Below are 57,671 nucleotides of genomic sequence, written 5' to 3' on the forward strand. Positions count from 1 at the left end.
CAATGAAAATAATTTCGATCAATCAACCAGTAAAAATCCACACAAGTTGTTCTTCATAATCTCTTAATGATCTTCTTAAAACTTCGTCAGCTTTAAGCTCCAACCCAATCACTTAACGTTTCGTTTCATGCATTGCGTTGGTGTGCTGCGTATTCTATACAGTTTCAAAACAAGCGCAAGAGCTTTTCTTGAAAATATTCAGAAAAAACCATCGTACGTTTATTTTTTAACCTGAAACTCTATTTTTAACACTTTTTTTGAGTTTTTCTACCTATTTCAGCATGCAAATTTTAAGGAAATGTTAATTTTACTCTTCTGCCTTCATTAAAAAAGATCACCTAAGAGTGATCTTTTTGATTCTTGAAAGATTCTTTAGTTTGCCTGTTCGGCAAGCCAAGTCATAAATTTTTGACGCTCAACTTTAGATGCTTTCTGCCATACCTGAATCAATTGCTGATCAAGCTGATTGCCTGTCATATTTTCCGCTATTTTCACATTTACAGTCTTCGGCGCTACCGTTACCTGAGTATAAACTGCTGCAGACTGATTGACGGGAGTCACAGCTTTACTAGTTAAATCTACAGACCTGGTTAAAATACTTTTTCCAAATAATGGCCTGGCTGTCTCTTTTGCTCCCATCTGCTGAACCAGCAGCTGATTTTTTGCATCATAAAGCCCAATAATCGGCTGGTCTTTATAATTTTTTGCTTCCTCAAAATCTTTAGGAGCGTTCATCAAAGTTAACCTATAAGTTTCACCCTCGATCAGCTCAGGTGTTTTTACAGTAACTACGCCAGATTTCAAGATGTCATGTGAATTATCTGAGTGCTGGAAAAATTCGTTATAACGTACGCTAATCGCATTTACCCCCGCATTCAAGGTATAAGCCTGATTTGAACGCAAGAAACCTGATTTTACCTCCTGATCATTTACGGCAACAATTTTTATTTCTTCAGGTACTGTAACGGTTACAGCTGAAAAAGCCGATGTACTAAATAAAAACACTGCTGCTGTTGCCGCAATACCTAAATCCATATCCATTACTCGTTATTGGTTGTTTATTAAAAATAAGCACTATCTGCCTTTTAAATGACAATCCAATGACAAAAGTTGAAAATAATACAGCCTGAACTTCTAGAATTTATTCAGCTAGATATATTAGATAGTAGGTAAACACAACTCCAATATATAAAAAAAGAAGCATTACTCTGCTTCTTTTAATCTGGTTTTTTTAATTAAAGCTGATTAGGTAAAGGTCTTGAATCGCTCCGCATCATCTATAAAGGTTTTCTCACCTGCAGGTGCTTCTATTGAACCAAATACTAGTTGAGCGCGAAGTTTCCAGGAAGGCGGTATATCGAAAGTTCGTGCGACCTCTTCATCAATAATTGGGTTGTAATGCTGTAACGAAGCACCAATATTTACTTCTGCCAAAGCAGTCCAGGTTGCAAACTGTGCAATCGCAGAAGAATGCTCTGACCAGACCGGAAAATTATCGGCATAGAGTGCGAACTGCTCCTGCATCGACTTCACTACATCCTGGTCTTCATAGAATAGCGCAGTACCGTAACCTGCAGCAAACGCATTGATCTTGTTATTGGTTGCCTCAAATGCATCTGCTGACACGAGGTCACGCAAAGTTTCGCGTACAATATGCCAGAAGGTATCATGTGATTGACCAAATAAAATGACCACACGTGAGGTTTGCGAATTAAAAGCTGAAGGACTGAATTTCACTGCATCTTTAATAATTTGTTCGATTTCTGCCTGATCCAGTTTTACATTTTTTCCAATCGAATAAATGCTACGGCGTTTCTTCATCTGATCTAAAAATGTCATGAATTCACCTCTGTATACCTTAATTATTGATAAATCGATCAAGTCATACTACGTGTTTTAAGCACCCATAACAGGTGCATTTCGATAACATTGTGTTTCATTTATATAACGCTTGGATTTATATCTGAGTAGCAGGTATGGATCTGACTTCATCACAGCCACCATGCTATTCACTACCACTCTATTCACAGTGTTTTAATTCAATATTTTAAAACGGTACTGATCCAACTGTTGCAATTTTTCTTCTACCGTTTGCTCAATTGATCCAAAGCACAGCTGGGCACGCAACAACCAATTCTTGTCGATGTCAAAATGCTCAGCGACTTTTTCATCAATTAGGGGATTATAATGCTGCAAGGAGGCTCCCAAGCCAGAATCTGCCAATGTCGCCCATACAGCAAATTGTGCCATACCGGAAGTTTGTTCAGACCATGCTGGAAAATCTTCACTATTTAATGGCATTTTCTTTTGCAATTGTTGAATCACGGACTGATCTTCATAAAATAAAATCGTGCCATAGGCTTCAGCACACTGATTCAGTTTCAGCTCCACTCCTTCATAAATATGCTCTGGTACATGCTGGCGCTGAACCTGTTTCACAATTTCCCAGAATTGGTGATGAAAATCTGCAAATAACACGGCAATGCGCGTACTTTGGGAATCGTAGGCGGAAGGACAACTGCGCACTGCTTCCTGAATGATTTCGCAAAGATAGGCCTGACTATAATGCACCCGTTTACCCAACGCATAAATACTACGGCGCTTTTTTAACTGATCAATAAAGGTCAGCTCCAGATCATCATTCAGTTTGTTTTTTTTTGAAAACTTAAAGTCCTTGGTTATATCGCTTGTTAATACCTGACCAATCTTATCTAGCAATGCCATTTTCTACCCCACAAAACCAAGCTAAAACAGCCTGAATAATCCCGTAGAATTATAATGGTTTTATTAAGCTAAATAACTTTGCTTAATTTTTTCAAGCTGCTTTTTAGAGCATTCAAACCCGCTAAAAACAACAAACTCCGCACTTGGCGAAGTTTGTGTGAACTATAACGCATTATTTATTTTTCAGTTTCAAACAATGCAGCGACAAATGACTTAGCGGAAAATGGACGCAAATCATCAATTTTTTCACCGACACCAATAAACCGGATCGGCACATGGGTACGACTGGCGATATTAAACAGCACACCACCTTTGGCAGTCCCATCCAGTTTGGTAATGGTCAAACCTGTCAAGCCGACTGCCTCATCAAACATTTCAACCTGATTAATGGCATTCTGGCCAGTACCGGCATCCACCACCAACATGACTTCATGCGGTGCAGTTGCATCAATTTTCTGCATGACACGTTTTACTTTGGTCAATTCCTGCATCAAATGACCTTTATTATGCAAACGACCCGCTGTATCTGCAATCAATACATCTACACCCTTGGCCCGGGCACTTTCAAAAGCATCGAAAATGACCGAAGCCGAGTCAGCACCATGACCTTGAGCCACGACTGCAATATTATTACGCTCACCCCAGATCTGTAGCTGTTCCGTTGCAGCTGCACGGAAAGTATCACCTGCTGCCAGCATAACAGTCTTGCCTTCACCTTGTAGGCGTTTGGCCAGTTTGCCAATCGTCGTGGTTTTACCGACACCATTTACACCCACCACCAGAATTACATAAGGTGATTTGTTTGGATCAATATGCAGCGGTTTTACCCGTGGTGCCAATAAAGCCACCAACTCTTCCTGAAGTGCTTTATAGAGTGAATGCGAATAGATCAAATCACCACGTGCCGTACGTTCAGTCAGGTTAGTAATAATGGTCTTGGTTGCATCGACACCAATATCAGCCACCAGAAGCTGTTCTTCAACTTCTTCTAATAATTCATCATCAATTTCTTTACCACCGATCAGGATATTGACCATCCCATCGGCAAGGTTTTTACGGGTTTTGGTTAAACCCTCTTTCATACGGCTAAAGAAGCCACCTTTTGCCGCAGAATCTTCATTTTCAGTTTCTGTGGTAACAGGTGCAGAAACTACAGCTGCTTCGCTTGGCGTTTCTACGATAGGCACATTGACCGCAGGTAAGCTCGGTAATGTGACATCATCATCTCCGATATCAGCATCAATCAAAAATTTGTTTTGCCCATTAGATTGCTGTTGCATGCCGAATCCTTGAAAAGCATTGCGTTAAAAACCCAGATTCTACCATAACTTGCCTGCTTTGCAGCTAGCAATGCAATTACTGGACAAACATACCAAAAAGCTACAGCTCTCGGTTGCTTTCAAGCACGCATTTATTAAAAATAAGTCTAAATACAAATGCCTATTTTGGGAGATCTAGTGTTCACTACCTTTTTTACTGTCTCCTCTTTCTCTCAAATGATCCAACAGATGATCTATCCATTCGGTGCAGCGGTCTTGTTTAGCCTGAGCTTTAACCCGGCTCAGGCACAAACCCGAAGTGAATTGTCACGAACTACTTTTGAAACCACGTTAAGTAACGGTTTAAAAGTCATTATTCGGGAAGACCATCGTGCGCCCATGGTAATGACACAAATCTGGTATAAAGTCGGTAGTAGTGATGAGTCCGGAAATATTCTAGGGGTTTCTCACGCACTTGAACATATGATGTTCAAAGGCACCCATAAAGTGCCGAATGACGAATTTACCCGCCTGAGTCGGATTTATGGCGGCAGTATCAATGCAGCTACCTTTACCAATTACACCAATTATTATCAGCTTTATCCTAAGGCCTATTTTCCTATGGCACTGGAACTTGAGTCTGACCGTATGAGCAATTTATTACTGCGGCAGCAGGACTTCGAGCCAGAAATTAAAGTTGTCATGGAAGAACGGCGCCAGCGCACTGATGACAATCCGCGGGCGCAAGCCTTTGAACGGTTTAAATGGATCAGTTATCCGACCAGTCACTACCGTCAGCCAGTGATTGGACATATGAAAACCCTAAATAATATTCAGTTGAATGATGTCAAAAAATGGTACCGGGACTGGTACAGCCCGAATAATGCTATTCTGGTAATTGTCGGAAATATCGAATCTGAAGCTGCTTTGGCACAGGTACAAAAATATTTTGCTGACATTCCCGCCCGCCCAACACCAGCACGCAATGATGTACTGGAGTTTGAGCGTTTGGGTTATCGACATATGGAGATCAACAGCAATGTTCAAGTACCCAATCTTTATATGACCTGGAACGTAAAATCATTAACCACAGCTAAAAACCCGCAAGATGCCTATGCATTGAGTATTATTCGCAGCCTTTTGGACAGTGGGATTTCTTCCCGCCTGCAAGATCGCCTGATAAGAGATCGTAAAATTCTAACCTCTGTCAGCGTGTCTTATGATCCTTATAATCGTGGTGACAGCCTGTTTGGTATTTCAGCACTTCCTGTTTCAGGTGTTAGTCTGGCAGAAGCACAAGCTGCAATTCAGGATGAAATTGATTTACTAAAAACTGAATCTATTTCCGAGCGAGAACTGGAGCGCATCAGCACACGTTTTATTTCAAGTCTGATTTATAGTCAGGACGATCTGGCTGGACAGGCCAGAATGATTGGAAATCTGGAGGTCAATGGCTTGAGTTATCGCCTGATGGATGAGTTACCAAAACACTTTGAAAGCGTCAGTACTCAAGATATCCAGCGCGTCGCCAATGCCTATTTTGTCAGAGACAACCTCAGCACACTTTATCTCTCACCCGAACAAAACACCCAGTAACGGGGATTATAAATGCTTCAAGTTTATCCAATTTTGCTTATTTGTGTTTTAAGTTTGAGCACGGCTATTCATGCAGAAAACTATCTGGACCATCAGCCTGACCAAAATGATAATCCGAGTCAGTTACAGTCTATTCCTTTATTGCAAAGTCTTAAAAATATCAATCCGCAACGTGAATTTCAGGCCCCTTATATTCATGACCTGAATAATCGCTACAAGGTACGTACGCTATTTGTTGAAACTCAAGATCTTCCCATGGTAGATATCCAGCTGACCTTCAATGCCGGCTCGGCCCGCGACGAGGAAATTGCTAAAGGACTGTATGGTCTGTCAAATATGGCAGCCAAGCTGATGCGTGAAGGAACCGACAAATACAGCGCCAATCAGGTAGCGGCTGTTTTTGACCAAACGGGCGCACAATTCAGCGTACAAGCATATCGGGACATGTTCGTAATTCGTCTACGTACGCTCTCAGACCCCAAAAAATTAGAACCCGCCTTAGCAATGATGATGGAGGTTATAAAGAATGCTTCATTTAAACCGTCTAGCATCAATTTGGCCTTAAGTAATACCCAAGTGGGGCAAAAGCAACTACAGGAAAACCCCAGCCGGCTGATGGATATCCGTTTTTATCGCACCCTTTATGGTCAACATCCTTATGCAGAACCAGTCACTGGCACCCAAGGCAGTACCAAAAAAATTAACGCAGAATTATTAAAAAAATTTCGTGATCAATTTCTGGTGGCACAAAATATGAATATTGCCATTACCGGAAAACTTAGTCCTAAACAGGCACTCGAGCTGTCTGAACGAATTGCCGGTAATTTACCTCAAGGACAAAAAGCAGCAGCATTACCAACGCCTGAGATTAAATCTGGTTTTGAAGTAGTACATTTACCCTATAACTCGTCTCAGGCACATGTCATCTTTGGACATCTAGGACCGACCCGCTTTACTACGGATAAGCTGGCTTTAGAGATCGCTAATCGAATATTTGGGGGTGGTGGTTTTAATTCAGTACTCATGCAGGAGCTTCGGGTAAAACGAGGTTTTACCTACGGAGCTTATAGTTCATTCAGTTTTACTCAGTCGCCAGGAGTATTCAGCTTCAAATATGCTACACGTCAGGATCAACTGCTAGACAGCATCCAGGTCGCACATCGGGCATTTATCAACTTCGTTAGCCAACCCATTGATGGTCAGCGTCTGGAAGAAACCAAAGCGGGCATGCTGCGTGCCTTCCCTAACGTTTACAGCAGTAATGCCACTATCAATGCCCAGTTAGGCAATATGGGCTTTTATAGCGAGCAAAGTAATTATCTATCCGGTTATTCGGAACGTTTGGCTCAAATCACGGCTACAGATGTACAAAATGCCATACGCAAGCACTTCCATCCTGATCGCTTAACACTCATCATCGTCAGTAAAGAACTGGATAAAACTGCATTGGAAATGCGTTTAGAACAAAATTTGATTGATGCAAATTTTTACTTGCCTGCTCGTCCTCTCCCTAGCGCATCTCCACAGAGACCGGTGGAAGCTGACGTACCCGTAACGACTCCTGCTGATAAGCCTGCATCAATTTAAGATATTGCCCACGACGGATATGCTGCTGCTCTAACAGAGCGAGTGCCATATCCTGAGTTTGGGGAAGATTTTGCTGCTTAGACAATTGCTGAATTTGAGTAACTTGCGACATGCTCAACGGACGATATAAAGCAAATGCGGCTAAAAACAGGATCACCGCAACAATAAAGATCACAACACTATTATAAATCTGTTCCAGATTAATTCTGCTGAAAAGTTGATTTAGTTTTTCTGACTCTATAGACATACACTACCTCAGGTTAAAGGTAGTGTATGATTGCCATTGCACAAGTTCAAGTCAGCACACCGAATATTCATAAGGACTGAAAATCTGCTTATGCCAAGCTTAATTCATTGCTTTGGTTAAAATTGTAGAATAGAGTACCGCCGCTACCACTGCCAGTACGAGTAGAATCGCAAATTTACTTAAACCTGCTTCTGCTTCAGGTGGATGCAAGCGGTCTTCATCTGCAATACGGACTAATTCGCCATTATAGAGTTTATAAAACTGCTCACGCTGGTTTTCGTCCAGCTCACGAGTAAAATCATATACTTCTTTGCGCTGTGCCAGACCATATTCACCCAAATGGGTGTATTTACTAAATATAGCAGCATCAAGCTTTTTGCGATGCAAATCTGCAAGCTCCATAATTTGTCCTGCAGTCGGCGGCATATCAAATTTCACACCATCTAAAGTTCTTGTCGTCATGGCTTTCTCCTTGTTGTTTGCTATCCATTTACAATGTAGCTTAATAATATTTATAATTGTGTATAGTTTAATCAGTTAAACTATAACTGAAGTAAACAGACAAATTCGAATAGTTGACTTTTCCATTATTTTGTAATATTAGTTTAACAATACTAATTTATATTTGTATTTAGACTCATAAGTCTATCTTGAAATCACAATTAAAATTAAGGAGTTTATATATGATTCAACAATTCTCTCAGCATGACCTGGAACATCTGTATGCAGATGCCGTGAATACCATTCAATCACAAATGAACTTTGTCGATGCGGTAAAACAGCTTGAAGAAGCAGCTCGCGCCGGCCATGGTAAAGCAGCACTTTTTTTAGCAGAACTTTACTATCAAGGTTTCCGTGTAGAACGAGATTCACTCAAAGCCCAGTACTGGCAAAACATGGCCACGATGAAAGCATAAAAGAACGTCACCTAGGTGGCGTTTTTTTCAGCCATATTTTCAATAAACCGCAATCAATACATATTTTCTTACGATTACTTGCAAAGCTGAAACAGTAATTACTTATAAAGTTTCTAGAATAGGGGCTGTCATCCAATAGCACTTAATTCCAATGAAACCACGAACAATTATTCAAATTGATCCGATCTGCAAAGAATTTCTTCTGAAGATTACAATGCTGAAATCCATGATGAATTGTGGCGAGCTATGGGGCGCATATCATAAAGGTTGGGCAATGATGCGCGACCACGAAGACTGCATCTTTCCATTTTGGCTTAATCCACTCGATGCCCAAAATTACGCTCAACAACATTGGCCACATTACATTCCACGTAAAATCAATTCTGAAGATTTTGAAAATGCGTTATTACCAACCTTATCACGACTGAATGTTACACCCGCCCTATGCAATACCAATGGCACCAGACTTAAACTAACTGCTGCACAAATGCGTCACCTATTTTTTTCGCAACAAAGACTGCACATTGCTTAAATAACATGCTATTTATAAAGAGTAAAACTTAAAAACCTAGAGATGTTCAGGTTGAATACATACTCAAGGATTAATAATAAATTGACCGATAAGGATGATTAAGCATGACCAATGTGGCACAGGTGCTCAGTGAAAAAATGCATCAAGCTATTTATACCATCCGTCCAGATTCTACAGTTTTAGAGGCCATCACCTTGATGGCCGAAAAAGGAATCGGGGCGCTGGTAGTCACCCATGAAGACAGCGTGGTGGGGATTTTGTCAGAACGGGATTACACCCGTAAGATTGCCCTGATGCAAAGAACCTCATTTGATACTACAGTCAATGAGATCATGACTTCTAAAGTGATTACCGTGACATCAGCCACTACGGTAGAAGACTGTTTATCGCTGATGACTGATCGTCACCTGCGTCACTTACCTGTGGTCGAACATGAAAAACTGATCGGTCTGATTTCAATTGGAGATTTGGTCAAAGCGGCCATGGATGACCAACGCAAATTGATTGAACAGTTACAGCAATATATCTCAGGTTAAAACATCATCTAGCTTTCTCTAAGGCATTTGAAGATCACTTAAGTGACACCAAGATAAAGTTTTATATCTGATGCATAAAAAATCCCGGTACGTGTATCGGGATTTTTTATATCAACATTTTGAATAAAATCAGTTTAAACCGAGTTTTTCTGCAACATAATCTGAGTCTTTATCACCACGACCCGATAGGTTAACCACAATTTTTGTATCCTTTGGCAGTTTCCCTGCTTCACGAATGGCCCAAGCCACCGCATGCGAACTTTCCAGTGCAGGCACAATGCCTTCTACGCGTGACAAGGTCATAAATGCATCCAGACATTCCTGATCGGTCGCAGTCGTATACTCGACCCGACCCAAATCTTTCAGCAAACTATGCTGTGGCCCCACACCTGGATAATCCAGACCAGAAGCAATTGAATGCACTGGCAATGGCTCGCCTTGTTCATCTTCCAGAACATAACAGGCCATACCATGTAACTGGCTCGGCTTACCTAGAGTTAAAGTAGCTGAATGCATATCGGTATCTAAACCATGACCTGCTGGCTCAACGCCAACCAGCTTCACATCCGGTTCATTTAAAAATGCAGTGAATGCGCCGACTGCATTAGAACCACCACCAACACAAGCAACGATATAATCAGGATTTGCACCAAAACGTTCATTGGTCTGAACTTTAATTTCATCGCCAATAATCGACTGAAAATCACGTACCATCATCGGGAATGGGTGCGGTCCAACCACCGAACCGATAGCATAGATGTAATTTTTCGGATCTTTCAAATATTCTTCAAAAGCACTATCGACTGCATCTTTAAGCGTAGCTGTACCGCGAGTCACAGAAATCAGTTTGGCACCCAGAATTTTCATCTTGACGACGTTTGGATGTTCTTTTTCGATATCCACTTGCCCCATATGAATTTCACATGGGATACCCACCAAGGCACATGCAGTTGCCAAAGCAACACCATGCTGGCCGGCACCGGTTTCTGCGATGACTTTGGTCTTGCCCATATATTTGGCCAGTAAAGCTTCACCCAGACAGTGATTGATCTTGTGCGCGCCGGTATGATTCAGATCTTCACGTTTCAGATAAATCTGCGCCCCGCCAAGCTGTTCAGAAAGGCGTTTGGCATGAAATAGTGGACTTGGACGACCGACATAATGAGCAAACAGGTCTTTCAGTTCATTCTGAAATTCTTCAGTCTGACGAATTTCCTGATAGGCCACATTAATATCATCCATAGCCTGTTTCAGATCGGGTGGAATAAACTGACCGCCATATCGACCAAAAAAACCCTCTTCATTGGGTAATGCAATACCATTAATTTGATGAGTCATAATCATGCCTGAAATTTTAAATAAGAGATAATGAGTGACTTTATACTAGAATAATTTGTTTTAAATCACTAATAACTCTAACTAAAGTCACTTATAGATAAATGGAATTAACGCGCCAGATATTTGGTCATGTCTTCAATGCCTTTCAGTGTCATTGGAAACATATGATTTTCAAATATTTGCTGGATCAGACCAATGGTATGGGTGTAATGCCAGTATTTTTCTTCTTCCGGATTCAGCCAGGCAGTTTTATCAAAATGCTGACGCAGACGCTGTAACCAAACCTGTCCAGCTTCATCATTCATATATTCAACAGAACCACCGACAGAATTCAGCTCATACGGTGCCATACTGGCATCACCGACCACAATCACGCGGTAATCACGGCCATAGGTATTGAACAAATCCCAGGTATTCATGCGTGAACTGGAACGACGGACATTATCTTTCCAGACATAGTCGTACAGACAGTTATGGAAATAAAAATATTCCAAGGTTTTGAATTCGGTTTTCGCAGCACTGAACAGCTTTTCACACTGGGCAATATGCGCATCCATCGAACCACCGACATCGAACAGCATTAAAACTTTAATACGGTTACGACGCTCGGGCACCAGTTGTACATCCAGAATACCCTGCTTGGCCGTTTCACGAATCGTACCATCAATATCCAGCTCTTCGGCTGCACCCTGACGGGCAAACTTACGCAAACGGCGCAATGCCATCTGCATCTGGCGGCTACCCAAAATCTGTTCATCATCCAGATTGCGGTATTGACGCTGCTCCCAGACTTTCACCGCAGAACGCTTACGTCCCGGCCCGCCAATACGCACACCTTCAGGATGATCGCCATAGGCACCAAAGGGTGAAGTACCACCGGTACCAATCATCTTGTTACCGCCCTGATGTTTTTTATGCTGTTCGCGCAGACGCTCTTCCAGCATTTTCATCAGTTCTTCTAGCGATCCGGCTTTTTTCAGCTCTTCGCGCTGCTCCGGGGTCAGATGCTTCTCGAGTAATTCGAGATCGAACCAGTCTTTGGGCAGCTTATGCACCTGATTTAGCAGTTCATCCAGATCAAAGGTCGCGATACCATCAAAATAGTCTTTCATGGCACGATCGAACTTGTCGAAATAGCGCTCGTCTTTGACCATGACGGTTTTGACCAGCTGATAGAACTCGTCCTGATCGGCAAACACCAGACCTGCAGCAACCGCCTGATTCAGGTCAATCAATTCGCGGGTCGATACCGGTACGCCGTATTTGCGTAAGGTATAAAACAGTCGCACAAACATGCGTGTTTCTCCCTTAACGACGTGACATAAATGCTAGACGTTCAAGCAACTGTACATCTTGCTCATTTTTAATCAAGGCGCCGTATAGAGGCGGAATTGCTTTGGATTTATCAGTATTGCGCAGAATATCTTCCGGCATATCATCTGCCATGAGCAGGCTGAGCCAGTCGATCAGTTCAGAAGTTGAAGGTGGTTTTTTTAAACCCGGAACTTTACGAAGTTGGAAGAATACCTGTAAGGCTTCATTCACCAATGTTGCAGAGATATTGGCAAAATGCACATCGATGATTTCACGCATAGTGGCTTCATCCGGGAATTCGATGTAATGGAAGAAGCAACGGCGCAGGAAAGCATCTGGCAATTCTTTTTCATTATTTGAGGTAATGATTACGATTGGACGCTGTGTTGCCGTAATGGTTTCGCCTGTCTCGTATACATAGAACGACATTTTATCAAGTTCATGCAGCAAGTCATTTGGAAACTCGATGTCTGCCTTGTCAATTTCATCAATCAGCAGGACACAGCGCTCTTCACTGGTAAAGGCTTCCCACAATTTGCCAGGCTTAATGTAGTTCTTGATGTCATAGACACGATCATCACCCAACTGACTATCGCGCAGGCGCGATACGGCATCGTATTCATACAGGCCTTGCTGTGCTTTGGTGGTGGATTTAATGTGCCAGGTGATCAATTTTAAACCCAGACTTTGTGCGACTTGCTCGGCCAGTAAAGTTTTACCTGTACCCGGCTCACCTTTGACCAGTAACGGTTTTTGCAAACTGCGTGCAGCTTTCACCGCAAGTTTTAAACTGTCAGTCGCAATGTACTGATCGGTACCTGAAAATTGTTGAATATCAGCAGACATGATTGAACCTTATTTTTTACTTACAGCGGTGAACTTTTCTCGTGAACACGAATATTGCTTTTGTTCGACACATAAGTCGACCAGCAATAGCCAATCACAGAACCGATCCCAATGACAAATAAAATAAGTGACGCATTAATCCAAACTAAAGGCTGCTCTTTGGTCAGCATCCCGAATAACAGCCCAAAAATCGCGGGTGCAATGGAAGCATTCGGTCCCTCAGACACAGTGGGTGTCAGCAAAACAGCGAAGGCCATAATCCACAAAAAACCACCCATAGGTTTAGGCAAGCGTTTGGTCACACCATACCAGCACCATAAAGCAATCAAGCTGCCGAGCAGGTAAACTGCTACGGCAATGCTCTGTTCAGGAATTGAGTCTAATACAGCGACATAACCATTCATTTCACAACTCCTGAATTAACATTAAGCACCACGAAGCCCTTCTGGCTCTACAGCATTCGGGTCAATTAAACCTTCGGGCGGCATTTGCAGAAAGAAACCGCGGGTTTCAATAGAATCCATCACATGCAGAACATTGGCACGTGCCAGTTTACGTGATTCGCTTAATTCAAGATGCATGACAAAAGTCGCACGCCCAAATGCTGCCTGTACCGCTTCAGTTAATACACTTAAAGGCTCGAATGTTTCAGCTTCGCTTTCATTCGCAGGACGCGCCACATACAGATACATTTCACTTTTTTTGCTGGATTTGTAGATAGACACTTGCATATTTCAAACGACTTTTCTGGAAAAACAACCGCAAGGATACATCAAAAAAAAGACAGAAACATTAGCCACGTCTCATGCATCAGTCGTGATTTTGTATAATTGCTTTTTCTTTAACCAATCTTGCAGCCAATCACTCGCTGGCTTTCATCTGGGTAGACAGATAAGATTCATCCTGATGCAATACCTCAATCAGGGGCCGAGTTAATAACTCATAGCGCCATCCAAGCAGATAATCCGGCAGATCCTGTTCATCCTTGTGAAAGACTACATGCTGATACAGTGCATTCAACCATTTCTTGCGCATCAGCACTTCTTTGGGAATCGAGGTTTCATTGACCACATGTTGAATAATTGCATCAATTCTGTCGCCGATATCTCGGGAAGAGTGGCGGATTGGACGTGCCAGGCGTAAGGGCCATTCGGCCTGGTCAGGCAGGAATTTCAACAGATCTAAAATCGTTTTGCCATGTTCGCGTAAAATATTGCCCCGAATATCTTTAACATGGCTAAGCTGAAAATTATTGCGCGGAAACTTTTCGACCAGATCAATCATGCTCGAATTTTTCAGGATAAAACTGCGTGGCTGATTCAATGCTTTGGCAATCTGATCACGCCAGACCATCAATTGCTGCAATTGCATCAGTTGACGGCGTGAATGCCGGTAATTTCCGACATCCTGATACAACAAGGCCGTAGGTGTATCTTTACCAATTTCCCGTGTCAGGAAACGACAATCCTGTAAGGCAAAATCCAGCAGATCTTTCGCATCTAGCTCGTGTTTGATTTTTTCCGACAGTTGTACCAGATAATGCACATCATTGGCCGCATACAGTAATTGGTCGGAGCTGAGTGGACGTGCCAGCCAGTCAGAACGGGTCTGGTCTTTTTCAATATCCACTTCCAGCATCTGCTTGAGTGCATTTTGATAGCTAACTTGCAAACCATGTCCCAGAAATGACATACCGATCTGGGTATCAAATACATTACTCAGCGATTTTTTCTGGGTATAGTGGTAGATCAGGTCGATATCTTCACTACAGGCATGAAAAATATTTTGCTGTGCGTCAAAAATTTTATTGAGGAACTCAGTCAGATCCAGTGTGGTGCCATCCAGCAAATAAACCTGGTTGTCTACATTAATCTGGAACACACCCAGCTTAGGCCACAAGGTGTCGACCTTGATAAACTCGGTATCCAGCCCGTAAACTGAATTCTGGTCCATTAGTTTCAGTACAGGAGTTAAGTCGTGCTGGTGTTGAATAAATTGGAACATAGAACTGAGTCTAAGATTAGATTCTTGATATATCTATATTAACTGATCTATAGAATTTTTGTATAAAAAATAACGTCTATTCCACCCTATTTCTTAAGAAACAACCCTTATCCATATGATTGTTTATTTCAATTAATATCTTTTTTATATTAAAACTAACAAGATTTTTAAGTAAAACTTACTTCATGCGCATCCGGTTATGTACCGCCTGACTCAAGGTATGACTATCGACATATTCCAGCTCACCACCTTGCGGTACCCCTTGGGCAATTCGGGTCATCTGGATTGGCAAATGTTTACTGGCTTCTACCAGATAATGTGCCGTGGCCTGCCCTTCAACTGTCGCATTGGTGGCCAGAATCACTTCTTTGACCTGCCCCTGACTCAAGCGTTGCAACAAAAACGGAATACCAATTTCTTCCGGACCGATCCCGTCAAGTGGAGACAGATGTCCGCCCAATACATGATATTTACCACGGAAACTGCCACTTTGTTCAATCGCCATCACATCTGCCGGAGATTCCACCACGCACAGCAGTTCATCATCACGATCAAGAGACGTACAGATATTGCAGACTTCATCTTCAGTAAGTGAATGACAGACCGAGCATTCATGAATGTGGTTGGTCGCCTCAGTCAAGGCATGTGCCAGACCCACTGCACCCTCACGATTTTTCATGATCAAGTGCAATGCCATGCGCTGGGCCGATTTCGGCCCCACGCTTGGCAGTATGCGTAATGCTTGAACCAGTTGATCAAAACGATCACTAAACATTGCGCATTCTTCCTTAGAACATACCAGCCAGGCCAGGTGGTAAACCCATGCCCGAATTTGCTGCTTTCATTCTTTCATCAGAAACCAGTTCTGCCTGACGCGCTGCATCATTCATTGCAGCTGCAATTAAGTCTTCGATCATGTCTGGATCATCCTGAAGTAATTCTGGATTGATTTCGATACGCTTTACTACATTACGGCAAGTCATGGTCACTTTCACCAGACCACCACCCGCTTCCGCATGCACTTCAGTTTGCGCCAGCTCTTCCTTGGCTTTTTTTACGTTATTTTCAACTTCTTTTTGCATACGCTGAGCTTGCTGCATCAACATGTTAATGTTCATAAATATCTCCGAACATAAATTTATAAAATTAAATAAGATCTAAACCGCGAGTAATATCACGAATAATATCACCAATCTCTTCCAAACCGACAGAAACGCGAATTAAACCTTCACGGATGCCTGCTGCTGCCTTGGCTTCTGGAGACAATTTGCCATGAGTCGTGGTTGCCGGATGAGTAATTGTTGATTTCACATCACCCAGGTTACCAGTAATTGAAATGAACTTAGTATTGTCAATTACTGTCCAGGCGCCTTCACGACCACCTTTCACTTCAAAAGACACAATACCACCAAAACCGGTTTGCTGTTTTGCTGCCAGTGCATGCCCAACATGCTCAGGCAAACCTGCGTAATACACTTTTTCAACTTTCGGATGCGCATTCAGAAATTCCGCCAGTTTTTGAGCACTGGCAGAATGTTCACGCATACGTAAGCGTAGCGTTTCCAAGCCTTTTAGGAACACCCAGGCATTGAACGGACTCATTGACGGGCCGGTAGTACGCACATAACCAAAGATTTCTTCCAGTAGCTTGTGATTACCTACGACTGCACCGCCTAATGCACGACCCTGACCATCAAGGTACTTCGTAGCTGAATATACAACGAGGTCAGCACCAAATTTGATTGGTTGTTGTAATACTGGGGTACAGAAGCTGTTATCAATGGCCAGCAAAGCATTATTGGCATGGGCAATATCTGCCAGGGCTTGAATGTCTGCCACTTCTGCCAGCGGATTGGATGGAGACTCTACAAAAAGTAATTTGGTTTCTGGCTTGATGGCATTTTTCCAGGCATCCAGATCAGTCAAGTCCACAAAATCAACTGCTACATCGAATTTAGCAACATATTTTTCAAATAAAGAAACAGTGGAACCAAATACTGCACGTGAACAGATTACATGATCACCTGCTTTCAAAAATGCCATTGATACTGCCATAATCGCTGCCATACCTGAACTGGTGGCAACGGCGCGCTCTGCACCTTCTAAAGCAGCCAGACGCTTTTCAAACATGGTAACGGTTGGGTTAGTAAAGCGAGAGTAGATATTACCCGGCTCTTGGCCTGAAAATTTTGCGGCAGCTTCTGCGGCATTTTCATAAACAAATGACGATGTTAGAAAAATCGGTTCGCCATGTTCACCCTCAAAGCTACGGGTGTGACCAGTACGGATGGCTAAAGTTTCTAATTGGTAGTTAATATCGTCTTGCTGGCTCATCACTTTACTTCAGCCCTAAGGCTGCCTTTTGTAAAAAATTGCCAACATTTTGAGCGCCTAAGCTATTTCAGGTCAAGGCATAATAAGCGATTATTGCTTAGACTTCGATCAATCCTTCCGCGGATACGGATATTTTATTTACATGATTCAGTTAAAACAAAATTTTCAGCGTCAGCAAAAAAAATTGAAACACCTCAAGACCCGGGTGTTTAATGCCTCCTCACTGATTCTGTCGCAAAAAACCCCTTTTGAATATATTGCTGGCACCCAGTTTTACAAAATCCGATATTACGCCTCACCCGACAAAAAATATAAGGAACCATTGGTCTTTATTGCTCCCCTGGCCGTTAATATGGATATCTATGACCTGTATCCCTATCGTTCACTGGTCAAGCATTTTCAGCATAGCGGTTTTGATGTCTATCTGGTGGAGTGGAAACGTTTTGACTTTAAGCATCGTCATCTGAACTTTTTATCTTTTATCGATTCTGCTATTCCCCAGTCTATTGAAACGATCTGCAATCATTCAGGTAGTCAGCTGATTTCCCTACATGGCTGGAGTATGGCAGGCGTATTTGTCACGCTTTATACCGCCCTGCATTCGCCGGAACATGTCAAGAATCTGATCGTAGTCGGCAGTCCGATTGACAGTTATGCTTCAGGACGTGTCGGCAAACTGTTTTCTACAACCAATAAACTGATTTCTAAAAATAAAAATCTAAAACAGGCCATTCATCAAGGGCTGATTCCAAAACAGTATATTCATACACCGGGTATTTTAAATGCCTTGGGCTTTAAATTACTTGACCCGATTGGCTGGTTCAAAAGCCAAAAGCGGTTTTTGCTAAATCTTGATCGTGCCGAAGATGTCTATGAACACGCAACTATGGGAAATTTCCTGAATAAAATGATCGATTATCCAGGTGGGATTAATCAGGACATGATGCTGCATTTGTGGCTACAAAATCCATTAAAGCAGGGTTCTATTACTTTGAATGGTCGTACCATTGAGCTCAAGAATATTAGCTGCTCCCTTTTGGTAGGTGCAGGTCAAACTGACCAGATTGTGACAGAATCATCCGCCAGACCATTGCTGGATTTGACAAGTAGCCAGGATAAGACGTTTACTCTGATTCCAGGCGGTCATCTCGGCCTGATGTCCAATCAGAAAACAGCCAATACATTCTGGCCAAAAATGACGACCTGGCTGGTGCAACGCTCAAAACGTCTCGACGCTTAAAGCAGATTTAAGTACCAGTAAAAATATTCAAACTTATCAATATATTTATACATATGCAGAGGGTACAGCATGATTCAGTCAGTCGCATTTATCGGCTTAGGTGCAATGGGTTATCGTATGGCAGCACATTTACCCAAGCATTTTGATACGGTCTATGTCTGGAACCGTACTTTCAACAAGGCAGAAGAGCATGCTGCTGAATATGGCACCCAGGCTGTTAGCCTTGAACAGGCTGTTCAGGCAGATGTGATTTTTTCCTGCCTGCCAACCAGTACCGATGTAGAGCAACTTCTGGAAGATTTACCGCTTAAATCCGGCTCAGTCTGGGTCGACTGTACCAGTGGCGTACCGGATTCAGCGCAAAAACTGGCAGTACAACTGGCTGAACGTGGGGTGATTTTTCTGGATGCACCTGTCAGTGGCCAGACCATTGGTGCTGAAAATGGTACTTTAACTGTGATGGTGGGTGGCAATGTACAGGGTTATGAACATGCTCTCCCTGCGATGCGGGCTTTTGGCAAACTGATCAAGCATGTGGGTGAATCTGGTGCGGGTTTTGCTGTGAAGGCGGTAAATAATATGTTAATGGCTGTAAACCTGTGTGCCGTTGCTGAGGGCTTTACTACCCTGAAAGCACATGGAGTAAATCTGCATGAAGCACTAGATTGCATTAATGCTTCAAGTGGGAAAAGCATGGTGACCGAAACCGTATTGCCACAGCGGATTTTAAATCGAAGTTTTCCTGTAACCTTTGCCCTGCCACTTCTGGCCAAAGACACCGGGATTGCAATCGATCTCGCCCGCGAAGCCAAACTTTCTGCACCTGTGTTATCTTTAACCCAGAACCTGATTCAGGCAGCTAGCGATCTATCGGATAAAAACAGTGATTTTTCCAGTGCTGTAAAAATGTATGAATCATGGAGTAATATTACCATTGAGTAATATCTCGCCATTGAATAATGATAACGAAACCTCATATTGTGACTGTTAAGCAGGTACAAATAGTGGATAACCCAGAGGAAACTCTCATGAAGAAATTTTCTGTTGCAGCATTGATTGGCTTTGCAACTTTGTTCGGGGCTTCAACATCGGTTCTTGCATCTGAACAAGAGTGCAAAAAATTAAAAAATGATCACGACGTAATTTACGCGTCTAAAGGTTTCTGTTTCAAAGATCCTGAAGCAAAAGCCAAGTTCGGTAATGATAATTGTTATACAACCAAGCCAAAATTCTCGGAAAAAGAGCAACAACGTCTTGACGCAATCAAAGAACGTCAGAAAGAATTGAACTGTAAATAATTCAGTTTAATGACGCTCAAGGAATGTACTTATGACTTATGATGATCAGAATATTTTTGCACGAATTCTACGCGGTGAACTTCCTGCGATAAAAGTGTATGAAGATGACCAAGTTCTTGCATTTATGGACATCATGCCTCAGGCAGACGGTCATACACTGGTAGTTCCGAAGACTCCTGCAATCACTTTACTGGATTTGCCACCTGAAGCGGCTGCTTATACGATTCAGATCGTACAGAAAGTTGCAAAAGCCATTGAAAAAGGTTTAGGGGTAGATGGCATCGTACTGATGCAGTTATCTGGCGCTGCAGCGGGTCAGACGGTACCGCATATACATTTTCATCTGGTGCCAACCTCTTTACACAATCTTGGCAAACATGCTGTGCAGATGGGCGATCAGGAAAAAATCAAAGCCTTGGCCGAGAAAATCAAAGCTGCCCTTTAAGAAATTCTTAACATCCAAAAATGGAGCTTCGGCTCCATTTTTTTCGCCCTCATCGTGCATTTTAATTTACGCTTTAGAAAAGCTGATAAAAAATACCAAGACAAAATTTTGAATAGTAATAATTTTTTAGAACACAAATTCGCCCACACCCAATATTTTTACAAAACGAAACATTTAATAGATTTGAAATATTTCCTTAATCTTACTGTCTTATTTGTAATTAATACTTAGCACCAATACAGGACGGTAGCAAAATTTAACAAAGCTACCACAACACCTTTGTTAGGACCAAAAAAGTCTTATTGGAGCTACACATGAAAAAAACTCTTTGCGCATTAGCAGTTGGGGCAACAATTTTAACACCGGTCATGGCAGCTGCTGCTGATGTTAAAGTGTATGGTCGCGCACACGTTTCTTTAGATTATCTGGATGATGGTGCAGATTATAATGAAGTGGGGCTTTCTTCAAATTCTTCACGCTTAGGCTTTAAAGCTGAACAAGAATTAGAAAACGGAATGACTGTTTTTGCTCAAATTGAACAAGAAATTAACTTTTCTAGTGGTTCTGCAAATGATGATCTCGAATTTGCAACCCGCGATACTTTTGTCGGTTTAAAAGGTGACTTTGGTCAAGCACGTGTAGGTCGCTTTGACAGCCCGTTTAAAGTTGCACGTGGCCCGGTCAATTTTTTTGGTGACATGGTTGGTGATATTCGTAATGTCACCCGCGCTGGCAACTTACGTTTTGATGAACGTAATGCCAATACGATTGAATATAAATCACCTAAATTTGCTGGCGGTTTCAATGTGTTGGGGGCTTTGTCACTTCATGAAGCAAATAGCCCGGACGCCACTAAAGATGGCGCTAAAGACAAAGACAAGGCATACGACCTCGCTTTAACCTATAAAGAAGGTAAAGTTGATTTCGCCGCTGCATATGAACATTACGAAGAAGAAGCTGCCCGTGGTGAGCGCGATGGTTTCCGTATCGCAGGTGCTTACAAAATCACACCTGAATTCAACCTGGGTGGTTTATACCAATTCCTTCAACACGATAACTCTGAAGCAAACCCAGATGCACAAGTATTTGGTGTAGCCGGTGAATATAAATTTGCACCAAAAACCTCATTCCGTGGTGAAGTATTCCACCGCGATGTCGATGCTGATGATGCGAATGCAACTTTGCTGGCAATCGGACTTGAGCACCGTTTAGATCCAACAGTCCGCATTTATGGCAACATAGCAACTGTACTAAATGATGAAAACTCAAACCTTACCCCTTGGGCACAAGGTCGTACCAATACTGTAGGTGGAGTACGCGGTGAAGACAGTTTAGGACTTTCCCTAGGCATGCGTTACGACTTCTAAGTCCAGCCTCCCTCACAAAGCTTAAAAAGAACATGCCTCCAGCATGTTCTTTCTTTTGCGTGTTTTTTATCAAAATAAATAAGATGAGAAAGATTGTGACACTGATATTCAACCCTTATAAAACCAACCAATTTAGTTTGATTAATTTTATTCTTTATTTTAAAACCAAGCATTTTAATCAGATTTAAAAATAGGAGAATATTATTCCAACCAAAATAATCTACATTAAAATATATAAATATAAGCATTTTAGTCGGATTTAAAAACCAATAAAATTACATAAAAAAATATTTAGAATAAATTTTAACTCATATAAATATATATTTATTATTTTCAAATACTTATAAATATATATTTATTTAAACTGTATCGTCTATTTATTTTTTAGTTACAATAGATTAATAATATACAACAAGTCATATAACAGGCTTAGTCGAATGAGCTTAGTTCCCAAAAATCTAAACCAGAGAGTGGTTAGAGAAATAACCGCCATTTTAATTATCAAGGTTATTTTACTAATGATAATTAAAAATATCTGGTTTGATGCGCCTACGATTCCTAAAAATTTTGATAACCAAGTCGCCGAGCGTATCGCCGGTAATCCTTCCCAAATCCAGGAGACACGTTGATGATTTCTGAAAGCGTGGTCGATCTCTCGCGGTTCCAGTTCGCCATGACCGCGATGTATCACTTTATTTTTGTTCCACTGACTTTAGGCCTGGCTTTTCTGCTTGCCATTATGGAAACCACCTATGTGATTTCCGGCAAAGAAATCTATAAAGACATGACCAAGTTCTGGGGAAAACTGTTTGGTATTAACTTTGCCTTAGGGGTAACCACCGGCCTGACCATGGAGTTCCAGTTCGGAACCAACTGGGCGTATTACTCGCATTATGTCGGTGATATTTTCGGTGCACCGCTGGCGATTGAAGGTTTGATGGCCTTCTTCCTTGAATCGACGTTTATTGGCTTGTTCTTCTTTGGTTGGGATCGTCTTTCCAAAGTGCAACATCTGGCCGTAACCTGGCTGGTAGCTTTAGGCTCGAACATGTCCGCACTCTGGATTCTGGTCGCCAATGGCTGGATGCAAAACCCGGTCGGTTCGGCATTTAACTATGAAACCATGCGTATGGAAATGGTGGACTTTGCTGCACTGATCTTTAACCCGGTCGCTCAGGTTAAATTTGTGCATACCGTATCTGCGGGTTATGTCACAGGTGCCATCTTCGTACTGGCTATTTCAAGTTACTACATGCTGAAAAAACGTGACCTGCCTTTTGCACGCCGTTCTTTTGCCATTGCAGCTATCTTTGGGCTTGCTTCTACACTTTCAGTGATTTTACTGGGTGATGAATCAGGTTATGAGCTGGGCGATGTACAAAAAACCAAACTGGCAGCAATTGAAGCAGAATGGGATACTCATCCTGCACCTGCGCCATTTACTTTGTTCGGTATCCCGAATAAGGAAACCATGACTACAGATTATGCAGTGAAAATTCCTTATGTGATGGGTCTGATTGCCACACGTTCTACTACAGAACAAGTCACAGGTATTAAGGACCTGCTGGTTCAGCATGAAGCGCGTATCCGCAATGGTATGGTGGCCTATTCGCAACTGGAAAAATTACGTGCTGGTGATCAGTCTCCAGAACTAAAAACCGCTTTTGAAGAAAGCCAAAAAGACTTAGGTTACGGTCTGCTTCTGAAAAAATACACGCCAAATGTCGTTGATGCCTCTGAAGAGCAAATCAAAGCAGCCGCTAAAGATACCATTCCACACGTACCAAGCCTGTTCTGGGCATTCCGTGCCATGGTGGCTTCTGGCTTCTTGATGCTACTTCTATTTGCACTGGCAACTTTTGCGGTAGCAAAACGTAATGCTGAAAACAAACCATGGTTATTGAAATTTGCTTTATTTGCACTGCCTTTACCTTGGGTTGCTGCGCAAACTGGCTGGTATGTAGCAGAAGTAGGTCGTCAACCATGGACTATTGGTGAGGTATTACCGACGCATCTTTCAGCATCAAGCTTAAGCACAGGTGATGTCTGGGGTTCAATCCTTGCATTGGCAGCATTCTATACCGTGTTACTGATTATCGAGATGTATCTGATGATCAAGTTCTCACGTCTTGGCCCAAGCTCACTGCATACTGGTAAATACCATTTTGAAAAGCTTGCAGCTGCAGAAAAGTCAAATGGGGAGACTCAAGCATGATCGAATATGAATTATTAAAAATCATTTGGTGGGTGCTGGTCGGCGTATTGCTGATTGGCTTTGCCCTCACCGACGGCTTCGATATGGGCTCCATGGCGATCATGCCATTTGTGGGCAAAAATGATAGCGAGCGCCGTGCAGCGATCAATACCATTGCGCCGCACTGGGACGGTAATCAGGTCTGGTTTATTACTGCCGGCGGTGCGTTATTCGCTGCCTGGCCAATGGTCTATGCAACTGCCTTCTCCGGCATGTACTGGGCCCTGCTACTGGTCCTGTTTGCCCTGTTTCTGCGTCCGGTTGGCTTTGACTATCGCTCAAAGCTGGAAAATACCAAATGGCGCAATTCATGGGACTGGGGTCTAGCCATTGGCGGTGCAGTACCTGCCTTGGTTTTCGGTGTGGCATTCGGCAACATGTTCCTCGGTGTACCATTTACTTTAGATGAAACTGTACGTTCTACTTATACTGGTAGCTTCTTTGCCCTGCTTAATCCGTTTGCAATTGTCTGTGGTCTGGTCAGCTTATCGATGCTGTGTGCACATGGTGGTGCATGGTTAATGCTGCGTACAGATGGTGACCTACGTCAGCGTTCTGCCAAAGCAACACAAATCATGGGTCTGGTTTATCTGGTTACCTTCCTGGCTGCAGGCGCTTGGCTGTACTTTGGTGGTATTCAAGGCTATACCCTAGTTACACCTTTTGATACCAATGGTGTTGCTAATCCGCTCGCAAAAGAAGTATTGACCAATGCCAATCCAGGCTGGATGAACAACTATTCGACTTATCCAATCACGATGGCAGCGCCTATTGCCGGAATTTTGGGTGGCTTGATCATTGTCTTGGCAGCAGGTAAAAACAAAGCAGGCTTGAGCTTCCTAGGTTCATCTCTGGCTGTCATCGGTGCCATCCTGACTGCCGGTTTTGCCCTGTTCCCTTTCCTGATGCCTTCAAGCATTAACCCGGTTGCAAGTCTGACTATGTGGGATGCGGTATCTAGTAAAAATACCTTAACCGTTATGACCGTTGCTGCCTGTATCTTTGTTCCACTGATCCTCATCTATACCACCTGGTGTTATTACAAGATGTGGGGCGTGATTACCAACAAACACATTGAAGATAATTCACATAGCCTGTACTAAGGCTATGTCTTAAGGAGAGACAACTATGTGGTATTTTGCTTGGATTCTGGGTGTACTGATGGCGTGTTTTGCCAGTGTAATTGCTGCCATTTACATGGAACAACATCAAGACCTGGATGAGGAATAAAACATGACCGAAGCTGCGCTTGAGAAAACCGTTGTAGACAAGAAACCAAACAAATTTGCGATGATGATTTCCTGCCTCCTGGCTTTTCCTCTCGCAGCCGTGTTATTGGTTCATCCTTCCGCAATGCTGGATGCCAATGGTGAATATAGCCATAGTGCCATGATGTATATTATGATTGGTATTTCTGGAGGCTTTGTCCATGGTGTGGGCTTTATGCCGCGCCACTGGTTCTGGAAATGGCTGTTTAGTCCATTTTTAGCCTGGCCTTTAATGATCTGGGGCTATTACACCTGGTTTCTCAGTTAAAGTATTAAATTAAAAAAGCCCTCAAATGAGGGCTTTTTTAATTTAATACGAGTTCTAGAATATTCTTTTTTTCTTCTGGCCCAACTGGATTTTTAAAACAACTTATCTTAAGTCTATAAGAAAGCCGGAAAAAGTCCAACTTTTAGAATAATTTATCGATGGGTATGAATCGACATCACAATGCCCATCCCGGCCAGCATGGAAATCACTGCCGTTCCACCATAACTCATCAGCGGCAATGGATCTCCAGTTACAGGTAAAATCCCGCTCACCATGCCTGAGTTTAAAAATACAAAGAAGAAGAAAGTCAGTCCCATGGCTCCAGCATATAAACGGCCAAAGTTATGAAAGCTGTTTAAACCAATCATCAAACAGCGAATAATAATGGCAGTGAATAAACTGAACAGCAGGAAAACACCAATAAAACCGAATTCTTCGGCATAGGTCGACATAATAAAGTCAGTATGATGTTCAGGGAGATAACCCAAATGCGATTGCGTACCTTCAGTATAGCCTTTACCTGTGGAACCGCCTGAACCAATGGCGATTTTGGACTGGATAATATTCCAGCCCGCGCCCAAGGCATCTGACTCCGGATCGAACAACGTGGTGATACGTTTTTTTTGATATTCCTGTAGTACGAACATCCATGCAGCCGGAGCTGCCACGGCTACTGCCGCCGCTGCACCACCAATCAGACGCCACGACATCCCACTTAAAAATAGAACAAAAATACCGGGAATCACCAAACCAATATTCAAATCAGGCTGAAGTGCCACTAAAACAAATGGTATCCCCAATAAAATCAAAGCCCCGACAATATGCAAAAATTTGGGAGGAAACGGCTTGCGTGCAAAATACCAGGCCATCATCAAAGGCATCGCAAATTTCATCACCTCACTCGGTTGCATACTTCCTACCCCTGGCAAGGTAATCCAGCGGGTTGCACCTAAACGTTTTTCACCAATCACAAAGACCAGAAGCAGCATGAATATTCCGAAGGCATACAGGTATGGACTAATCGCCTGATAGACTTTCGGTGGAATCTGCGCACAGATAAACAGCAGCACAAAGCCAATTCCGAAACTGATCGCCTGACGCACCACCATGCCAGAGTCTTCGGAGGTCGCGCTATACACCACCATTAAACCCAGGATTGCATTCAGAATCAGAAAGCACAATAACCACGGATCAAGGTGCAACTTGGTCCATCGAGATGAATCTTGCGGGTTAATACTACGTCCATCACGCAAAGAATGACGTAAAAACCGATACTGCTGTGAAGGTATCATTGGCCAGAAGGTGAAAAAAGAATGATGGCAAAATTATAAGTGAAAGCCATAGGGAATAGATCGCCATAGCCAGATTTATTCTGCTTTTATTTAAATTTTATTTGAATACATTTTTACGCCTGAGCTTGTAAAATCAGCCTGGCGAGTTCCAGATCATCCGGATAAGTAATTTTAATATTATCAGAACGCCCTTGAACTACACTCACCTGCTCACCAATATGCTCCAGTGCGCTGGCTTCATCGGTAATGGTTGCACCATTTTTCAACGCCTGTTGAATGGCGCGCTTCAAGACTCCCAGTTTCGCCATTTGTGGGGTTTGTGCTTGCCAGAGCATCGAGCGATCGACCGTTTCCTCAATATCAGAACCCGTCATGACCCGTTTCAGGGTATCTCGTACCGGAATCGCCAAAATTGCAGCCTGATCCTTGGTCATCGCCGCATTGACCAACTGCTGAAGACAATCCTGACTAACACACGGACGCGCCGCATCATGTACCAGCACCCAGTCATCTTCAGAAGTGATTTGAGATAAATAAGTCAATGCATTCAACACGGAATTCACCCGCTCGGCACCACCCTGACAAAAATGGGCCTTCTCCAGACTGGAAAACGGTAGCGTTTTTGCGACATTATCCTGTTCACCAATCGCCAGAACATAACCCGCCAAAGGCAGTTGATTTAGACGTGCCACCGTATGTTCAAGAACAGTCTGCTCTTGAATCATCTGGTATTGTTTCAGTTCTGTTTTAGAGAAACGGCTACCGGAACCTGCAGCTGGAAGAATGGCCCAAAGTTTAGGGTGTAGTTGGTACTTCAGCTGACTCATTGGTTCGCAGGTCTACTTTAGAATTAGGATTAAGATAGATCGGTTTATATTGGGTACTGATGGTACTCATTTGCACAAAAGTTTCATGAGGCTTAATCAGGCCAAGATCTAAACGTGCATGCTCTTCGATGGCTTCAATACCATTCTTCAAATCATAGACTTCTGCTGCGAGAACGCGATTACGTTCTTTTAGCTCTTCATTTAATTCTACTTGTTGCTGGATTTTCTGGGTCAGTTGCTGATGATCATGATAACCACCTTCACCAAACCAGTATAAATATTGAAACCCTGCGATCAGAACGATCGCAAGGCCCAACAGTACTTTACTCATCAAAGAGTCGAATACATTTAATAACATTGACATAAGTCGCTTAGTTCAAACCCTTGAACTCAGCTTTACCGCGATATGCAGCATGAGTCAATTCTTCAATGCGAAGTAATTGATTATATTTTGCTACACGGTCAGAACGGCAAAGTGAACCTGTCTTGATTTGACCCGCTGCTGTACCCACTGCAAGATCTGCAATCGTTGAATCTTCAGTTTCGCCTGAACGGTGAGAAATCACTGTTGAGTAACCATTTGCTTTCGCAAGATAGATTGCATCTAGAGTTTCAGTCAAGGTACCGATCTGGTTGTATTTGATCAGAATCGAGTTAGCGACTTTCTCATTGATACCACGTTGCAGGATTTTCGGATTCGTTACAAACAAATCATCACCCACCAACTGGATCTTGTCGCCAAGGATAGAAGTCAGGTAAGACCAACCTTCCCAGTCAGATTCGTCCAGACCATCTTCGATTGAAATGATTGGGTACTGGTTCACCAGACCTGCTAAATAGTCAGAGAACTGGTTGCTTGTGAATGCCTTGTTGCCTTCACCTGCAAGGATATACTGACCATCTTTGTAGAATTCTGAAGATGCACAGTCAAGTGCAAGCATGATGTCAGAACCAGCTTTATAGCCAGTTTTTTCAATTGCTTCCAGAATAACAGTAATTGCTTCTTCGTTTGAACGAAGGTTCGGCGCGAAACCACCCTCATCACCTACAGCAGTGTTCAAACCTTGTTTCTTTAAAACTGATTTCAAAGAATGGAAGATTTCAGCACCTGCACGTAACGCTTCAGAGAATGAAGTGAAGCCTACAGGCTCAATCATGAACTCTTGAATATCAACGTTGTTGTCTGCGTGTGAACCACCGTTCAGGATGTTCATCATTGGAACAGGCATGGTTAAAATGCTGTTGTTACGAAGATCTGCGATGTATTGGAAAAGTGGAACTTTCTTTTCTTCAGCAGCAGCACGCGCAGCAGCAAGAGAAACTGCCAAAGTTGCGTTTGCACCTAGTTTTTCTTTATTTTCAGTACCATCAAGCGCGATCATCGTATGATCGATGTCTTGTTGCTCGAATACTGACTTACCAATTAACGCTTCACGAATCAATGTGTTTACGTTGTTCACCGCAGTTTTAACGCCTTTACCCAAGTAACGCGCTTTATCGCCATCACGAAGTTCTAAAGCTTCACGAGAACCAGTTGAAGCACCAGATGGTGCACATGCACGGCCAACTACGCCAGATGCTAAGATAACGTCTGCTTCGATGGTTGGGTTACCACGAGAGTCCAAAATTTCACGTGCACGAATGTCAACGATTTGACTCATGAACAATTCCTCAGTTGATTGAATAACAGGATGCTTAAAACTGCATCAATGGGTATCTAATTTTTCAAATCCTTTCACTAAAGTATCCAGCTCTTTGAGTTGAGCGAGGAATGGCTCTAGTTGAGATAAACGCAAGGCACAAGGACCATCACATTTTGCCACATCCGGATTTGGATGGGCTTCCAGGAACAAACCTGCAAGACCTGTTGCCATACCGGCACGTGCCAGTGTAGCAATCTGGGCACGACGACCGCCGGCAGAGTCAGCACGACCGCCTGGCGTCTGTAAGGCATGGGTGACATCAAAGAATACTGGCACATTCATTTCTTTCATGACGTCGAAGCCCAACATGTCTACAACCAGATTGTTATAGCCAAATGATGAACCGCGTTCACAAAGAATCAGCTTGTCATTTCCCGCTTCCAGACACTTATGCAGAATATGGCGCATTTCGTGCGGAGCCAGGAACTGGGCTTTTTTGATGTTGATGATGGCATCCGTTTTTGCCATCGCTTCAACCAGGTCAGTCTGACGACTTAAGAATGCAGGAAGCTGGATAATGTCAGCAACTTCCGCCACAGGAGCCGCCTGATACGGCTCATGTACATCGGTAATGATCGGCACATTAAAGTGTTTTTTAATGTCTGCTAACCACTCGAGACCTTTTTCCAGGCCAGGCCCACGGAATGAGTTCAGGCTTGAACGGTTGGCTTTATCAAAACTTGCTTTAAAGACATATGGAATATCTAGACGTTTGCAGATATCAACATAAGTCTCTGCAATTTCAAAAGCCAGGTCTTTAGACTCGAGTACGTTCATGCCGCCGAATAGTACAAATGGCAAGTGGTTTGCCATTTGTATATCGCCTAAACGTACAATTTCTTGTGGTTTTAATTGTGACATTTAAACTTCCTAGTTGTGTCTTAAACTCGCATTATTTGGTTTTTTGGTACTGCTTTTTTGCAGCATCAATGAAACTGGCAAATAATGGATGTCCATCACGTGGCGAGCTGGTAAATTCCGGGTGGAATTGTACTGCAATAAACCAAGGATGTGCAGGAATTTCAACAGTTTCTACCAGATGTTGTACCGGAGAATAACCAGAAATCTTCATGCCTTTTTCTTCCAGCACAGGAATATAACGGTTATTCATCTCGTAACGGTGACGGTGACGCTCGATGATTTCTTCAGAACCATAAACTTCTGCAGTTTTAGTTCCTGCAACCAGTTCAGATTTTTGCGCACCTAAACGCATCGTGCCACCCAGATCCGAGTCAGCAGAACGTTGCTGAACTTCACCGCGCTCATCTAGCCATTCAGTAATCAGACCAATCAATGGAGATTTGGTTGAACGGTTAAATTCAGTCGAAGTCGCATCTGCAATACCCGCAACATTACGTGCGTATTCGATTACAGCCAACTGCATACCCAAGCAAATACCAAGGAATGGCACACCGTTCTCACGTGCGAATTGAATCGCCTTCATTTTACCTTCAGTACCGCGCTCACCGAAACCACCTGGAACCAGAATCGCATCAGCATCTTTCAATACTTCTGCTACATCTTGGCTTTCAAGCTCTTCAGCGTTTACGTAGTCAATCTGAACTTTCACACGGTTTTGAATACCCGCATGTAGAAGTGCCTCATTTACCGACTTATAGGCATCTGGAAGTTCAACATATTTACCAACCATTGCCACACGAACCGTGTATTCAGGGTTTAGTAAGGCTTCTACCACGTTATCCCAATCTGTTAAATCAGCTTCAGGAAGATCGTTAAAGCCAAAACGTTCACAGATTAAATCATCAACATTTTGTTCGTAGAATGTACGTGGAATCTGGTAGATCGAACGTGCATCTTTACATACCACAACGGCACGTGCTTCAACGTTGGTAAATAATGCAATCTTACGCGTTGTATCGGCATCTACATCATACTCTGTACGACAGATGAGAATGTCTGGCTGAATACCAATCGACAGGAGTTCTTTAACAGAGTGCTGTGTTGGTTTGGTTTTTAATTCTGCTGCAGACTTAATGTATGGGAGTAACGTTAAGTGCATTAACATGGTACGTTTATGACCAAGTTCAACCATCAACTGACGTACAGATTCCATGAATGGGAGAGATTCAATGTCACCTACAGTACCGCCGATCTCCACGATCGCAACGTCATAACCTTCGCCTGCACGAAGTACACGCTCTTTGATATTGTCAGTAATGTGTGGAATAACTTGCACAGTGCCGCCTAGATAGTCACCACGGCGTTCTTTGTTCAGAACATCCTGGTAAACACGGCCTGATGTGAAGTTATTCAGTTTGGTCATTTTCGCACGACGCAAGAAACGTTCGTAGTAACCCAAGTCTAAGTCTGTTTCAGCACCATCTTCTGTAACAAAAACTTCACCATGCTGGAATGGGCTCATTGTCCCTGGATCGACATTAATGTATGGATCCATTTTTACCATGGTCACTTTTAAACCACGAGCTTCTAAAAGTGCAGCAACAGAAGCAGCTGAAATACCTTTACCTAGTGATGAAACTACACCACCAGTAACGAAAATAAAATGGGTCATTGGGTTTCTCGTACAATCGAGCCTAAATCGGCCTGCAATGTTGCGCAATTTTACTTTACCTTGTACCTAGAAAGCAAAGTCAATCCGCATCAATTCAAAGAACAATAAACAATTGACTATTCTAACAGCAATTCCCCTAAAAAATTACAGTAAGTTCATATGATTTCTATCTTGCATTTTGCTGCTATAATGGTGTATCCCCTCCACACTTTTATGTTTGATGCAATGATGATGAAGAAACTTTTAATCTCCACCCTAATCCTGACTGGCCTGACATTAACTGCGTGTGTAAAAAAAGAAGCACCAAAAGAAGAAGAACAAGTAGAAGTTGCTCCAGCATCAGAAATCTCAACTCCAGAACCGGTACAATTTGAACCGCTTGAGCCGGTAGTAGAAGAAGAAGTCATTGAAGAAGCGGTGCCAACGGTTGAAATTCAACATGAGCAAACTGAAAACACAACGACTGAAATCCGCCGTGAAATCAAAAAGCCGGAAACGAGCGAGCCAACACCAGTGAAGGAAACCAGTGAAGAGCCTGTTTCAAAACCTGCTTCACCTGCACCTGCACCTAAAACCAATTCTGACCCAGAAAACAAGTCTGAAGATGATGCAGTTGCTGATGCGATTGCCGCAGCAATGCCAGCACTTAACTAATTACAAGATCATTCATCAAAAAAACCCAGCATCTGCTGGGTTTTTTATTAAGACTTTTTAGGCAGATGCCTGTACTTGCGTACGAGATAAATGAATCAGGTAATCTGCCATCAGACGAGTGGCCCATGATTCGGTTTTTATCAAGCCTTGATAAAAACCGCAATGACTGCCTCTTTTAGTGGTAATCACGACAATATTCGGCATGGCTCTGATTTTATCCTTATGAGGCTCCAGATTCCGGATATTACAAACCGGATCATCCTCGGAATTCAAAATCATCAATGGAATTTTGACATTTTCAAAGACGTAGATAGGATTGGTGGCTTGCGTATAACTCACATAATCTTTAAATCCGGCCAGCTCAAAATAGAGTCGTTCAAACTCGGATAGATCTTTAACTTCCAGTAATCTTTTCCAGCTCGGACAGACTTGCCAGGTTTCCTGATAAGGCTGGATAAAACGCTTAATCAGTTTTTTGGTCATGACCTTACTATAAAATGGATGGACATAATCGAATCCCGTTTCCATGTCATAGCCTGGACACAAGGCAAATGCGGCTTTTAATGGTGTCTGTTCGCCTTCTTCGCCGAGATAACGGACAAGCAAACCTGTACCGGCAGATGAGCCAACCCCATAAAGATCGGATTGAGGAAATTTATCCTGGATATAAAGCAACTGTTCCCGCAAGTCCTGGGTCGAACCAAAAAGATTCATTTTAGGGACAGGCATTGGCAGGTGGGCATGGCCACGGCGTAAGCATAAAGCCACGCGCCAACCGGTATATTTATGCAGATCCCGTACCAGTTCCCGCATTGACTCAGGAGAACCGGTTATCGTATGCAATAAAACAATGGTAGGTGTATTTGCAGGAAGATCCAGACCATACCATGCAATACCGGTAATACCGCCATCTGACATTTTTAGCTGCTCAAGCAAATCATATCTCAGCTTGATGGTCCGTTTTTTTATCAGATCCAGATACAGAATATGTGCATGTGCATTGGCTAGCCACGGCGTAGGACGGTATTTCTGTTTAAGTTGTGGTAAATATTCAATTAATCCTGAAAAAATACCATTCGGATTGTAATAGAGGGTCGGCTGATCTGCTCCACTGAAGCGGTCCAGATATTCACTGGAAAGCTGACCCATTTTTTTAAGCAACATTTTCATCTGTCATCCCCTCTAGCGTTACTAGCTGTGATTTACAAATTTCATGCCGACTTGATATCAATAATTCGAATTAAGTTTTAGCTTGGAATGACTGCATCCGTTGGCCCATATGTAAGGCTAAAGCTTCTAGTCCGGATTTAGGTCTAAGCATGACTTCAAAGTCAGTGATCTGACCTTCATCATCAAAATGAATCATGTCAACTCCTTTCAGTTTCTTATCGCCCACTTGAGCAGAAAACTCAAGTACGACATTGTTACCATCTTCACTGAAGAATTCACGGTGATAAGTGAAATTTTCAAAGACCTGAATTACATTGGATAGGATAAAGAATACCACCTGTTTTCCAGAATAAGGCTGAAAAGCCACTGGCGAACGAAATACCACATTTTCAGCAAGCAGCTCATTCAAGATCGACAGATCACCCTTTTCCAGCATCTCATGCCAGCGCGCAATGGACTTTCTTGTAGTTTCGATGGTCATTTTGGAGTCCTTTTTTTTGATCTTTTTTAATAAACGCTTAAATGCTTTTTTAATAGACAGGATTCCCCCCTTTATTAAAGGTGAGAAGTACTGCTTCGCAAGGGGGATTTTTTATTCTAAATCATCTCCCTAACCCTCTCCTTTATTAAAGGAGAGGGAGGAAAGCAGGTTTTAATATTTTCAGATAACCGCAGCCAATTCAGCACCCTGACGGATTGCGCGCTTGGCATCCAGCTCACCTGCCTCTTTCGCACCACCAATCAGATGAACACTTTTACCTGCCGCTTTCAGTTCATCAAACATAGCAGTATGAGATTCCTGACCGGCGCAAATGATAATTTGATCGACCTCCAGCAATGCAGGTTTGTCATTTACGACAATATGTAAACCTTGATCATCAATTTTTTCATAACTTGCCCCTGCAATCATTTTTACATGACGGTGTTTCAAGCCTGTACGATGAATCCAGCCGGTGGTTTTACCCAGACTGGAACCCACAGAAGCTGGTTTACGTTGCAACAAATAAATTTCACGCTGCGGTTGTTCTACATGGGCAGGTTTAAGTCCACCGACATTTTCATAGTCGGTATCGATACCCCATTCATCATAGAATTTTTCCGGATTGACGCTACCACTTTCGGCACCATGGCTGAGAAGCTCGGCTGTATCAAAACCAATACCGCCTGCACCAATAATCGCGACACGCTGACCAACTGGTTTACGCTCTCTCAGTACGTCAAGATAAGACAGCACCTTAGGATGATCAATACCTGGGATATTAAGCTGGCGCGGTGTTACCCCTGTTGCCACCACAATATCGTCGAATTCTGCAGAAACTAGCTGCTCAAAAGTCGCCTTACGATTCAGCAATAACTTGATACGTGGTTGCAATTCAATCTGACGCTTAAAATAACGTAAAGTTTCATAAAATTCTTCCTTGCCTGGAATGGTTTTAGCGATATTGAACTGCCCACCGATCTGCGCAGCGGCTTCGAATATAGTGACATGATGACCACGATTCGCTGCATAGATAGCAAAACTTAAACCGGCCGGCCCTGCACCAATCACGGCAATATTTTTTGCTACATTGGTTTCTTTAAAAATTAGCTCGGTTTCATAACAGGCCCGCGGATTGACCAGACAGGTGGCAATTTTCATCGAGAAAATATGATCCAGACAGGCCTGGTTACAGCCGATACAGGTATTGATTTCATCGCTACGGCCCTGTTCAGCTTTTAATACAAACTCTGAGTCGGCCAGCATTGGACGAGCCATGGAGATCATATCCGCATCACCCGAAGCCAATACATACTCAGCCATTTCCGGTGTATTAATCCGGTTAGAGGTGATGAGCGGGACGCTTACCTGCCCTTTCAGCTTGCGTGTTACCCAGGTAAAGGCTGCCCGTGGTACTTTGGTGGCGATGGTCGGAATACGCGCTTCATGCCAGCCGATGCCGGTGTTGATAATGGTAGCACCCGCTTTTTCAATTGCCTTGGCCAGCTGAATCACTTCTTCTAATGTTGAACCGCCTTCTACCAGATCCAGCATTGAAAGACGGTAAATGATAATAAAGTTCTCACCTACCATTTCACGGGTACGGCGCACGATTTCAATCGGGAAGCGAATCCGGTTTTCATAGCTGCCGCCCCATTCATCATCACGGTGGTTAGTACGTGCTGCGATAAATTCATTGATCAGGTAGCCTTCCGAACCCATGATTTCCACACCGTCATAACCAGCATACTGAGCCAGCTTGGCACAATTTGCGAAATCATCAATGGTCTGTTGCACTTCTGCAGAAGTCAAAGCATGCGGTTTAACCGGATTAATCGGTGCCTGAATCGGTGACGGCGCGACATTTTCTGCCTGATAGGAATATCGTCCGGTATGCAGGATCTGCATGGCAATTTTACCGCCAGCTTCATGCACTGCCTGCGTAATCACCTTATGCTTTTCAGCTTCTTCAACTGTATCAAGCTTGGATCCACCCTGAAAAGTCACTCCATGATCGTTCGGAGAAATTCCGCCGGTGACAATTAATGCTACTCCACCTTTGGCACGCTCTGCATAAAAAGCAGCCATCCGATCATAACCACCCGGTGCTTCTTCCAAGCCCACATGCATAGAGCCCATTAGGACACGGTTTTTAAGCGTAGTAAAACCCAGATCCAGTGGGGCAAGTAAATTCGGATATTTAGACATTTCAACTCCCTAGCGTGCAAACGTGCTGGCTATTTTTATTCAGGCTGACTGATTACTTCTATCAGATATCAGCCTTATGCAACTTGTTGCACTAATTTATAGTGCAGAATTGATTTTTATGCAACATGTTGCATAATAATCCAGAGTCATTTTTTTGAGACGTTTATGTCTTTATCGCATGTTCTACTCACCAGCCTGATCGAAAAGCCCAGTACCGGCATTGAACTGGCACGTCGTTTTGACCGTTCCATGGGTTTTTTCTGGAATGCTACCCATCAGCAGATCTATCGTGAACTAAATGCCATGCTGCAAAAAGGCTGGATTTCGACGATAGAAGAGGAAGATTCAAATAGCCGTAAAAAAACCTATCAGGTAGAACGCCTCGGTCGGGAAGAACTGGCCAACTGGATGCTAGAACACAGTTCACCAGCACAACTGCGCGAAGAACTGATGGTGCGTCTGCGTGCCGAAGCCCAGCTTGGCGGGAACAGTACTCTGCCTGAACTGGAACGCCATCTGGAACTGCATAAAGAAAAGCTCATGACCTATCAGCAAATTTTTGCCAAAGACTTTGCCCAAGCTGACGAAAATGACCGCACCCTGTATATTCATAAAATGATCCTCCAATTAGGTATTGATCAGGAACTGGGCTGGATTGCCTGGCTGGAACAGGTTATTCCCCGGCTCAAACAGTTTGATGAAAAATAACCTTTAATACGGAGATACACATGCCTTTTTATCGCATGCCAGATGGTGAACAGCTGTTTGTTCGTGAATACGGTCAAGGACAACCGGTACTGGTCCTCTCCGGTCTTGGCATGCTGAGCTGGCAATGGAAAGCTTTTCTCTATCCGCATCAGAAAAATTTCCGTTTTATTATTCCGGAATGGCGCGGCTTTGGGGCTTCCAGTCGCTGTAAAATTCCGCCAGATCTGGATGCGATTTCCAGTCACTGGCTGGATATTCAATCAGTGGTCCAGCAGCTCAATTTAGATAAATTCATTGTGATTGCTTACTCTATGGGCGCGACGACAACCATGCATGGGCTGCACTATGGTAACTTTGCCAAACATATAACAGCTTATTTGCATATTGATCAAACCCCTAAAATACCAGTCGATGATGCCTGGGCTTTTGGCCTTTTTGGTCCACGCCATCAGGAATTTATCGACATCCTGCAGCAGCTCTCTGCCCTACTTGCGCAATACCAGCAAGTTGAATTGATCCGCAACCTTGACGTTTCTGTGCGTAAACACATTGCCACCCTATGGTTAAAGTTTATTCAGCTACAAAATGAACAAAAATATAGTCTGAAAGCTTTCGAATTCATTTTGAATCAACCACGACTGCAAAGTCTGTTATTACCTTCCAGCCGGGTGGACTATATGGCATGGTATATTAATAATTATTTGTACCATCGCGAGGACTACCGCGAAGCTCTGGCTCAACTTAGCTGCCCGGTGACTTTCTTTAGCGGTGTACAATCCAAGCTTTATCCGATTGAGGGACAGCATCTGATTGCCCAAAGCCTGCCTCAGGCCAAACAAGTACTTTTCAGCAAGTCGGGCCATACCCCTTTACTGACTGAGCCCTTAAAATTTGCAAAGGAACTTGGCGTATTTTTAAAGGAAAATACTCAGTTTAGCCCTGTAGTCGCCTAAAAACTCAGGAGACAGAATAATGAAAAAAATGGTGATCTTTTCAGGTGCAGGCATGAGTGCCGAAAGTGGTATCAACACTTTTCGCGACAGTAATGGCCTTTGGGAACAGTATCGTATAGAAGATGTGGCCACACCTAAGGCTTGGGCCAAAAATCCGGAACTGGTGCAACGCTTTTATAACGCACGTCGTAAAAATATTCTGGAAGCACAGCCAAATGCAGCCCACCAGCTGATCGCCAATCTTGAAGATAACTTTGATGTGCATATAATTACTCAGAATATTGATGATTTACATGAACGTGCCGGCAGCTCCAAAGTCATTCATCTGCATGGCAATATCCGCTTGACCAAAACTTCAGGACCAAATTGCCAGTACACCACCGAATTTTACCCCATTGAAGGTACTGAGCTAGATTTAAACAAGCACTTCTGTAAGGCGGGATATCCACTGCGCCCGCATGTGGTCTGGTTTGGCGAGGCTGTGCCTGCTTATACCAATGCGCAAGCCTGTATACAAGATGCCGATATTTTAGTCGTCATTGGCACCAGTTTACAGGTTTATCCGGTGGCGGGTTTAATCCATGAAATTCCGCCTGAATGCGCTGCCTACTATATTGATCCCAAAGCAGATCAACAGTACTTACCAGCCCAGTTTCATAAGATTTCCCAGACTGCGACAGAAGGCATGAAAACATTGCTTAGCCTATTTGATCCTAAAGTTTAAATGTCTTTCAGTAATTGCATTCTATAGTTGACACGGCGCAACAATCTCTTTTTAATCAGCCTATTGTTGCAGAAATGGAATTAAACGATGCTGACGGATCTGGATGATTTTTACTGTTTTGCTCAAGTGGTTGAACATGGCGGCTTTAGTGCAGCCGAAAGAGCCACTGATATTCCCAAATCCAAGCTCAGCCGCCGCGTCTATAATCTTGAAGAACGACTTGGAGTACGCCTGATCCAGCGCAGTTCACGGCATTTTGCTGTGACTGATATCGGCATGAATATTTACCGGCATGCACAGGTGATGCTTAATGCTGCGCAAGCCGCCCATGATCTGGTCGATCATCTCAGCACTGAACCGCGTGGAACCATTAAAGTCAGCCTTCCGGTATCGATCGCCCAGAACGAAATGGCAAAAATTCTGCCAAATTTCCTGAAAAAATATCCCGAAATTAAAGTCCAGATGATGATCACCAATCGCCGGGTCGATATTATCAATGAAGGTTTTGATCTGGCTTTACGCGTGCGCTCTAGCCTGGATGACGATCCAAATCTAGTGATTCGACAGTTTGAAAAAATTGAACAGCATTTATTTGCCAGTCAGGGTTATCTGAATGAATTTGGTGACCTGAAAAACCCAGAACAACTGTCTGAACATAAAATCCTGAGTATGGCAGAAGACCATCCCGAACAGTTTCTGACCCTACAAAACGGACAGCAAGAGCAGAAAAAAATCCGTGTCAATCCAACCGTTATGGGTTCTGACCTGAATATGCTGGCACAACTGGCCGCCTCAGGCTCAGGAGTGACCTTATTACCAGATAACGTGGTCGAACACTATATTTCAAGTGGTGAACTGGTTCGGGTACTTCCCGACTGGAAAGCGCCGCATGGTATTTTTCATGCAGTATATCCTTCACGTCGCGGCTTATTGCCCGCTGTCCGGGTCTTCATTGATTATCTGGTTGCCGAATTAAATCACGATAACTTAAATACTTAACTATAGTTAAGTAATATATTTTGAATAAAATAGAACGCCCAGACAAAAAAATAGCTCATTCTTGGGGAAAAATGAGCCAGAGAAACTTTCACTACAGCCTAGTGATCAAAAACAAGGGAATCTATGTATCTGACTCTTACTTTAAACAGATACATGATCTTAAACCACTGTTTTTTGTAGTGTTTTGTATGTTCTCGTCAGCAAGAACAATGGATTTGTAATTGCTGTAAGTAAGTGAATCCTAATAAAATCATCTAATTGATATTTTAAATTTCAGGATACTCGCCCGTGCCTTCAGGCCAAGGCGACAAGACTTCAAAACCGGTTTCAGTCACATAGACCATATGTTCCCATTGTGCAGACCATGACTTATCTGTAGTAACCACAGTCCAGCCATCTTTCAGTTCTTTTACCCGCGCTTTGCCCATGTTCACCATTGGCTCAATGGTAAAGACCATGCCCGGAACCAGTTTAATGCCCTGACCGGGCTGACCATAATGCAGAATATTTGGCTGTTCATGATAGACTTTTCCAATACCATGACCGCAGTATTCACGCACAATGGAATAACCTTCACGATGAGCAACGGTTTGAATGGCATGACCAATATCGCCCAAGGTTGCGCCCGGCTTTACAGCATGGATTCCCGCCACCATGGCTTCATAGGTGGTATTGACCAGTCGCTTGGCTTCTGGAGATGGCGTTCCGACATAGTACATCCGGCTGGTATCACCAAAATAACCATCCTTAATAATCGCGACATCAATATTGATAATATCGCCATCTTGTAAAACGATTTTCGATGATGGAATACCGTGACAGACCACTTCATTCGGTGAAATACAGGTGGTTTTGGTATAGCCATAATAACCAATATTGGCTGGCGTCACTTTCAAGGTGTTTACAATAAAATCATGGCAGAGATCATCCAGATATTCAGTCGTGACCCCAGGCTTGACATGCTCCCCGATCATTGCTAAAACTTCTGCAGCCAGACGACCGGATATCCGCAGTTTTTCAATATCTTGCTCAGTTTTAAGACCAATCGCTGGAGCGCGCATATACCTATCCTCACTATGAATCCGTGAATTATAATCCCTTTTTTACGCAATATGTCGCGCCTCTTGCCCTTTAATACAGCAATTTTCTTAGGGCTCGGCATTTCTCCTGTTGAATATTTATACAAACAATAAATAACCCATTTTAAATGCATCGACCGAAATCTTATAAATTTACCTAGAAAAATCTATTTTCCAAAGAATTATCAATTATATATTTCTACCAAGTTTTAAATGTATAGTGATGTAATTTGCAAACTCAATAAAATCAAGGCTTCCCGCCTTAAAATAAGCTCCCAAAAACTCGACATATACACTAAAATTGCTTTCTTTTGTTCTATTGATCTCCCTTTATGACAAGTCTGCGTACCCGGGATATTGTCGCCTTAGGTTTTATGACCTTTGCATTATTTATTGGTGCGGGCAACATTATCTTTCCACCGATTGTGGCTCAACAGGCCGGTGAACACGTATGGCTCGCTGCTTTAGGTTTCCTTATTACAGCAGTGGGCTTACCCGTGATCACCATTATTGCCCTGTCTCGCGTTGAAGGTTCCATTCAGGCCCTAAGTTCACCTCTTGGTAAAGCAGCCAGTATTTTGCTGACTGTCGTGTGTTACTTGGCTGTTGGCCCTTTATTTGCAACCCCACGTACTGCAACCGTTTCTTATGAAATCGGTTTTTCATCTTACTTTGGCAATGAATCTGGCAGCCTGCTCATATATAGCATTATCTATTTTGCCATAGTGACAGTGGTGTCTTTATATCCAAACAAGATTCTGGATACCGTCGGCTATTTCCTTTCGCCAATTAAAATTATCGCTCTGGTGATTTTGGGTGTAGCAGCCGTGATGATTCCTGCCAGCAATCCGCCTGCTGCGATTGATAATTACATTACCAGTCCGGTGACTGAAGGCATCGTGAATGGTTATTTAACCATGGATACTTTAGGCGCTTTAGTTTTCGGTATTGTCATTGTCAAAGCCATTACTTCACGTGGTGTAACGGATAAAAAACTGATTACCAAATATGCGGTCAATGCCGGCATTATCTCTGGTATTGGTTTAACTCTGGTGTATTTAAGCCTGTTTAAACTTGGGCTTGGTAGCCATGATATTGCGCCAAATGCAGCCAATGGTGCCATTATCCTACATGCCTATGTACAACATGCCTTTGGCGATATGGGCGCTTACTTCCTGTCGGGCATGATTTTTATTGCCTGTATGGTGACTGCAATTGGCCTGACCTGTGCCTGTGCCGAGTATTTCTCCAGTTTAACCAAAATTCCGTACAAGATTTTTGTCTTTATTCTGGTCGGCTTCTCACTGGTTATCTCAAATCTGGGTTTAACCAAACTGATCGCCGTTTCAGTGCCCGTATTGAGTGCGATTTATCCGCCTGCGATTAGTGTCATTATGCTGAGTTTCTGTGCAAGTTTCTTCAAGAAACCCTCGCATGTAATTGCTCCTGTAACCCTGGTTGCCTTTATTTTTGGTATTTTTGACGGAATAAAAGTTGCCGGTTTTGAATTGCCCGTATTGTTACAAAATCTACCACTTTCAGAGCAGAATCTGGCTTGGTTTATTCCATCCATGATTGTATTGCTGATTACAGCTGTGATTGACCGTATTAGAAACTAAAATTTCTAGGACGTCTGATAAATCGTATTTTTACCCAAAATCCGGTTTGAGCATGATCAATAATTGTCAGGTTTTACCCAAACGGACATTTATTGTTTCTACACAATGACATCAAATCACGGCTATAATTTTCCTATTTAGACCTTCTATAAAATTCTTTTTATAAAATAAGGTTCTGCTTAAATTATTTTATTTTTTATATAAATATAAACAAAACTTTTAATTTCCTAATTTTAGATACCTATTGTTGCCAACCTATACCAAGTTCCCCAGCGAGTGATACGTAGTCTTACATAGTTCTGATTAATGCTACATATATTTGGCGTAGAATTTGCATTTTCTATCTTGTCGTAGTGAATTTCGACGCAGCTTGTATGACAAACTATCTGGAGGTGAAACCATTAAAAATAAATACTCACATAATCAATCAATTATGTAGTTATTCGACTAAAGATGGCCATTTTGACTGGAAAAGCCTGTTAGGGCAGTTGCAAAGGTCTGAATTAAACAGTACAACTGTATGTTCAATTCTGACTAATTAAATCTGCTTTAATCTTCAATAACATAAATAAATGGGAGGGATGGAGATGTTATCATTACATTTCAACAAGCAAGTCTTCATTGACGCTCTTAAAGCCAACAACACCAATCTGGTGACATTTATATGCACCACTTTTGCTCTCATGCTGACTTTAACCGTCCATTGTTTAATTCAAGGTAATTTAAAACTTGAATACTTTGGTTATGCACTGATTGTCTCAGCCGCCTTTTTCCTTTGGGCGGCCATCGACCAGAAATACAGATAATCAAATTTTAAATTAGCCCAGATGGATGATTGGCCAGTCATCCATCTGGTGAAAAAAGAGTCTTAATATTTCAATTATTCTCACATTTTCAGAATACTTATTAAAAATAATCATTAAAACAATCCAGCAAATCCCCCATAAAGCAATATTCCTGTCCCGCCTAATTCTGCAACAATTAATCCCAGCATAGCTAAAGTCATTAAACTACCAGGTAAATGAAACTTACCTAATTGATGAGGCTGCTTAAACTGATTGGTCGTGTCTTGCAGGAAACCATGCAGCATATAAGCCGCAATAGAAAAGCTGAAAAACACGATATTGATGAGTACGCAAATTAAGTTCACGACACTTGGCAACGCTGAACAATATGCCAGCACTGCTAAAATTAATGTGGCTGGTGCATAAAGCAGGCTGCTACGATGAGCAATATCGACATAATAATGTGCGCGTGACTGAGGTGATTGACGAATCTGCCAATATTTCCAGACGCCGGTAAACATTCCCACCCACAAGAATATTCCACTAAAAATAATGGCTATTTTAACGGCCAGCTCAAGCTCCATTAGCTGCATAAGTTCATTCCCTCTCTATTATTTTACTGACTTTTAAGTCATGTTTTAGCCAAGCTACCCTGCTAAAAATCTGTAGAGTAAAAGCTTGATCAGGACTCTAAAATTATAGTGTAACGTATGTCTGAATTTGAAACATTGACTCTGCAGTGCCAGGATGGCTATAACTTAAGTGCACGTTTTTATGCAGCTATTTCTGAATCTAAAGAACTGCCTGTATTAGTGTGTCCAGCCACCGGCATTACCAAGCAGTTTTATCATCAATTCTGTGTCTGGTTGCAGGCTCAAGGCTATGCAGTCATGGTCTTTGATTTTCGGGGAATTGGTGATTCACTGGCAGGTCCGTTGAAAAATTCAAAAGCCAGTATTGTACAATGGGGGCAACTGGATATTCCGGCCGCGATTGATACTTTATTGGCGCGAACCCATGCAGAAAAAGTGACGTTACTGGGACATAGTGCTGGCGGTCAACTTTTAGGCATTGTGCCAAATTATTCTAAAGTCGCTAAAGTAGTGGCAGTGTCTGGTTCAACCGGACATTTGAAAGGACTTAAAGGTAAAACCAAACTGCTGGCACCAGTCATGTTTAATATTATTTTCCCTCTGGCCCGGATCACGAAAGGCTATGGCCCGACCCAAGCAATTGGCATGGGGGAAAACCTGCCGAAAGATGTAGCACAACAATGGGCACAATTTTGCAGCAAACCGGGTTATGTCATCAATGCGATCGGTAAACTTGTTTCACCTGACTCAAATTTTCATACTCAAATCACCTGCCCGATTACTGCGATCTGGTCCTCGGATGACGAAATTGCCACGGAAGAGAATGTAAAGGATTTACTACGACTATATCCTCATGCATCAACCCAGATGATTGAGCTCAAACCTGAAAATTATGCGCATAAAACCATTGGCCATATGCTGATGTTCAAGAAATCGCATCAGAATTTATGGCCAGTAATTGAACAACAACTAGCGGTCTAGAGCAGATTCAAGTGGTTATTTCACGATGACTGTGTTCTAATACACCCAGTTTGAGATGAGCCTCTTACAGTATATGGGCTTGACCTGTATACGACTAGCCCCTAACCATGGGGCTTTTTATTGTCTGAAAACAAATACTTATAAATAACTGGCGAAAAACTGGCGTAATCCTAAAGTTATCCACAGCTAACAACTTCTTGTTTATGCTTATTATATCACTCATCTTGAAATAAAAAGAATGGATGGAAAAATGAAAACATGGACCTACTTTTACATAGAGCACACGATAAAGAATGGGGCGATTTTTAGGAAGGAGTCTGGATGGGGTTTAAATTTGAAGAGTAATTATGTGGTCTTGAGTGGGGGGCGTGGAGTTGAACAAATCAAATAAGCGTAAAGTTCTGATTGTAAGCTATATGTTGGCTTTTCTACTTTTAGCATCTACTTTTTATTACTTGTTTTATTCGCTTATTAATAATGGTGCTACAGTTAACTTATGCAAAAATATTCATTGCTTACCAATTTTGAGCCTAGCTGAATTTTTATCAATTTCTACTGGTTTATTTGCGCTTTTCTGGGTAATTGACTCTTTAAATTCATGGAAGGATCAAGATGCGTATTATAATAGCAGGGATATTAATCTTGAGTTAAGAGAATATATTTACACTTGTGATATTGGTATCATAATGAAAATTATGAAATTGCCTAAAAACCTGTCTTTTGAGGAAATGCGAGACAACCTCAAAGCTATTCTTCCTTCTTGGGGTATAGGCAGCCCTATTTCCAACCTTTGCTATAAAATAGAGCATGAAAATATTTATTATCACACAGAATTTAAAGAGCTTTCAGAGCTTGTTCAAGAAATTATCTTTTCAATAGGAAATGTGGTTAATAGAGAAAAGGTGAGTTTTAAAAACATTGACTCTAGGATCCACATTGCTATTCGAAATGATGTAAAGCGCGCAAAACAACTGAATGATAAATTGCAAGATAAGTTATATGATTTGGTTAATTGATAAAACAATAAGCTCATGAAACAAGATGTCATGATCTCACTTAAAAAGCCTTCACACATATCCCCATATTCACATTTTTAGAGGTATAAATGGCTTACATCCTTGCTACTACAGAAGAAAAAGTGCGTTGGTATAAATATAAGTACGATCAAAACCTAAAGGAAGGTGAATTTGAATTAATAGAAATATTGGATTTAAAATTAGTACCACTCTTAGGTGACAAAGCGGCGGCGAAAGATGCAGCAAAGGCACTTGGATTAAAAACTTGGCGATATGTAAAAATATAAAAGCCCTCACTTGAGGGCCTTCACAATAGCACTATGTCGTGACTTACAGTCATTATATTTAGCAACCACATCAATAGACCAGACTAAAGCAACCTTACCCTGCCCTGATTCTAATTTCTGCAAATCAGAACATGGCTCAAGGAGGTTTGCCGGTATCACTGGTGATAAGTGAGTTGATGGCTGACACCCCGGCATCATCAAAGCAATGATTGAGATACACAGGACGATCAATGATCTTTTGCACTTCACGCGTAACAGTTTCGACCTGCACACGCTGCTCTGATTTTGTTGCTTCATAATCGGAACTCATCTGGTTAATTTGATTTTGTTTTTCAGTTAATACATTGAGATGCTTTTGCTCTATCTGCTGAATTTTCGCTGTACATTGCTGGTTAGCTTTGCGTAGCTTCCCGCTTAAGTGGTTGGTATAGACAATTTGCCCGACCCATAAAAAGAAAAAGACCGCAATTGCGATCCAGTATTTGTATTTCCATAAGATTGTAAGTATTGGCATCAAATCACCACTCGATTGCTAATCCACCCAAAAAAGAATTGCTCTTGGCTTGGATTGCGCTCAGTGATTTCAATGTAGCGCTGGCCTTGCAAAATATTTAACACCTTAAGTAGAGTCTTTTCGCCTTCTTTGCCACGTTTAGATAAATATATTTTTAAGGCGTTAAGGGTTGCTGGCCCATAAATGCCATCAACTGCCAAATCTGGCCAACCACCTTTACCCTGATTGTTCAGCAGGTTTAAAGCACGTTGTAAGGTGGGCTTGGCAAAACCAACACCGCAGTTCACGCCCGTATCAAGCAATTCTTCTGCAATCAGTGGGCTAATTGCATTCACCTGGTTAAAACGCGGTACTATCCAATATTGTTTGCGGTAAATATCTCGTGCAAGTGATTCAGGTAGGTCCTTCATGTGGCCTTTATAACCGTTTTGACGTGCTACAGCCTCGGTAATGCCGTACTTTGTTGCACCGCCTCGATCCGCAGGGATATTTACATAGCCGCCTTCGCGTTGGATCAGCTCATTTAAAAATTGCTCAATGTTCATCATTTTTATCCGTGTTAAAAAATTTAGGACGTGCACCACCCTTACCCCAGATATAAAGCTGTCGGGTAAAGAGGGCGAATAAAATACTTACCGTGGTATAAAAAAGTGTTCCGGCCGGACTGGGCGAATACTCATCTTTAACAAAAAGTGCTGCCCCAAAAAGGATCGACAACACCAATAGAAAATCGATGTGTTTTGGGAGTTGAATTTTTGGATGAAATGCCATGATTGCAAACGAAACTATAAATAATACCAATGCTGTTTTACTTATGATTAGCAGCATCTTCATTCTCCTTTTTGACTAAACCAAGAACTCTTGATCGAGCCAAACTCAGCAATGCTTCAGCTGTACTTTTACCAGCAGCACCCAGGATGAAACCAAATAGTTCTGGGTAGTTACCGCTAGCAAGAAATAAACTTGCCGGTTTAGCAAAGACCACACATAAAATGAAGCCAGCAAAGAATCCGATCCAGCGATCCCGGGTTGGCTCCTTACTTAATAGAAAGCCAAAAGTTGCACCCAGCACACCTGTAAAAAGAATGTGTGAATGGTTCTTTATGCTTTCCAATACTTGACTAAGAAAGTCCATATACATCCCCTTTAGTCATACATACCCCTAATTTTTGGCATTAAAAAAGCACCTAAAAAGGTGCTGTTATTTGGTTAAGTTTAGACTTCTATTTCAGAATGCTGGCCAGTGGGTGCGGGCCTTAAAATCACCTGATTTGAGATGAATACTCTGGCACCCAAGTTATAAGCTGTGCCAGATGTGCACAGTACCGGACCGGATCCGCCATCAATCTGGACCCGGTATTCTGGGTGCTTCACTGAAGTAATGGTACCGATGTACTCAGCATGGGTCGGATTAAGCAGCTTGCGCAGTTCAAATAAAGGATTAGTCACGACTGATACGCTCCACGGTAATGGTTTCATTGACCTTTTCATGCGAAAAACTTCCACTCACCCCATCAATCACGCCCCACCACTGGCCATTAAAGGCAATCATTTTGCCAGGTAGCATCTCGCCAATTTCCTGGCCGACCGGAATATCCGAGAAAGTGTGCAACTCCTGAATGTTGGCTTTGACCAGTTCATTTTTGCCGTAACTCGCACCCGATACCACGTTAAACAATGGCCCAGTGACCGCCTCTAACGGTACATCACCCGAAGTACCGCGCTGCTGTACTTTCAGACTTTCACCACTTCGACTATTCACTACGGTGATGGCATTGAAGTCAGCAATGTATTCATCGTTCTTCTTGATGTTTTGCTGCATCACCAAACTTTCAGATAATAGAATATCGTAGTCATCAACTGTCATCGCATCCCAATAGCCTTTTTGGTACCGGGGTAAAATAGTCAGCGTATTACCTACTTTCTGGCTATAGATAAAGCCACCGCCTGCATCAACGACCTGTTTGATTGCATCGATTGGCGCAAGTTCTGCATAACTCAGGCTCTCAACCGGTACAATCCAGCCCAGATCATCAATCAGTTCCCAATCCAAACTGGTACCGCTATTTGCTCGATCAATTTCAGCTTGAACCAGTTGCACAGAGGTACGTTCGTTATCCTGGATGAATGAACGTGAAGCTGCGTATTTATCCGAGTTCAGTGCGGTAATACTTCGCCCCGGGTAAGTGTAAAGCACACTGGCAAAGCGTCGGGTTTCCTCTGGATCTTCAAGCAAAATATGATGCTCAAACCCATTGATCATAACTTTGAGAACCACAGGCTGACCGTTGACGGGTTGCAGCTTTTCTTTTTCGGTATGAGCCACGGTAATTGAATAGGTCCAGCACCATTGAGACCGGCTGGTACTGTAGGTGCCATCCATGACTTTAATCTTCTCGCCAGTATCCAGTCGCTCGGCTGTTAATGTGTTCACGATATACCACCAGTTTCGTTTCGGCAGTGCTGGAATACAGTCATCTGCACCAAAATTTAAAATGACATTATGTGAATCAACGTCATGACAGAGGCAGACAAAATTTAAATCACCTGTGCCTTCGTATTTGGGTATTTCAGGCTTTGGCCAAGCTAGAACCGGATGTTTGCGGTAATGAATCGCTTTGGCTTTATCCCAAGGTAAATTTGACTTGGTGATAATCTCAAGACTTTTATCCCATTCAAATGAAAAGCGTTGCTCAAAGACTTGAGCTACTTCATGTGAGTAACTAAAAGTCTTGCGCCTACGGATCATTTCCTGCCAGATGGTTTCACGGTTATGACGTAGTTTGATTGTTTCTTCATGCAGGTAACGCTGATGAATAAAGCGCTTATCGCCTTCCTCCCAAATCATGTATGCACCAGAACTTAAACCGGTTGCTTGCTCATGTAGCGATCTGATAGCACGATTCAGTGACCCAGCTTGCTCATACCAGAGATCAGCCTGATTGGAAATTACCAAGCCTTGGTCATAAAAAAGAGCCTCATTCGAGACTCTTAATATTGGCTTGGCCCACGGTATTTCTGTGGTGCTCAGACATGCAATCGCTTTCTGATATCTCATGTTAAAACCATAAGACACCCCGACCAGATGGTTGATGTCGAATAATGCTTTAACTTCAAATTTAAAATCAGTATCTAAAACCGTATCAATGGTGCACACATTTTCATTAAATACTGCTTCGATTTCAAAGCTAAAATTGGTATCTAAAATCGTATCGATCTGGCCAATAACATCAGTGTTTTCACTAAATACAGCAACTACATCAAAGCTAAATCCAGTATCAAGCACTGTATCGATGACTGCAGTATTTGCACCACTGTCGGCATAGACCGCTGTGATTTCAAATGAGAATTCGGTATCGAGTGCAGTATCGATAACACCCGAAACATCATCGCCAAAATTGAGATTAGTCGAACCGTCGGCTAGATGCTCAAAATTCAGGATGATATTGTGGCTATCGCTATTATCAGGCTTAAAATTTAAGTTTAAGTTGTGAGCATCAACGGTGCCGAGCTTATTTTTAAAATCCACATGAGCACCCTTTTAAATTAAGGTCTGAGTTTTATCGATTGAATAGACAAGGTACCACCCACGACCAGATTGGTATTCGCCAGAGTAATATCAGTTCCCACTGTTAAATCTGCAGCCACATCACCAGCGCCGTTGTAGATACGCGCCCAAGTGGTTTGCCCGGATTCTATGACGGTGGCTGTATCTGTGGGGTGTAGTTCCACAAAATCCAGGGTTACTTCTTTAAAACAAGGCTCCGGGAAAGTTAAAGTAACCAGTTTTTTATCTGGGTCCGCTGCTGTTTCGGTATTGGCAGCAGGTGTACCGGTATAAAAGACAACGGTGGCACTTCGTTCACCGCTATCCATAAAACCGGCAAAAGCTTGCGCCATTGCAAGTCTGGCTTTTATAGAAGTATTGCTCATTTTGGCACCACATTATCTTGGATCACTGCATTAAATAGCCGCTGCGGGTGATGGGCGACAATAAATTTTTCCTTAGTATCGGCCACGGTGAACTTGTAACTCCCATCTGATTTAGTTAACGTTTGCCCCATTAAGGAAGCATCAGCACGGGAAAACAAACGAACCAAAACCCCGGCCGTACTAGCTGAATTTGTTTTAACTTCGCCCATGATAAAAAAGGCTGGTGGCGCCGACCTCGGTTTTAAAAAAACCATTTCATTTGATAAAAGATTTATTTTCATTTCTAATCCTTTAACTCAAAAAACAGCGTTGCTACTCCTGGCGCGTATGAACAAAGGCCGTTAATTTCAATAAAATGATTCCCGTTTTCGTGTTTCTCAACTAAAAAAGCATATTGAGCCATTGAATTTATTACAAACGGACGGCTTAAAAGTGGCACATAAACATGTGGTAAATAGCCCTCTATTGGTGCGCCTTGCTGGGCAATAAATGGAACCTTGATTAAACCCACACCTGTTGAATCAGTGAAGTTTGGTTTTGATTCACTATAAAAGGTGTTTGAAGTTCCATTATTTGGAAAAATAGGCGAAATACCTATTGAGCTGGTCACCCCATCTTTGCTGGCAAACATCTTACAATCTGCGTAATAAATGGCCTGTGTCTTGCTGGGTGAGAATACTGCAGATTCTACTTCCTGATATTCACCGGCCGTATTCCGCTTGTGATTTGCACAAATCAAATAATTAAACGGGTTTTCATTTAGGCTTTCATATTTGCCAAAATAGTTAACCGTTCCCACCTGGTTGGGGTTTCCGTTATCAGAAACACAAGCTTGAATTAAGTAAAAACCCTCATCATTCCCAACAACTGACCAAATATGGTTACCAGAGCTACCACTGGTTAAATATGCGCTCTGGCCCTGACTCCAACACCCATAAACCAGTTTAGCCCAGCCTGGTCGCGCCCCGCTTCCTGTTCCATCAACTTGCCAATTCTGGTTTGGGTTTGCTGGATTGAATGGACATTGCATTCCTGAAATCGTGTTAATTTCCGTCATTTCTAAGGCTAGACCGACGTTGCAAATTTTTGCATAGCCAGCACCCCATCCAGACCATAGATTGTCATCAAAAATATAATAAAGTGCGTTTTCCGGATTGAGTGATTTATAAGCACGCTTATTCGCCCCGTCCGTAAAAGCTATCTGATAGCCAAGTGGCGCAACCTTAGCTGTAATTGTGCCGGCGGTAGTTTTTGCCCCTGATAGCTTTTCCTTAAATGTAAGGTTATTTCCAGAAACGGTATCCACACGGAAACGGCCATTAAATGAAGAATCAGAAGCACCCTCAATCAGCAAAATCTGGCCAGCCTTGTAATTATGGGCTGTGCCAAAAGTTGCCGTAATAACGCCAGAACTGCTTGAAGCTAGTGTCTGAATGGTCTGGCTGCCGTACCCATTAACCAGAACAGCATCAAGCATTGCTATCATGGTGCCCTGCACATGGGTTAATTGCGGGGCATTAGTGTTTTTACTGTATGCAAACTGCACACTTCTAGTTGTCGCCATTTTTTTAAATTCCAAAAAAAAGACCCCTTACAGTGGCCTTAATTAAAATTATATTTCGCGGTCAATATCACCACGCAACATGATCTGAAACTGGTCTGAAACAGCCTTTGGTTCAGACTGCTTAACAGTACGAATAACCCAGACAGGGAAATTTGCAGCTATTGTATTAAATCGCAATACGTTCCCGTTCACCCACCCAGCACCCCATCCCTGCATTCTAATCGTAAAGTAAGGCATACCGGTAACTGGGTTAATTGGTGAATAATCAGCATTAATGCTGCCTGTACCAATCTGGCCAGAGTATTCACCAACACAGCGGAAATTGGTCGCATCAGTAAAAATTAAGGCCCAACGCTCCTGGATTGCCCCCTTATTTGATACTTCAATTGGATATAACGCATCATTATAATTTGAAAAAATACCAGCGCTATTAGGCTCATCAGCCCAGGTATTACTCCAAGACCCTTGCACAAACTTGCGGGTATATCTTGCCTGCATGTCACCAATGACCAAAGCAGAACCGACTATGGTATCTACTGCATCATAGTTATGGGTTAAAGGCTTGGTGAAAGTCAGCTGACCATTAATCTGAACATCACGGATCAGACCCATATCCTGATATCGGTATTTCACTGTCAGTGGTGCAACCAGATTACCCAGTACGAAGTCGCCGCCCAATGTCACGCGGCCATAATCATAATCCACTGTGTACAAATCGAAAGCTACTTTCGTTCCGTTAGTATCCTCAAGTTCTACCCATGAAACGCGCTGATCATTCAGATCGTATGTGGTACCTGCAATTGCACTTGGCAGCTCCTGAGCTTTACTTGAGCTGACAATACCAATACCACCACCCCGGAAGATCGGGACCCGGCCATCGATCGGCAAACGTGTAGCAGACAGACCTAAAATTTCCGAATCAAGCGGAATATAGGTATAAGCCACAGCGTTATAGCGCACGGATGAAGCATCGACCCAGACTGGCACATTGATATAAGTATCGGCTCCCTCTTGATATTCAAGCAGCGGATCGTACCAATCATTCGCTTCAATGTCTGCCCGATTGGCTTCAGTAATTTTGGTTTTGGTATAAAAGTAAATCGTGACAAAGCCATTATCCCAATTGACCTGCCCATGCGCCCGACTGGTCTCAATCACTCCGTTTTCATCAGCGGTTAAAGTCAGTTGACCGTGTTCAAGTGATGTTACAACGACAGTCATCGACTGTGGGCGAACCGGAATGATCGGTGTTCTAAAGCTGATCTTATTGATTGGCGGTAGATCGGTTGTGGTAATCAAGGACTCCAGTGTTAATGAGTTGGCTTGCCCTGGTGTCCATGAGCTCAGTTCAATTTCACCAGTGCCAAGGCGAATTAAACCCGATTGAATACCACTACCATTGCTCGGATTGATATCACGATAAATCAAACCATCTCGATCAATGAAGGTGCTGTCACCGAGTTTAAAGCGAACCGATCCAGATAAAATCTGTTCACTAAATCCATAGGTTAGATCAAATTTCATTGCATCTGCTTGCACAGTTTCGGTTGAGCTATTGGTACCCGATGTGTCTCGATAATGCGCCTTAATCCCAGTAGTTTCGCTATAGGCTTTATATGTTGTACTTGAAAGCACCACATTACTTGGTTGCGACTGATAAATTGTCATAATTTCACCTATTATGCTGAAACATAGCCAGCCCACGGGTTGACTTGAACTTTGTATTGCGCCACAGCGGTTCCGGTTACTGATGGGATTGTTGATGAGGACCCAGAACTGCTACTAGAGCCAATTTTAACGGTCGCGGCAGTTGCACTATTTACCACTGGCTTAACCTCCTCTTTTTCATAGAAGTAGCCTGTAACGACACTTGGGGTCATCACCACAGCACCAGTTGTGTAATTGATTGTGCCCTGTGTTGTACCAAAGCCGTCCTTCAGGTTCCCAAGACCATCATCCACAACAACCAGTGTGACTTGATCGCCTAGATTTGAAGTTAATGGAATCTCTAGCATCACAGAGTTTGGCTGCAATTCATTGCCGGTTCCTACGGTAAAATTGATCTGTTGACTTGCGTTTGGAATAACTGGCGGTACCGCCTGCTCTTTCTTGTCTCCATAATCGTAAGTGATGGTGAACACCACACCTTTTTGCGGTAACTCATTTGGAATGATTTCACCAATACCTAGAGCACTATTCACAAAACCAGTTGCATCACCAGTTAAATTTCCCATTGCATTCGATGTTGCTGACTTGGCCACACCATTTAGCATCCAGCTGATCGTCAGGCTATTTGCTGCCACTGCTTGATGATCCAGTTCAAATGGAATTTTTGCAGGCAGCACAGGTAAATCAGCTCGTTGATAGGTTGCAATCGGTGTCCCCCAGTTCAACAGGATCGGCGTATCCACATCCGGTAAGGCACCTGTGGTGAGTAACCATGACCCAGTTTCATAGTTGATCATGCCTGAACCAAAAGATGGACTGGCAGCCTTTAACTGGCCTGAACCATCATCTTTAAGCTCATAGAACTTGCCCTGCGACATATATGAAATCGAAAGTGCACCAGGTGCAGGAATTGGAATTAAAACTCCGGTCCAGTTGGTGCTTTGGTTATTTTGAGTCACCGGAATGGCATGACTTTGATAATACTGGTTTGGTGCCGCAGCTGGTTTGAATGTGATATTTAGGCTAGTGGTTCCAGCAGGCGCGGATGATGTCCATTGAATCAAACCACGCTGATAATCAATTGTGCCGACTTGAGTGCCTTGAGTATTTTTAAGCAGGCCACCCTGATCGGTGATCTGCTGGCCTTGCAATGTGAAAGCTACACTTGATGGAATAACCGCAGAGCCGATATACAGGTTTTGGCTGACACCAATCACCATATTTGGATAATTAACAGTAATGGTGCCTTCATTGCCTGCGACCAGCACCACGCTTTCACCTGCAGCGTTCACATCAATGATTGGTGTTTCTGTCTGGGCCGATGGAATCAGCTGAGCAAAGATGCTTTTGGCATTTACGGTAAATTCACCCACATTGGCATCAGAAGCCAGTGCTGTAGATGAGTAATACAGACCGGTATCAGCAACAATGGTATCGCGGATAATAGTTTTAGATTTCTCACCGTTGTACCACTGGCGTGCTGATAATCCGACAAAGTCAACCTCAAGAGCATCATTCAGGGAATAAGTAGCCACCTTGTATTCAACATTTTTACCATCAATAACCATGACGGCGATACGGGTTTCAACTTTAGTGATACGCACATACTGCTCGCGCTCTAAGGCCTTACCTTCATCACTGATTAGGACAATCGTGTCACCTACTGACGACTCAGTTTCTTGCGGAAACATGGCCACTTGCAGTGATGACATCCCCTGCCAATGAGTATCCAGTGGTGTACCTGCAATCTGACCACCTTTGGCCAAGTAGTTTTCCACCCGGTTTTGAGCAGACTGACGTTCATCCGTCCAGTTCTTGGTGCTGAATAGCAGTGCTGATACGTTTGGATCCGCAGGCAGTTCAGATACAAAGACTGTTGCTCCCATGAGTAAATCAGTGTCTTCAGTCGTAACTGCTGGAAATATCTTGCGCATGGAGACATCACCCATGGTTCGATCCATCTCGGACACATCATTGAACAGGTTGTTGCTGATCCCGTCCTGCACCACAACGCCAGAATATTTACCACCGCCATCCGAGTTATCAGTCAAGCGTTCAGACTTGTAAATTACTAAATCTTTGGTTTCAATCGCCATCGTCGTCTAACTCCGTAAAGCGTAAGGTCACATTAAAATAATCATCCAGTGATACCGCTGGAATCCCTTTTACCGGAGCAGCCTCTAAAGCCCCATCCTGGTGGTTAAATTTGACGGTGAATTGCCGGCTATCATGCGGCTGCTCAAATTGCAGTCTGAAATTTTCACCTTGCAGCCTGGACCACTCCAAAACAGTCCGTAGTTCACGCAGCTTGATCCAGCCCATTTGTGAATCTGCCGGTTGTAAGGTGATTGGCCGCCCAGACTTCTTTTTGCCCTCCTGAATGATCAGAGTGCCATCCATGGCATAGGCTTGATTCTGCTCAATGGCCTTCCAGGAAAATTCATCAGGCCATAAAAAACCGTCCTCTAATGGGACGGTTTCTGATGTTGCTAAGCGTATTAGTTTCATGTCGACTTCTTAAGTGTTCCAAGTTGTGCAAGGATTTGGGTTAATGGATCTACCTGGTCTGCACCAACCTGTGCGTCTACATACTGGCCATTTTTACCCTCAATCCGAATTGTAGTTTTTGGGCTAGAATCAACTTCCCTAACCGAAGGTGCAGACGGGATCGACGGCGCGTAGTCGCTCAAACCACTGCTACCGGTTGAAGCGACATTGATAGAACGAAGCAATTCATTGATCTTGTTGGTTCCGTGCTGAGTGGTCAGACCATTCGCTGCTGCCCGATCAAATTCAGCATTGATCAATGCTTTCATGGCTGGATTACCATCTTTACCCAGTCCTTGAGCCTTGGCATCCCGATCAGCTGCCATCGCTTTGGACCAGATATCACCAGCCAGTTTTTGAGCTTCCTTATCGCTATACCCCTTACTTTTCAGCTCGGAAAGTACTTCATCTCTGGTGTATGAGTCATAGCCATAAATGCCCTTGCTTAATGCATCGCCCTGTCGCTTCATTTCCTTATTGAAATCACCTTTAGCTTTATTGACTGCATCAGCCCAGGCTTCGGTTGAAGATTTAGCCTCTTCCCGTGCGATCTGACCTGCATGACGGTATCCATCACCGATTCTATGTGCAGAGTCTCTGACACGGTGATTCGCTTTTTCCCATTCATCCATGGATTTGATCGCAGTTTTCCCAGTCTCATCTACCTGAACCTCTAAATCCAAAGCTGAGGCTTGAGATCTAGTAAAACCATCCACGATACCGCCATTAGCTTGAATGGCTACATCGGCATATTTCCTGAATGCTTGCTGAAGTTGATCAGTTGAAGCCTGGCCACTTTTAAGCAAAACCTCATATGCCGCTTTATATTCAGCAGCTATTATTTTGGCTTCATCGCGAGACCGCAAACCAAATATCGAAAAGGCCTCATTTACAGAGTTGACGCCTGCTGTCATCTCATCAAGTTGGCGATTAATATTGAATGCCTGAGCTTCCACTTGCTGCAAAAGCCCATTCACTACAGTTTCACCAAGCTCACTCTTAAGGCTGTTGATTTGGCTTCGGATAGCACCAAGTTGCTGAATAGTTTCAGCACCATTGACTGCCTTGCTGATCGATTGGTTGAGTGCAAAAGCGGTATCAAGACCTTGGCGCTTTAGTTCATCAAGACTACCAATAATGGTTTGAATATCATTTATTAGTGATCTTGATGCTGCCGACCCTTTTCCTTGGAGTTGCTCGAAACTATATCCGGTACGCTCCACAGCCAAGATCATTGCTTGTTCAGCAATGAGTGCCATCTTCTGAGCTTCAAAAGAAGTACCAGCAAAAGCAGCCTTTGCATTTGCTGAGAACACCACAAGGTCTTCAGTTGCCATTGCAGCTTTAAGCGATACCTTGAGTTGTTCAGCGGTTATCTTTCCCTGCTGCTCAAGTGCCACCAGGGCTGTTACTGAATCATTAATACCTTTTGTGGAATCAAACACCAAAGCATCTTGAAGCT

At 42.8% G+C, this 57,671-nt stretch carries 63 protein-coding genes and 1 pseudogene (1 of these 64 running past the window's edge); 25 read left to right on the top strand and 39 right to left on the bottom strand.

Going from position 1 to position 57,671, the window contains the following annotated elements; genetic code table 11:
• Positions 1–372: 372 nt before the first annotated feature.
• The 4 genes from VXQ92_RS03925 to ftsY all read right to left on the bottom strand — a co-directional run bounded on the left by VXQ92_RS03925 (position 373) and on the right by ftsY (position 4,004).
• Entirely contained in the window at positions 373–1,035 is a 663-nt protein-coding gene (locus VXQ92_RS03925; protein WP_416680500.1) for a DUF2057 domain-containing protein, read from the bottom strand.
• 210 nt (positions 1,036–1,245) lie between these two features.
• The gene (locus VXQ92_RS03930) at positions 1,246–1,839 is read right to left on the bottom strand and encodes a nitroreductase family protein (RefSeq protein ID WP_416680501.1); all 594 of its coding nucleotides are present in this window, start codon (positions 1,837–1,839) and stop codon (positions 1,246–1,248) included.
• 195 nt (positions 1,840–2,034) lie between these two features.
• On the bottom strand, positions 2,035–2,724 hold the full coding sequence (locus VXQ92_RS03935; RefSeq protein ID WP_416680503.1) for a nitroreductase family protein: 690 nt from the start codon (positions 2,722–2,724) through the stop codon (positions 2,035–2,037).
• A gap of 176 nt (positions 2,725–2,900) precedes the next feature.
• The gene (gene ftsY, locus VXQ92_RS03940) at positions 2,901–4,004 is read right to left on the bottom strand and encodes a signal recognition particle-docking protein FtsY (RefSeq protein WP_064095325.1); all 1,104 of its coding nucleotides are present in this window, start codon (positions 4,002–4,004) and stop codon (positions 2,901–2,903) included.
• Positions 4,005–4,181: 177 nt separating this feature from the next.
• Between ftsY and VXQ92_RS03945 the strand changes: the two genes are divergently transcribed.
• Both VXQ92_RS03945 and VXQ92_RS03950 read left to right on the top strand, forming a co-directional pair.
• Positions 4,182–5,579: a M16 family metallopeptidase gene (locus VXQ92_RS03945; protein WP_416680505.1), complete on the top strand. Its 1,398-nt coding sequence runs from the start codon at positions 4,182–4,184 to the stop codon at positions 5,577–5,579.
• 12 nt (positions 5,580–5,591) lie between these two features.
• On the top strand, positions 5,592–7,166 hold the full coding sequence (locus VXQ92_RS03950; protein WP_416680506.1) for a M16 family metallopeptidase: 1,575 nt from the start codon (positions 5,592–5,594) through the stop codon (positions 7,164–7,166).
• Here VXQ92_RS03950 and VXQ92_RS03955 read toward each other — a convergent pair.
• Positions 7,090–7,413, bottom strand: coding sequence for a hypothetical protein (locus VXQ92_RS03955; RefSeq protein ID WP_081408817.1), 324 nt, complete (start codon positions 7,411–7,413; stop codon positions 7,090–7,092). The genes VXQ92_RS03950 and VXQ92_RS03955 overlap by 77 nt on opposite strands.
• Before the next feature lie 99 nt (positions 7,414–7,512).
• Entirely contained in the window at positions 7,513–7,875 is a 363-nt protein-coding gene (locus VXQ92_RS03960) for a hypothetical protein (protein WP_064095323.1), read from the bottom strand.
• A gap of 221 nt (positions 7,876–8,096) precedes the next feature.
• On the opposite strand from VXQ92_RS03960, the gene VXQ92_RS03965 reads away from it, so the two are divergent.
• The 3 genes from VXQ92_RS03965 (at position 8,097) to VXQ92_RS03975 (ending at position 9,398) form a co-directional block, all read left to right on the top strand.
• Positions 8,097–8,330 (top strand): hypothetical protein, encoded by a 234-nt coding sequence (locus tag VXQ92_RS03965; protein ID WP_064095322.1) that lies wholly within the window; start codon positions 8,097–8,099, stop codon positions 8,328–8,330.
• Between the two features lie 151 nt (positions 8,331–8,481).
• Positions 8,482–8,862, top strand: coding sequence for a DUF2750 domain-containing protein (locus VXQ92_RS03970; protein ID WP_064095321.1), 381 nt, complete (start codon positions 8,482–8,484; stop codon positions 8,860–8,862).
• Positions 8,863–8,966: 104 nt separating this feature from the next.
• Positions 8,967–9,398: a CBS domain-containing protein gene (locus VXQ92_RS03975; protein ID WP_416680509.1), complete on the top strand. Its 432-nt coding sequence runs from the start codon at positions 8,967–8,969 to the stop codon at positions 9,396–9,398.
• A gap of 129 nt (positions 9,399–9,527) precedes the next feature.
• Here VXQ92_RS03975 and trpB read toward each other — a convergent pair whose 3' ends face one another.
• The 9 genes from trpB to VXQ92_RS04020 form a co-directional block, all read right to left on the bottom strand.
• On the bottom strand, positions 9,528–10,736 hold the full coding sequence (gene trpB, locus VXQ92_RS03980) for a tryptophan synthase subunit beta (protein ID WP_044108946.1): 1,209 nt from the start codon (positions 10,734–10,736) through the stop codon (positions 9,528–9,530).
• Between the two features lie 107 nt (positions 10,737–10,843).
• On the bottom strand, positions 10,844–12,031 hold the full coding sequence (locus VXQ92_RS03985) for a vWA domain-containing protein (RefSeq protein WP_064095318.1): 1,188 nt from the start codon (positions 12,029–12,031) through the stop codon (positions 10,844–10,846).
• Positions 12,032–12,044: 13 nt separating this feature from the next.
• Complete coding sequence (locus VXQ92_RS03990; RefSeq protein ID WP_064102657.1) at positions 12,045–12,896, bottom strand: AAA family ATPase; 852 nt, start codon at positions 12,894–12,896, stop codon at positions 12,045–12,047.
• 20 nt (positions 12,897–12,916) lie between these two features.
• The gene (locus VXQ92_RS03995; protein WP_064102658.1) at positions 12,917–13,300 is read right to left on the bottom strand and encodes a hypothetical protein; all 384 of its coding nucleotides are present in this window, start codon (positions 13,298–13,300) and stop codon (positions 12,917–12,919) included.
• Between the two features lie 21 nt (positions 13,301–13,321).
• Positions 13,322–13,627, bottom strand: coding sequence for a YcgL domain-containing protein (locus tag VXQ92_RS04000; protein WP_064095315.1), 306 nt, complete (start codon positions 13,625–13,627; stop codon positions 13,322–13,324).
• A gap of 130 nt (positions 13,628–13,757) precedes the next feature.
• The gene (locus VXQ92_RS04005; protein ID WP_416680511.1) at positions 13,758–14,900 is read right to left on the bottom strand and encodes a ribonuclease D; all 1,143 of its coding nucleotides are present in this window, start codon (positions 14,898–14,900) and stop codon (positions 13,758–13,760) included.
• Between the two features lie 178 nt (positions 14,901–15,078).
• Entirely contained in the window at positions 15,079–15,675 is a 597-nt protein-coding gene (gene recR / locus VXQ92_RS04010) for a recombination mediator RecR (RefSeq protein WP_416680512.1), read from the bottom strand.
• 13 nt (positions 15,676–15,688) lie between these two features.
• A complete protein-coding gene (locus VXQ92_RS04015) occupies positions 15,689–16,018 on the bottom strand; it encodes a YbaB/EbfC family nucleoid-associated protein (protein WP_004731251.1) in 330 nt (109 codons plus the stop codon).
• 28 nt (positions 16,019–16,046) lie between these two features.
• Positions 16,047–17,234, bottom strand: a complete 1,188-nt coding sequence (locus tag VXQ92_RS04020) for an O-succinylhomoserine sulfhydrylase (RefSeq protein ID WP_416680514.1) — start codon at positions 17,232–17,234, stop codon at positions 16,047–16,049.
• A 142-nt stretch (positions 17,235–17,376) separates the two neighbouring features.
• Here VXQ92_RS04020 and VXQ92_RS04025 point away from each other — a divergent pair, with 142 nt between their 5' ends.
• From VXQ92_RS04025 to VXQ92_RS04070, 10 genes are all read left to right on the top strand, one after another.
• Entirely contained in the window at positions 17,377–18,474 is a 1,098-nt protein-coding gene (locus VXQ92_RS04025; protein ID WP_416680516.1) for an alpha/beta fold hydrolase, read from the top strand.
• Positions 18,475–18,543: 69 nt separating this feature from the next.
• Positions 18,544–19,416 carry an NAD(P)-dependent oxidoreductase gene (locus VXQ92_RS04030; protein WP_064095310.1) on the top strand — a complete coding sequence of 291 codons (873 nt, stop codon included), beginning with the start codon at positions 18,544–18,546 and terminating at the stop codon, positions 19,414–19,416.
• Between the two features lie 86 nt (positions 19,417–19,502).
• Complete coding sequence (locus VXQ92_RS04035) at positions 19,503–19,772, top strand: YARHG domain-containing protein (protein ID WP_064095309.1); 270 nt, start codon at positions 19,503–19,505, stop codon at positions 19,770–19,772.
• A gap of 31 nt (positions 19,773–19,803) precedes the next feature.
• The gene (locus VXQ92_RS04040) at positions 19,804–20,217 is read left to right on the top strand and encodes an HIT family protein (RefSeq protein WP_064095308.1); all 414 of its coding nucleotides are present in this window, start codon (positions 19,804–19,806) and stop codon (positions 20,215–20,217) included.
• A 314-nt stretch (positions 20,218–20,531) separates the two neighbouring features.
• Complete coding sequence (locus VXQ92_RS04045) at positions 20,532–21,584, top strand: porin (RefSeq protein WP_064095307.1); 1,053 nt, start codon at positions 20,532–20,534, stop codon at positions 21,582–21,584.
• A 437-nt stretch (positions 21,585–22,021) separates the two neighbouring features.
• Complete coding sequence (gene cydP / locus VXQ92_RS04050; RefSeq protein ID WP_004645265.1) at positions 22,022–22,213, top strand: cytochrome oxidase putative small subunit CydP; 192 nt, start codon at positions 22,022–22,024, stop codon at positions 22,211–22,213.
• Entirely contained in the window at positions 22,213–23,799 is a 1,587-nt protein-coding gene (locus tag VXQ92_RS04055; RefSeq protein WP_064095306.1) for a cytochrome ubiquinol oxidase subunit I, read from the top strand. Before cydP ends, VXQ92_RS04055 begins: the two co-directional genes overlap by 1 nt.
• Positions 23,796–24,941 (top strand): cytochrome d ubiquinol oxidase subunit II, encoded by a 1,146-nt coding sequence (gene cydB, locus VXQ92_RS04060; protein WP_004645267.1) that lies wholly within the window; start codon positions 23,796–23,798, stop codon positions 24,939–24,941. The genes VXQ92_RS04055 and cydB overlap by 4 nt, the downstream gene beginning before the upstream one ends.
• A gap of 25 nt (positions 24,942–24,966) precedes the next feature.
• Positions 24,967–25,068 carry a cytochrome bd-I oxidase subunit CydX gene (gene cydX / locus VXQ92_RS04065; RefSeq protein ID WP_004278713.1) on the top strand — a complete coding sequence of 34 codons (102 nt, stop codon included), beginning with the start codon at positions 24,967–24,969 and terminating at the stop codon, positions 25,066–25,068.
• A gap of 3 nt (positions 25,069–25,071) precedes the next feature.
• Positions 25,072–25,374 carry a cyd operon YbgE family protein gene (locus VXQ92_RS04070; RefSeq protein WP_004278714.1) on the top strand — a complete coding sequence of 101 codons (303 nt, stop codon included), beginning with the start codon at positions 25,072–25,074 and terminating at the stop codon, positions 25,372–25,374.
• 152 nt (positions 25,375–25,526) lie between these two features.
• On the opposite strand, the gene rodA is transcribed toward VXQ92_RS04070, so the two are convergent.
• The 6 genes from rodA to VXQ92_RS04100 all read right to left on the bottom strand — a co-directional run bounded on the left by rodA (position 25,527) and on the right by VXQ92_RS04100 (position 31,729).
• Entirely contained in the window at positions 25,527–26,666 is a 1,140-nt protein-coding gene (rodA, locus tag VXQ92_RS04075; RefSeq protein WP_064095303.1) for a rod shape-determining protein RodA, read from the bottom strand.
• Positions 26,667–26,779: 113 nt separating this feature from the next.
• Entirely contained in the window at positions 26,780–27,493 is a 714-nt protein-coding gene (gene ispD / locus VXQ92_RS04080; RefSeq protein ID WP_416680520.1) for a 2-C-methyl-D-erythritol 4-phosphate cytidylyltransferase, read from the bottom strand.
• A complete protein-coding gene (ftsB, locus tag VXQ92_RS04085) occupies positions 27,462–27,857 on the bottom strand; it encodes a cell division protein FtsB (protein ID WP_081406324.1) in 396 nt (131 codons plus the stop codon). The genes ispD and ftsB overlap by 32 nt, the downstream gene beginning before the upstream one ends.
• Positions 27,858–27,864: 7 nt before the next feature.
• Positions 27,865–29,154 (bottom strand): phosphopyruvate hydratase, encoded by a 1,290-nt coding sequence (gene eno / locus VXQ92_RS04090; RefSeq protein ID WP_416680521.1) that lies wholly within the window; start codon positions 29,152–29,154, stop codon positions 27,865–27,867.
• 45 nt (positions 29,155–29,199) lie between these two features.
• Positions 29,200–30,057, bottom strand: coding sequence for a 3-deoxy-8-phosphooctulonate synthase (gene kdsA, locus VXQ92_RS04095; protein ID WP_416680522.1), 858 nt, complete (start codon positions 30,055–30,057; stop codon positions 29,200–29,202).
• Positions 30,058–30,088: 31 nt separating this feature from the next.
• Positions 30,089–31,729: a CTP synthase gene (locus tag VXQ92_RS04100; RefSeq protein ID WP_416680523.1), complete on the bottom strand. Its 1,641-nt coding sequence runs from the start codon at positions 31,727–31,729 to the stop codon at positions 30,089–30,091.
• Positions 31,730–31,954: 225 nt separating this feature from the next.
• On the opposite strand from VXQ92_RS04100, the gene VXQ92_RS04105 reads away from it, so the two are divergent.
• Positions 31,955–32,383, top strand: coding sequence for a hypothetical protein (locus VXQ92_RS04105; RefSeq protein WP_416680524.1), 429 nt, complete (start codon positions 31,955–31,957; stop codon positions 32,381–32,383).
• A 57-nt stretch (positions 32,384–32,440) separates the two neighbouring features.
• On the opposite strand, the gene VXQ92_RS04110 is transcribed toward VXQ92_RS04105, so the two are convergent.
• The 3 genes from VXQ92_RS04110 to VXQ92_RS04120 form a co-directional block, all read right to left on the bottom strand.
• Entirely contained in the window at positions 32,441–33,553 is a 1,113-nt protein-coding gene (locus tag VXQ92_RS04110) for a YheT family hydrolase (RefSeq protein ID WP_416680526.1), read from the bottom strand.
• 70 nt (positions 33,554–33,623) lie between these two features.
• Complete coding sequence (locus VXQ92_RS04115; protein ID WP_416680527.1) at positions 33,624–34,034, bottom strand: nuclear transport factor 2 family protein; 411 nt, start codon at positions 34,032–34,034, stop codon at positions 33,624–33,626.
• A gap of 180 nt (positions 34,035–34,214) precedes the next feature.
• Positions 34,215–36,239, bottom strand: coding sequence for an FAD-dependent oxidoreductase (locus VXQ92_RS04120; RefSeq protein WP_416680530.1), 2,025 nt, complete (start codon positions 36,237–36,239; stop codon positions 34,215–34,217).
• Positions 36,240–36,404: 165 nt separating this feature from the next.
• On the opposite strand from VXQ92_RS04120, the gene VXQ92_RS04125 reads away from it, so the two are divergent.
• From VXQ92_RS04125 to VXQ92_RS04140, 4 genes are all read left to right on the top strand, one after another.
• Positions 36,405–36,947 (top strand): PadR family transcriptional regulator, encoded by a 543-nt coding sequence (locus tag VXQ92_RS04125; RefSeq protein ID WP_064102666.1) that lies wholly within the window; start codon positions 36,405–36,407, stop codon positions 36,945–36,947.
• Positions 36,948–36,967: 20 nt separating this feature from the next.
• Positions 36,968–37,900 carry an alpha/beta fold hydrolase gene (locus VXQ92_RS04130; RefSeq protein WP_144725217.1) on the top strand — a complete coding sequence of 311 codons (933 nt, stop codon included), beginning with the start codon at positions 36,968–36,970 and terminating at the stop codon, positions 37,898–37,900.
• 19 nt (positions 37,901–37,919) lie between these two features.
• Entirely contained in the window at positions 37,920–38,624 is a 705-nt protein-coding gene (locus VXQ92_RS04135; protein WP_416680532.1) for an SIR2 family NAD-dependent protein deacylase, read from the top strand.
• An 87-nt stretch (positions 38,625–38,711) separates the two neighbouring features.
• On the top strand, positions 38,712–39,623 hold the full coding sequence (locus tag VXQ92_RS04140; protein ID WP_064095290.1) for a LysR substrate-binding domain-containing protein: 912 nt from the start codon (positions 38,712–38,714) through the stop codon (positions 39,621–39,623).
• 266 nt (positions 39,624–39,889) lie between these two features.
• On the opposite strand, the gene map is transcribed toward VXQ92_RS04140, so the two are convergent.
• Entirely contained in the window at positions 39,890–40,684 is a 795-nt protein-coding gene (gene map / locus VXQ92_RS04145) for a type I methionyl aminopeptidase (RefSeq protein WP_064095289.1), read from the bottom strand.
• Positions 40,685–41,034: 350 nt separating this feature from the next.
• Here map and brnQ point away from each other — a divergent pair, with 350 nt between their 5' ends.
• Positions 41,035–42,321 (top strand): branched-chain amino acid transport system II carrier protein, encoded by a 1,287-nt coding sequence (gene brnQ / locus VXQ92_RS04150; RefSeq protein ID WP_064095288.1) that lies wholly within the window; start codon positions 41,035–41,037, stop codon positions 42,319–42,321.
• 587 nt (positions 42,322–42,908) lie between these two features.
• The gene (locus tag VXQ92_RS04155) at positions 42,909–43,127 is read left to right on the top strand and encodes a hypothetical protein (RefSeq protein ID WP_004645284.1); all 219 of its coding nucleotides are present in this window, start codon (positions 42,909–42,911) and stop codon (positions 43,125–43,127) included.
• Positions 43,128–43,240: 113 nt separating this feature from the next.
• On the opposite strand, the gene VXQ92_RS04160 is transcribed toward VXQ92_RS04155, so the two are convergent.
• Entirely contained in the window at positions 43,241–43,699 is a 459-nt protein-coding gene (locus tag VXQ92_RS04160) for a hypothetical protein (RefSeq protein WP_064095287.1), read from the bottom strand.
• Positions 43,700–43,816: 117 nt separating this feature from the next.
• Between VXQ92_RS04160 and VXQ92_RS04165 the strand changes: the two genes are divergently transcribed.
• From VXQ92_RS04165 to VXQ92_RS04175, 3 genes are all read left to right on the top strand, one after another.
• On the top strand, positions 43,817–44,680 hold the full coding sequence (locus tag VXQ92_RS04165) for an alpha/beta fold hydrolase (RefSeq protein WP_416680534.1): 864 nt from the start codon (positions 43,817–43,819) through the stop codon (positions 44,678–44,680).
• Positions 44,681–45,039: 359 nt separating this feature from the next.
• Positions 45,040–45,696, top strand: coding sequence for a hypothetical protein (locus tag VXQ92_RS04170; protein WP_416680746.1), 657 nt, complete (start codon positions 45,040–45,042; stop codon positions 45,694–45,696).
• Between the two features lie 89 nt (positions 45,697–45,785).
• Positions 45,786–45,983: a hypothetical protein gene (locus tag VXQ92_RS04175; RefSeq protein ID WP_416680535.1), complete on the top strand. Its 198-nt coding sequence runs from the start codon at positions 45,786–45,788 to the stop codon at positions 45,981–45,983.
• A 136-nt stretch (positions 45,984–46,119) separates the two neighbouring features.
• Here VXQ92_RS04175 and VXQ92_RS04180 read toward each other — a convergent pair whose 3' ends face one another.
• The 13 genes and pseudogenes from VXQ92_RS04180 to VXQ92_RS04240 all read right to left on the bottom strand — a co-directional run.
• Positions 46,120–46,497, bottom strand: a complete 378-nt coding sequence (locus tag VXQ92_RS04180) for a hypothetical protein (protein WP_416680537.1) — start codon at positions 46,495–46,497, stop codon at positions 46,120–46,122.
• The gene (locus VXQ92_RS04185; RefSeq protein ID WP_416680739.1) at positions 46,497–47,042 is read right to left on the bottom strand and encodes a glycoside hydrolase family 108 protein; all 546 of its coding nucleotides are present in this window, start codon (positions 47,040–47,042) and stop codon (positions 46,497–46,499) included. The genes VXQ92_RS04180 and VXQ92_RS04185 overlap by 1 nt, the downstream gene beginning before the upstream one ends.
• On the bottom strand, positions 47,032–47,325 hold the full coding sequence (locus tag VXQ92_RS04190; RefSeq protein WP_180049138.1) for a hypothetical protein: 294 nt from the start codon (positions 47,323–47,325) through the stop codon (positions 47,032–47,034). The genes VXQ92_RS04185 and VXQ92_RS04190 overlap by 11 nt, the downstream gene beginning before the upstream one ends.
• Positions 47,306–47,632 (bottom strand): hypothetical protein, encoded by a 327-nt coding sequence (locus VXQ92_RS04195; RefSeq protein ID WP_004646469.1) that lies wholly within the window; start codon positions 47,630–47,632, stop codon positions 47,306–47,308. Before VXQ92_RS04195 ends, VXQ92_RS04190 begins: the two co-directional genes overlap by 20 nt.
• 80 nt (positions 47,633–47,712) lie before the next feature.
• A complete protein-coding gene (locus tag VXQ92_RS04200; protein WP_004893916.1) occupies positions 47,713–47,946 on the bottom strand; it encodes a hypothetical protein in 234 nt (77 codons plus the stop codon).
• On the bottom strand, positions 47,939–50,026 hold the full coding sequence (locus VXQ92_RS04205; RefSeq protein WP_416680538.1) for a hypothetical protein: 2,088 nt from the start codon (positions 50,024–50,026) through the stop codon (positions 47,939–47,941). The genes VXQ92_RS04200 and VXQ92_RS04205 overlap by 8 nt, the downstream gene beginning before the upstream one ends.
• A 17-nt stretch (positions 50,027–50,043) precedes the next feature.
• A complete protein-coding gene (locus VXQ92_RS04210) occupies positions 50,044–50,430 on the bottom strand; it encodes a hypothetical protein (protein WP_416680539.1) in 387 nt (128 codons plus the stop codon).
• The gene (locus VXQ92_RS04215; RefSeq protein WP_416680540.1) at positions 50,427–50,711 is read right to left on the bottom strand and encodes a carboxypeptidase regulatory-like domain-containing protein; all 285 of its coding nucleotides are present in this window, start codon (positions 50,709–50,711) and stop codon (positions 50,427–50,429) included. The genes VXQ92_RS04210 and VXQ92_RS04215 overlap by 4 nt, the downstream gene beginning before the upstream one ends.
• A 2-nt stretch (positions 50,712–50,713) precedes the next feature.
• Complete coding sequence (locus VXQ92_RS04220) at positions 50,714–52,009, bottom strand: hypothetical protein (RefSeq protein ID WP_416680541.1); 1,296 nt, start codon at positions 52,007–52,009, stop codon at positions 50,714–50,716.
• A gap of 33 nt (positions 52,010–52,042) precedes the next feature.
• Entirely contained in the window at positions 52,043–53,662 is a 1,620-nt protein-coding gene (locus VXQ92_RS04225) for a hypothetical protein (protein ID WP_416680543.1), read from the bottom strand.
• A gap of 694 nt (positions 53,663–54,356) precedes the next feature.
• A pseudogene (locus VXQ92_RS04230) lies at positions 54,357–55,758 on the bottom strand (hypothetical protein); the annotation flags it as partial.
• A complete protein-coding gene (locus tag VXQ92_RS04235; RefSeq protein ID WP_416680545.1) occupies positions 55,748–56,170 on the bottom strand; it encodes a hypothetical protein in 423 nt (140 codons plus the stop codon). The pseudogene VXQ92_RS04230 and the gene VXQ92_RS04235, both read right to left, overlap by 11 nt.
• Positions 56,167–57,671, bottom strand: the 3' portion of a protein-coding gene (locus tag VXQ92_RS04240; protein ID WP_416680547.1) for a tape measure protein. Its footprint extends 1,525 nt past the window's final position; the window shows 1,505 of its 3,030 coding nt (coding positions 1,526–3,030); its start codon lies off the right edge, out of view; it ends in the stop codon at positions 56,167–56,169. The genes VXQ92_RS04235 and VXQ92_RS04240 overlap by 4 nt, the downstream gene beginning before the upstream one ends.

The organism is Acinetobacter sp. 228, assembly GCF_048147885.1.

Bases quoted from the DNA above. Each gene is read 5' to 3' on its own strand.
- brnQ (WP_064095288.1), top strand. From the start codon at position 41,035: ATGACAAGTCTGCGTACCCGGGATATTGTCGCCTTAGGTTTTATGACC.
- VXQ92_RS04105 (WP_416680524.1), top strand. From the start codon at position 31,955: ATGATGATGAAGAAACTTTTAATCTCCACCCTAATCCTGACTGGCCTG.
- cydX (WP_004278713.1), top strand. From the start codon at position 24,967: ATGTGGTATTTTGCTTGGATTCTGGGTGTACTGATGGCGTGTTTTGCC.
- VXQ92_RS04135 (WP_416680532.1), top strand. From the start codon at position 37,920: ATGAAAAAAATGGTGATCTTTTCAGGTGCAGGCATGAGTGCCGAAAGT.
- trpB (WP_044108946.1), bottom strand. From the start codon at position 10,736: ATGACTCATCAAATTAATGGTATTGCATTACCCAATGAAGAGGGTTTT.
- VXQ92_RS03975 (WP_416680509.1), top strand. From the start codon at position 8,967: ATGACCAATGTGGCACAGGTGCTCAGTGAAAAAATGCATCAAGCTATT.
- VXQ92_RS03950 (WP_416680506.1), top strand. From the start codon at position 5,592: ATGCTTCAAGTTTATCCAATTTTGCTTATTTGTGTTTTAAGTTTGAGC.
- VXQ92_RS03965 (WP_064095322.1), top strand. From the start codon at position 8,097: ATGATTCAACAATTCTCTCAGCATGACCTGGAACATCTGTATGCAGAT.
- VXQ92_RS04000 (WP_064095315.1), bottom strand. From the start codon at position 13,627: ATGCAAGTGTCTATCTACAAATCCAGCAAAAAAAGTGAAATGTATCTG.
- VXQ92_RS04210 (WP_416680539.1), bottom strand. From the start codon at position 50,430: ATGAGCAATACTTCTATAAAAGCCAGACTTGCAATGGCGCAAGCTTTT.
- VXQ92_RS04035 (WP_064095309.1), top strand. From the start codon at position 19,503: ATGAAGAAATTTTCTGTTGCAGCATTGATTGGCTTTGCAACTTTGTTC.
- eno (WP_416680521.1), bottom strand. From the start codon at position 29,154: ATGAGTCAAATCGTTGACATTCGTGCACGTGAAATTTTGGACTCTCGT.
- VXQ92_RS04160 (WP_064095287.1), bottom strand. From the start codon at position 43,699: ATGCAGCTAATGGAGCTTGAGCTGGCCGTTAAAATAGCCATTATTTTT.
- VXQ92_RS04120 (WP_416680530.1), bottom strand. From the start codon at position 36,239: ATGTCTAAATATCCGAATTTACTTGCCCCACTGGATCTGGGTTTTACT.
- VXQ92_RS04020 (WP_416680514.1), bottom strand. From the start codon at position 17,234: ATGAGCCAGCAAGACGATATTAACTACCAATTAGAAACTTTAGCCATC.
- VXQ92_RS04040 (WP_064095308.1), top strand. From the start codon at position 19,804: ATGACTTATGATGATCAGAATATTTTTGCACGAATTCTACGCGGTGAA.
- VXQ92_RS03990 (WP_064102657.1), bottom strand. From the start codon at position 12,896: ATGTCTGCTGATATTCAACAATTTTCAGGTACCGATCAGTACATTGCG.
- VXQ92_RS04025 (WP_416680516.1), top strand. From the start codon at position 17,377: ATGATTCAGTTAAAACAAAATTTTCAGCGTCAGCAAAAAAAATTGAAA.
- VXQ92_RS04055 (WP_064095306.1), top strand. From the start codon at position 22,213: ATGATTTCTGAAAGCGTGGTCGATCTCTCGCGGTTCCAGTTCGCCATG.
- cydP (WP_004645265.1), top strand. From the start codon at position 22,022: ATGAGCTTAGTTCCCAAAAATCTAAACCAGAGAGTGGTTAGAGAAATA.
- VXQ92_RS04030 (WP_064095310.1), top strand. From the start codon at position 18,544: ATGATTCAGTCAGTCGCATTTATCGGCTTAGGTGCAATGGGTTATCGT.
- VXQ92_RS03955 (WP_081408817.1), bottom strand. From the start codon at position 7,413: ATGTCTATAGAGTCAGAAAAACTAAATCAACTTTTCAGCAGAATTAAT.
- VXQ92_RS04130 (WP_144725217.1), top strand. From the start codon at position 36,968: ATGCCTTTTTATCGCATGCCAGATGGTGAACAGCTGTTTGTTCGTGAA.
- VXQ92_RS04115 (WP_416680527.1), bottom strand. From the start codon at position 34,034: ATGACCATCGAAACTACAAGAAAGTCCATTGCGCGCTGGCATGAGATG.
- VXQ92_RS04045 (WP_064095307.1), top strand. From the start codon at position 20,532: ATGAAAAAAACTCTTTGCGCATTAGCAGTTGGGGCAACAATTTTAACA.
- VXQ92_RS03995 (WP_064102658.1), bottom strand. From the start codon at position 13,300: ATGAATGGTTATGTCGCTGTATTAGACTCAATTCCTGAACAGAGCATT.
- VXQ92_RS04005 (WP_416680511.1), bottom strand. From the start codon at position 14,900: ATGTTCCAATTTATTCAACACCAGCACGACTTAACTCCTGTACTGAAA.
- map (WP_064095289.1), bottom strand. From the start codon at position 40,684: ATGCGCGCTCCAGCGATTGGTCTTAAAACTGAGCAAGATATTGAAAAA.
- VXQ92_RS04185 (WP_416680739.1), bottom strand. From the start codon at position 47,042: ATGAACATTGAGCAATTTTTAAATGAGCTGATCCAACGCGAAGGCGGC.
- VXQ92_RS04180 (WP_416680537.1), bottom strand. From the start codon at position 46,497: ATGCCAATACTTACAATCTTATGGAAATACAAATACTGGATCGCAATT.
- VXQ92_RS04165 (WP_416680534.1), top strand. From the start codon at position 43,817: ATGTCTGAATTTGAAACATTGACTCTGCAGTGCCAGGATGGCTATAAC.
- VXQ92_RS04235 (WP_416680545.1), bottom strand. From the start codon at position 56,170: ATGAAACTAATACGCTTAGCAACATCAGAAACCGTCCCATTAGAGGAC.
- VXQ92_RS03925 (WP_416680500.1), bottom strand. From the start codon at position 1,035: ATGGATTTAGGTATTGCGGCAACAGCAGCAGTGTTTTTATTTAGTACA.
- recR (WP_416680512.1), bottom strand. From the start codon at position 15,675: ATGTTTAGTGATCGTTTTGATCAACTGGTTCAAGCATTACGCATACTG.
- VXQ92_RS04015 (WP_004731251.1), bottom strand. From the start codon at position 16,018: ATGAACATTAACATGTTGATGCAGCAAGCTCAGCGTATGCAAAAAGAA.
- VXQ92_RS04215 (WP_416680540.1), bottom strand. From the start codon at position 50,711: ATGAAAATAAATCTTTTATCAAATGAAATGGTTTTTTTAAAACCGAGG.
- VXQ92_RS04190 (WP_180049138.1), bottom strand. From the start codon at position 47,325: ATGCTGCTAATCATAAGTAAAACAGCATTGGTATTATTTATAGTTTCG.
- VXQ92_RS04100 (WP_416680523.1), bottom strand. From the start codon at position 31,729: ATGACCCATTTTATTTTCGTTACTGGTGGTGTAGTTTCATCACTAGGT.
- VXQ92_RS03985 (WP_064095318.1), bottom strand. From the start codon at position 12,031: ATGTTTGTGCGACTGTTTTATACCTTACGCAAATACGGCGTACCGGTA.
- ispD (WP_416680520.1), bottom strand. From the start codon at position 27,493: ATGAGTCAGCTGAAGTACCAACTACACCCTAAACTTTGGGCCATTCTT.
- ftsB (WP_081406324.1), bottom strand. From the start codon at position 27,857: ATGTCAATGTTATTAAATGTATTCGACTCTTTGATGAGTAAAGTACTG.
- cydB (WP_004645267.1), top strand. From the start codon at position 23,796: ATGATCGAATATGAATTATTAAAAATCATTTGGTGGGTGCTGGTCGGC.
- VXQ92_RS04175 (WP_416680535.1), top strand. From the start codon at position 45,786: ATGGCTTACATCCTTGCTACTACAGAAGAAAAAGTGCGTTGGTATAAA.
- VXQ92_RS03935 (WP_416680503.1), bottom strand. From the start codon at position 2,724: ATGGCATTGCTAGATAAGATTGGTCAGGTATTAACAAGCGATATAACC.
- kdsA (WP_416680522.1), bottom strand. From the start codon at position 30,057: ATGTCACAATTAAAACCACAAGAAATTGTACGTTTAGGCGATATACAA.
- VXQ92_RS03930 (WP_416680501.1), bottom strand. From the start codon at position 1,839: ATGACATTTTTAGATCAGATGAAGAAACGCCGTAGCATTTATTCGATT.
- VXQ92_RS04225 (WP_416680543.1), bottom strand. From the start codon at position 53,662: ATGACAATTTATCAGTCGCAACCAAGTAATGTGGTGCTTTCAAGTACA.
- VXQ92_RS03970 (WP_064095321.1), top strand. From the start codon at position 8,482: ATGAAACCACGAACAATTATTCAAATTGATCCGATCTGCAAAGAATTT.
- rodA (WP_064095303.1), bottom strand. From the start codon at position 26,666: ATGATACCTTCACAGCAGTATCGGTTTTTACGTCATTCTTTGCGTGAT.
- VXQ92_RS03960 (WP_064095323.1), bottom strand. From the start codon at position 7,875: ATGACGACAAGAACTTTAGATGGTGTGAAATTTGATATGCCGCCGACT.
- ftsY (WP_064095325.1), bottom strand. From the start codon at position 4,004: ATGCAACAGCAATCTAATGGGCAAAACAAATTTTTGATTGATGCTGAT.
- VXQ92_RS04155 (WP_004645284.1), top strand. From the start codon at position 42,909: ATGTTATCATTACATTTCAACAAGCAAGTCTTCATTGACGCTCTTAAA.
- VXQ92_RS04195 (WP_004646469.1), bottom strand. From the start codon at position 47,632: ATGGACTTTCTTAGTCAAGTATTGGAAAGCATAAAGAACCATTCACAC.
- VXQ92_RS04110 (WP_416680526.1), bottom strand. From the start codon at position 33,553: ATGAAAATGTTGCTTAAAAAAATGGGTCAGCTTTCCAGTGAATATCTG.
- VXQ92_RS04070 (WP_004278714.1), top strand. From the start codon at position 25,072: ATGACCGAAGCTGCGCTTGAGAAAACCGTTGTAGACAAGAAACCAAAC.
- VXQ92_RS04140 (WP_064095290.1), top strand. From the start codon at position 38,712: ATGCTGACGGATCTGGATGATTTTTACTGTTTTGCTCAAGTGGTTGAA.
- VXQ92_RS04125 (WP_064102666.1), top strand. From the start codon at position 36,405: ATGTCTTTATCGCATGTTCTACTCACCAGCCTGATCGAAAAGCCCAGT.